The sequence below is a fragment of the Pandoraea iniqua genome, from assembly GCF_902459685.1.
GTDB classification, from domain to species: domain Bacteria; phylum Pseudomonadota; class Gammaproteobacteria; order Burkholderiales; family Burkholderiaceae; genus Pandoraea; species Pandoraea iniqua.
Genome location: NZ_CABPSF010000002.1, coordinates 856858 through 914528, shown reverse-complemented (window position 1 = coordinate 914528; position 57671 = coordinate 856858). Strand labels below are relative to the sequence as shown.

Below are 57671 nucleotides of genomic sequence, written 5' to 3'. Positions count from 1 at the left end.
CGCGGCAGGCCTTGTAGAACGCCGGCGTGTCGTGCACGGGACCACGCGCGGTCGCGTCGTACAAATCGATTTGCAGGACATCGACGCTGCCGTGATTCGCGGTGTCGGTCACGAAGTTCCACGCGTCGTCTTCGATCACTTTCAAGTGACGCGAATCGCTCGGCAGGTTGAACATCGTGCGCGCCGCGATCACCACGGCGGGATTCAGCTCAACGGCGGTCACTTGCGTGCGCGGGAATTGCTGATGCGAAAACTTCGTGAGCGAGCCGGTGCCCAGACCCAGTTGCACCACATGCTTCGGGGCGCGCATGAACAGCAACCACGCCATCATCTGTTGCGCGTATTCCAGCTCGATACGATCGGGCTTGGACAGACGCATCGCACCTTGCACCCACGCCGTGCCGAAATGCAGGTAACGCACGCCACCCTGTTCAGAAAACGTCACCGGCGCGAAGCGCGGGGTGTAACGACGGGCGGGGCGATCTTCGGTGACGAACGCTTCGGCTTCGATGGATTTGCGTTTGATGAGGGTCATGAGTCCTTCGGGGAGATTCGGGAAATTCCGATGGGATCGCATTGTACCGGGTTCACGCGACACAGCCTTCGCACGCACCACGCGACGGCACGTTCCCTGCGCTGACTGCGTGCGCGACTTCGTTATGCGATGTCGAGCCAATCGCGCAGTGCGAGCCACGCATCGCGTTTGGTCGCATAGGGAATCGTATAAGCCGGGCTGCTGGACGGCAGCAACACGACGGGTATCGTGACGCCGCCTTGCGCCAGTGCGCGCTGGCCGATGCGCCCCGCCGTACCGCCGTTGAACGCCACCGCGCGCAGCGACGGCAACGTGGCGATCAACCCGCTCAGATCGCTGCCCGCATGCAGACGGATATTGCTGTCGAGGCTGCCTTCGCGACGGGCTTCGGCCACCACGTCCCACAGCCCGATGCCATGCGCACGCACCGTGTCGAGCCGCGCCGCATAGTCGAGCGTGGGCAACGGCTTGCCGATCACCTCACCCACCAGATGCCAGAAGCGGTTTTGCGGGTGCGCATAGTACTGCTGGTGCGCGAGCGACACTTCACCGGGCAGGCTGCCAAGGATCAGCACGCGCGTGTGCGCGTCCACCACGGGCGGGAAATTCCGTTTGAGATCGGGTGAATTGGGTGAATCGGGTGGACCGGGTAGCTTGGCAGTCATGAAACGCTCAAACGGCGGCGTGTGCGGGGCGCGCAAGCTGCGCCGCTTGCAGCCGGCGCCAGAATCGTGGCAAAAACGCCTCAGTGACGAGCAACGGTGCGCCATGCCGCAGAAACACCGACCGGCGCGCCCACAACCGTGCACGCGGCGTAAGGCCGATCAGCGGGTCGCGGGCATCGTGCCGCGCCCGGGCGTGGAGCAGATGCCCCGGGCCCAGCGGACGTGAAACGAGGACGGAGCGCGTCACCGTAGGGTCGTGATAAAGCAGATCGGCCAGCGGTCGCGTACGCAGGCGTCGCATCGCCTGCCAGACCGAGCGGCTGTGCACGAGCGGCGTGACACTGTGCGCGACGACGACGGGTTCGTCGTCGATCAGCAGAATGACGTCGCGCGCCCACATCGGTGTGCGCAACGGTACGCCGATCGCGCGGCATTGGTCTGCGTCGGCGGGCAACACCCGCTCGGCGACGACACGCACACTCACCCGGCCAAGCGTCGACAGGTGACGCGTGAGCGCCCCGCCCCGGGTCAACCAGTCCTTATGACGCCGCGAGAGCGCCGGCGACGGGACAGCCTGCCAGTGCCGCCCGCTTACATCGAATCGGAAAGTCATGGGTCGGAATTATAAGGGGCCGACGCCGGTGTGCGCTGCCCACCCGATGCGAAAGCGGCCGCCATCTGCGCCCCTGAATGACAAAAAGCCCGGCATCTTTCGATACCGGGCATTCCTTTCACGTCAACTTCCTGCGGCTGTCTGAAACGCCGATATCAGCCGATCAGCGCGACGCCAGCAACAGCGCGTTGGTGCGCTTCACAAACGCTGCCGGGTCTTCCAGATTGCCGCCTTCGGCGAGCATGGCCTGATCGAACAGCAGTTGCGTCCAGTCGGACAGATCGGCACTCTCGGCGCTCAGACGCTTGATCAGCGCGTGCTCCGGGTTGATCTCCAGAATCGGGCGGAATTCCGGCATCTTCTGCCCAGCCGCCTTCATCAGACGCTGCAACGTCCCGCTCATGTCCTGCTCGTCCGACACCAGACACGACGGCGAATCGGTCAGACGGAACGTCACGCGCACGTCCTTGGCCTTGTCGCCGAGCACGTCCTTCATCTTCTCGATGAGCGGCTTCAGTTCGTCACCGGTCTTCTCTTGCGCGGCCTTTTCACCGGCGTCTTCCAGCGCGCCCAGATCCAGATCGCCACGTGCCACGCTCACCAGCGCACGGCCGTCGAAGTCGTGCAAATACGACAGCAGCCACTCGTCCACGCGGTCGGTCAGCAGCAGCACTTCCACGCCCTTCTTGCGGAACACTTCCAGATGCGGGCTGTGGCTTGCGGCCACCCAGCTCTCGGCCGTGACGTAGTAAATCTTGTCCTGACCTTCCTTCATGCGGCCGATGTAGTCGGCCAGCGACACGTTCTGTTCCGCCGAATCGTTGTGCGTGCTGGCAAAGCGCAGCAGCTTGGCGATGCGCTCGCGATTGGCGTGATCTTCGCCCACGCCTTCCTTGAGCACCTGACCGAACGCGCCCCAGAACTGCGTGTACTTGTCCTGCTGGTTCTCGGCCAGATCTTCGAGCAGGCCCAGCACGCGCTTGGCACAGCCTTCGCGAATGGCCTTCACGTCGCGGCTTTCCTGAAGGATTTCGCGCGACACGTTCAGCGGCAGATCGGCCGAATCGACCACCCCGCGCACAAAGCGCAGATAGTTCGGCAGCAGTTGCTCGGCGTCATCCATGATGAACACGCGCTTCACGTAGAGCTTGAGGCCGCCCTGCGAGTTGCGGTCCCACAGGTCGTACTGCGCATTGCCCGGCACGTACAGCAGTTGCGTATATTCGCTCCGCCCTTCCACGCGGTTGTGCGTCCATGCGAGCGGGGCCTGCATGTCGTGCGCAATGTGCTGGTAGAACTGCGTGTATTGCTCGTCGGTGATCTCGCTCTTGCTGCGGGTCCACAGCGCGCTGGCCTGATTGACCGTCTCATCGGTCTCGGCCGGCACCATGGCCTGCTTCTCTTCGTCCCACGACTCGCCGCGCATGACGATCGGCAGCGAGATGTGATCGGAATACTTGCGAATGATCGATTGCAGTTGCCACGACGACAGCAACTCGTCTTCGCCTTCGCGCAGATGCAGCGTGATGGCCGTGCCACGCGGAGCACGTTCGATGGTTTCGACCGAGAAATCGCCCTCGCCGGCCGACGACCAGCGCACGCCTTCCGAGGCGGGCAGGCCCGCGCGGCGCGATTCGACCGTCATGCGGTCGGCGACGATAAAGCCCGAGTAGAAGCCCACGCCGAACTGGCCGATGAGCGCGGCGTCCTTCTGCTGATCGCCCGACAGGCGCGAGAAGAATTCCTTGGTGCCCGACTTGGCGATCGTACCGAGATGGGCGATGGCCTCATCGCGGCTCATGCCGATGCCGTTGTCTTCGATGGTGAGGGTGCGGGCGTCCTTGTCGAACGACACGCGAATCTTGAGTTCCGGGTCCTGCTCGTACAGCGCCGCGTCGTTGATCGCTTCGAAGCGCAGCTTATCGGCGGCGTCCGAGGCGTTGGAGATCAATTCGCGCAGGAAGATTTCCTTGTTGCTATACAACGAATGAATCATCAGTTGCAGAAGTTGCTTAACTTCTGCCTGAAAGCTCATGGTTTCTTGCGCCATGGTCGAGAACCCTCGTGAAACGGTGAGATGAATGGATAGTCGTCGCGGTCCGCGGCCCGGCGCACTTGCGCGCGCGCTGCCAGTTTCGCGGTACCGCTCGGAACATAGGGACGGCCGGCCCTCATTTCAAGGCCGGCAGGAGGGTTATTTTGCGGCGATTTGTGCGAAGTTGGCTGAATTTGCGGCGCTGTGGGCAAAAGCCCATCAGGCCGCCCGCTCCAACTGCCGCGACAGGAACGCCAGCATCGACGGGTCGCTGGAGCAGGCCACATTCATCCGCATCCACGTACTCGGCGCCTGACGCGGCGAGAACAACGCGCCCGGCGCGAACAGAAAACCGGCCTCGTGGCCCGCTGCCGCTACGGCACTCGTGTCGACGCCGGTATCCGCCCAGAAGAACATGCCGGAGGTCGGATCGCCGAACATGCGCAGGCCGATGTGTTCGAGACGCCGCCGCGCACTGTCGCGCACCTCGTCGAGCCGCGAACGCAGGCGCTCGACGTGCCGCCGGTAGTGCCCTTCCGTCAGCGCCTTGTACACGATGCGCTCGTTGATCTCTGGCGTGGTCGACCCGGCGAGCATCTTGTGGTCGACAAACGTCTTCGCCAGCTCGGGCGAGCACGCGATATACGCCACCCGTAGATTGGCGGCGAGCGTCTTCGAAAAGCTGCCCAGATAGACCACGCGCTTGAGTTGATCGAGACTCGCCAGCCGAGCCACCTGCTGGTGCGGCGGGCACAAATCGCAGTAGATATCGTCTTCCAGCACCATGAAGTCGTACTGCTCGGCGAGCCGCAGAATCTGGAACGCGCGCGCCGGCGTCAGCGACGTGCCGGTGGGGTTCTGCAAAATCGAATTGATGATGAGCAGCTTGGGGCGGTGCTGCTGCACGAGACGCTCCAGCGCCTGTACATCGATCCCTTCCGGCGTATAAGGCACGCCGATCGGCGTCACGCCCTGCGAGGCGATGCGCCCGAACATCACGAACCACGCCGGGTCGCCCACGAGTACCGTATCGCCCGCACGCACGTACAGCTTCAGCAGGAAATCCACCGCCTGCGTAATGCCTGACGTCAACACGATCTGATCGGGGCGCGCGCCAATCTCAAGCTCCGCAAGTTGCGTTTGAAGCTGCACACGCAACGGCAAGAAACCATGCGGATTGCCGGCCTGCAACAGGTACATCGTCGACTGTCGGCTCATCGAACGCATGGCCGACGTCATCATGTCGGCGTCGAGCAGACTCGGCGGCAGATACCCCATGCCGGGTCCGCGCTCGGGTGCCACGGTGTGCAGCATGTTGCGCACGAGCCAAGGCACATCGATCGGCCCCTTCGCCACCATCGGCGCGGCCGCGAGCTGTTGGGGCATCGTCGGCCGCTCGCGCACGTAAAAACCGGAGCCGCGGCGCGCTTCGAGATACCCCTGCGCGACCAGCCGCTCATAGGCTTCCACCACCGAGAAGCGCGACACGTGTTTGTCTTCCGCCAGCGAGCGGATCGACGGCATGCGCATGCCGGGCAAAAACACCCGCTCTTCGATACGCAGGCTCGCCCAATGCACGAGTTGGTCGACGAGTGTCATGCGCGCGGTGTCCAGCGCGGCGTTGTCCGCCAGTACCAGCGGAGAAATGTGGTTCGTTGTCATCGTCTATCCACCTTGTCGGGAAGGCTGGCGTCGCCGGTTGTGCCGGCGCCAGCGCTTGCGAGGCAGAAGGGTGTTTGCCCCGCGCGTGGACGGTTGACCACCGTCTGCGGGGAAAGTGTCTGCCTCGCATCACTCATGGCACGCCACTCTACGCTAGCCAATTTCCCTGTCAATCCCGAACTGTACAGTCAATTATCTGAATATCTGTACCGGTACTGTACCGGAGTTAACCGATAAAGTGTCCTCTCAACTGGAGACCGCTATGCGTGAAATCCGACTCTTCGAGCTGGACGGGGGCCAAACCGTGTTCTGGCAGAACGAAACGCCGCAATCGCTGCAAGTGTTGCAGGGACTGCTTTGGCTGACAGTGGAAGGCGAGAGCGTCGACCATTGGCTGCGTGCCGGCGAGAGCTTCGAGATGCGCGCCGGTCAACGAATCTGGCTGGGCACATGGAAAGACGGTGCCCGCCTGCGGGTGAGCCAGCCCACGATGTCGCTGAGCGCACTGCCGGGACGCACCACCGCGCGCCGCTTCGGCTGGCGCCTGCTGTGGCGCGATACGGCGGCACGCGTCGCCGGCCGTGTGCTGTCGCGCGGCTGATTGACCGAGTCCACGCGGCATAAGCGCCCGCGCGGAGTAAGCTTACGGTTTTGCCACGTTACGCACTGTGCGCACCCGCTGCGCCAATGCCCGAGTCGAACCAGAACATGACCGCATCGCACGCTGCCCATTACAACGCCCTGAAACTCGACCATCTGGTCGTTGCTGCCGAGACGCTCGACGCCGGTGAAGCCCACGTCGTCGAACAACTGGGCCTGACCGACGTCGTGCCGCAGCGCGGCGGCAAGCATGCCCGTATGGGCACGCACAACAGCCTGCTCGGCTTGTGGGGCGGCGTGTATCTGGAAATCATCGCCATCGACCCGGACGCCCCCGCGCCCGAGCGCGCGCGCTGGTTCGGTCTCGACGACGAGGCGGTGCGCACGCGTCTCGCACGTGGCCCGTATCTGGCCCATTGGGTGGCACGCGTTGAGCGTCCGCGCTCACTGCCGCGCTGGCAATCGCAGTATCCGCAGCGGCTGGCACCGGTCATCGCCATGCAGCGCGGCGCGTTGACGTGGCAGATCGGTGTGCCGGACGACGGAAGCCTGCCCTCGTGGCAAGGCGCAGGTCAGGGGCTGCTGCCTACGCTGATCCAGTGGGACACCCCGCAGCACCCCGCCGATGCGCTGCCCGAGACGGGGTGCGCTGTCACGCTGCTGCGCGGTTTCCATCCGCAGGCGACGGCCATTGCCGATCAACTGGCATGGCTCGGTGCGGAGGGTCTCGTGAATGTGGAAGCCACGCTGGTCGAGCCGACACTGGTCGCCGAATTTGAAACCCCGAACGGTCCGCGCTCGCTTCGTTAGTACGAATTAAACGATTAAGACGATTGCGGACGGGTTCGGACCGAACCCACCAAACGCTCGACACAACGCATGGCGGGCGGTACCCCAGAAAGAGACACAAAGAGGCGACAACATGAATTCGCGCGAATCACGGGGCATGCTGATCGGATTGATCGGCGTGCTCATCTTCAGCCTGACCTTGCCGATGACGCGCATCGTCGTGGCCGAAGTCAACCCGCTGCTCAACGGTCTGGGCCGCGCACTCGTGGCCGCCGTGTTCGCGGGCGCGCTGCTGTGGTGGCGTCGCGAGCCGTGGCCGAACAAGCGTCAATTGAAGAGCCTCGCGATCACCTCGCTGGGCGTGATCGTGGCGTTCCCGGTGTTCTCCGCGTGGGCCATGAAGACGATCCCGGCCTCGCACGGCGCCGTCGTCAATGGCCTGCAACCGTTCTTCGTGGCGATCTACGCCTATTGGCTGGGTGGTGAGCGCCCGTCGCGCGGCTTCTGGGTATTCGCACTGCTCGGCAGCGCGCTCGTCATCGCCTTCGCCCTGCGCGCCGGTGGCGGCACATTGCACGCGGCCGACGGCCTCATGCTGCTCGCCGTGATCATCGGTGCGCTCGGTTATGCCGAAGGCGGCAAGCTGGCCCGCGAGATGGGTGGCTGGCAAGTGATCTGCTGGGCGCTGGTCGTCTGTGCGCCCGTGCTGGCCCTGCCCGTCGGCTGGCTCGCATGGCAGCAGCCGTGGCCGGTGAGCGGCCGCGCGTGGGGCGCCTTCGCCTACGTCACGTTGTTCTCGCAGTTCATCGGCTTTTTCGCGTGGTATGCGGGTCTCGCCATGGGCGGAATCGCGCGCGTGGGCCAAGTACAATTGCTTCAGATTTTCTTCACGATTGCGCTGTCCGCCCTCTTTTTCGGCGAACAGGTCGACACCGCGACATGGCTCTTCGCCGCCGGCGTCGTCCTGACCATCGCACTCGGCAAGAACATGAAGATCGGCGCCTCGCGACTCACGGGCAAACCGGTCTGAAGGCGATGTCCGGCGCGCGCGACCCCTGCGCCGGACACCGCTTACCCCCAAGGCGATGCCTCATGCCGCTAAGCGACCGGCATCCGCACCGCCTGACACTTGCGGCCTTTCCGACCGACACCCCGCCATGTTGACGGCCGGTCAGCCGCCTTACCCAAGCGAGACCATCATGCATGATTGGCAATATTCCGAACGTGCCCGCAACCTGACCAGCTCGGCGATCCGCGAAATTCTGAAGGTCACCGAACGCCCCGATGTCATTTCATTCGCTGGCGGCCTGCCCTCGCCCGCCACGTTCCCCGTCGCCGAAATGCGCGCCGCCGCCGAGCGCGTACTGACCGAGTCGCCGCAAGCCGCGCTGCAATACAGCGCCACCGAAGGCTTCGCCCCGCTGCGCGAGTGGATTGCCAAGCGCTACTCGCGCGATGGCCATACGGTCACGCCCGACAACGTCCTCATCACCACCGGCTCGCAACAGGGCCTCGACCTGATCGGCAAGATCTTCATCGACGAAGGCAGCCGCGTGATTGTCGAAGCGCCGAGCTATCTGGGTGCGCTGCAATCGTTCTCGCTGTTTGCGCCCACCTACGTGTCGGTGCCGACGGACGACCACGGCCTGCTGCCGGAAGCGCTCACGCCCGAGCTGGTGCGCGGCGCACGCTTCCTGTACGCGATGCCGAACTTCCAGAACCCGACCGGACGCCGTCTGCCGTTGGCACGCCGCGAAGCGCTGGCGGCCGTTGCGAAGCGCGAGGGTCTCGCCATCATCGAAGACGATCCGTACGGCGAGCTCGACTACGAAGGCCAGCGTCTGCCGAGCCTCATGTCGCTGGCGCCCGATCACGTGCTCTACATGGGTTCGTTCTCGAAAGTGCTGGCCCCGGGGCTCCGTCTGGGCTTCATCATCGGGCCAAAGCCCGTCATCGCCAAGCTCGTGCAGGCCAAACAGGCGGCCGATCTGCACACGCCGAGCGTGACGCAACGCATCGCCTATGAAGTGGTCAAGGACGGCTTTCTCGAGACCCACATCCCGTCGATCCGCACCCTTTATGCGGCGCAGGCCAAGGCGATGCTTGCGTCGCTCGAGAAGCACATGCCGAAGGACGCCACGTGGACCACGCCCGCCGGTGGCATGTTCATCTGGTTGACATTGCCCGCCGGCATCGACACCATGCAGTTGCTGGAAAAAGCGATCGCGCAGAATGTGGCGTTCGTGCCGGGTGCCCCGTTCTACGTCGGCACACCGCAGTCGAACACGTTGCGCCTGTCGTTCGTGACGGTGCCGCCCGAGAAGATCGAAGTGGGCGTCTCACGTCTGGGCGCACTGATCGCCGACGCGTTGACGCGCCGCGCGGCCTAAGGCCTGCCGGATCGATTTCAACGACTCTGTTTCAATGACTCTGCAAGGAAGCCGTACATGTCCGTCTACGACAAACTGAAGCAACTGGGTATCGAACTGCCGACCGCCGGCGCTCCCGCCGCCGCTTACGTGATGAGCGCGCAGACCGGCAACACCGTGTTCCTGTCGGGCCACCTGCCGAAGAAAGACGGCAAGATCTGGACCGGCAAGCTCGGTAAGGACGTCAGCGTGGAAGACGGCAAGGCCGCTGCGCGCGCCGTGGCCATCGAACTGATCGCAACGCTGCACGCCCACACGGGTGACCTGAACAAGGTCAAGCGCGTCGTGAAGCTGATGAGCCTCGTGAACTCGACGCAGGAATTCACCGACCAGCATCTGGTCACGAACGGTGCGTCGGAACTGATTGCCGAAGTGTTCGGCGATGCCGGCAAGCATGCACGCTCGGCATTCGGCGTGGCGCAGATTCCGCTGGGCGCTTGCGTCGAGATCGAACTGATTGCCGAACTGGCCTAAGCCGGACAGACGTCAGGCAGACACGCAATCAAGCAAGCAGGAAACAAAACAGGCACCCTCGGGTGCCTGTTTTGTTATGCGGTCGCGCTACACAAGCGCCGATGCGATCACACCGGCTTGGTATTTCCGTAAGCACGCCGCATGGCGATCGCCACGGCGAGCGAGATGACGACCGCAACACTCAGCAACGCCACGACGCCGTGCCAGCCGTGCGCACGCAGCATCACGCCCGAGTAGCTGCCAAGCAGGCTCGAACCGATGTAGTAGAAGAACAGGTACAGCGCCGAGGCAATCGCGCGGCCCTCGGTTGCACGGCGCCCCACCCAGCTGCTGGCCACCGTGTGCGCACCGAAAAAGCCGAAGGTGAAGATCGCCAGACCGGTGACGACACCGATCACCTGCGGCGCGAGCATGACGATCAGTCCCACGAATGCCAGCGCAACCAGCGCCCAGAGCAAACGAGCACGGCCCAGTCGATCCGACAACGGCCCGGCGATGAACGAGCCCACCACGCCGATCAGATACATCGTGAAGATCGCGCCGATGGCGGCATGCGGCAACTGGAACGGCGCGGCGGACAGATGGAAGCCGAGATAGTTGTACACGCTCACGAAGCTGCCCATCATCAGCCCCGCAAACAGATAGAGGCCGAGCAGCGCGGGGTCGGCCAGATGGCGGCGCGCATGCCCGATGGCCTCACGCACCGTCATGTGACGCGGCGTGAAGCGGCGCGAGTGCGGCAGACTGCGGGCAAACTCCAGCCCCATCGCCAGACACACCAGACCGATCATCGCGACCGACACGCGCCACGAGAACAGGTCGGCGACGAAGGCCGCCATCACGCGGCCGGCCATGCCGCCAAGAATGTTGCCGCCGATATACAGCCCCATCGACATGCCGAGCGAGCGCTGATCGATCTCTTCGCTCAGATACGCCATCGCAATGGCCGGCAGGCCCGACAGCGCCAGCCCCTTGAGCGCCGCGAGAATCACGATGGTTTCGAAGTTGGTCGAAAACGCGCTGGCGAGCGTCAGTACGGACGAACTGAGCAACGCGATCGTCATCATGCGTTTGCGGCTGACACGGTCGGCGGCCACGCACGTGACGAGCAGGCCAAGCGCCATCATCATCGTGGCAGCGGAGACCGACCAGCTCGCCTGCGCAGGCGTGATACCGAAGGTGGTGGTCAGCAGCGGCAGCAGCGACTGCATGCAGTACAACTGCGCGAACGTCGAAAAGCCGCCGAAGAACAACGCGCGGCTGATGACCGCGTATTCACGGGTGCCCCGCGACACGCCGGCGGGCAGTTTGGGCGCAGCGGACTGTGCCGCGGCGGCGCCGTGAGACAAGGGAAGGGAATTCGTAGAGGCCATGGTGCTGGCTTCCCCGTGGGAAGCCAATTCGGAAGGGGGTATAGGCCGATGATAGGTTTGCGCTTACCCCCCGTCCAATATATATTTAAGCGTCGTTTTCATATATAAAACAGATCAATCCAATGGAACTGCGCCACCTTCGCTACTTCGTGACCGTCGCCGAAGAGCTGCACTTCAGCCGGGCAGCGGCAAGGCTCAACATCGGCCAGCCGCCGTTGTCGATGCAGATCCGGGCCTTGGAAGACGAACTCGGCGTCACGCTGTTCGAACGCACGCAACGGCGTGTCTTTCTGACGACAGCGGGCCGCACCTTCCTCGTGCGGGCGCGGCAGATTCTGGCCGATGCGGATGCCGCACGGCAGGAGGTGCAGCAGATCGCCGGGGTCGACGCGGGCGAATTGCGGATTGCGTTCACCACGTCGGCACCGATGACTAACCTGATGAAACGGGTGCTGACCAGTTACCGCCAGCAGTACCCGCGCGTGACGCTCACGCTGAGCGAATCCCCCTCCGAGCGGCAACTCGATGCGTTGGGCGAACGCACGCTGGATATTGGGCTGCTACGCCGCGCCGACGACGCCGCTGCGGTATCGGGACTCAGCTTCGAGACGCTGGTGGACGAAGCGCTACTGGTGGTGATGCATCAGGGACATGCGCTGGCGGGACGCGCACAAATTTCGATGGCCGATCTGGCCGGTGAAGCGTTCATCATGCATCCGCCCGATGTGGGCACGGCGGTCGACGGCAAGATACGCCGGATGTGCGAACGCGCGGGTTTCACGCCGCGCGTCGTGCAGGAAGCGCGCGAGTCGACGACCATCGTCGCGCTCGCGGCCAGCGGCCTCGGCGTTGCGGTGTTACCCGCTGCCGTGCGCTGTATTCAGATTGAAGGGGCGCGCTTCATGGATCTGGCCGAAGCCGATGCCCGCACGCCCCTGCTGCTCGCCAAGCGTCGCGACGATGCCAGCCCGTTAGTGCAGGCGTTCGTCGCGATGTGCCACGACGTGGCAGGCGCTCAGGCGAAGCACGGCGACACCCTTCCCCATGTCAACCGCGCAGCGACGCCGCCAGCCCGATGACGACCACGCCGAGCACGAGATTGAGAATCACGAGCCGGCGCACACCATTGACCGCCGCCGCACCATCGGGCCACGACTGCGCCTGCACGGCACGTTGCAGACGCGGGAACAGCGCAAAGCGGATGTGGCCGTAGATCAGCATCATCAGCACGCCGATACCGGCCATGGCGTGCACCGGCCAGCGGGCGTGCAGCCCGCCCATGCCGAGCATCATGTGTCCGCCCGAGAGCAGGATCACCACGATGGCGACGCCCACCCACGTCAGAAACTTCGAGAGCGCCGCCTCCCACAACGGCAGGCGCTGCTGTGGCGGCAGGTCCAGCGACGCGGGACGCAGGCACGCCAGCGCGAAGAACATGCCGCCAACCCACACGACAACGCTCACCAGATGCAGGAACAGACTGAAGGCATAAACGCTCATAGGTGACTCCCGTCAGGATGCCGAAGGCGCGGCCGGCAACACCGGCTCCAGCGAGCGCGCCGTAAAGGTCGAGAATTTCACCGCCGGCGCACGGCCCTTGCGGGCACGCTTGCCGATGTTCGGCGCAAGCGCAGCGCCCGAGAGTGTCTCGGACTGCATCTTGCCACCCCGTACCAGCCCATGAACGGTCACACCGGCCTCGCTGATCGGCACCGCCGACACCAGCGTCTGCTTGGCATCGAGACCGATCAACGTGACACCACGGCCACCGCCCGAGAGCGACTTCATTTCGTCCATGCCGAACACCAGCAGACGGCCATCGCTCGACAGACACGCGACGGCGCTTGCCCCCGCGAAGATCGGCGTCGGCGCCAGCGGTTCGGCCCCTTCGTCGATCGTCATGAACGATTTGCCCGCCTTCAGACGGCTCACCATATCGCCCAGCTTCGTCGAGAATCCGAAGCCGTTGGTGGTCGCGAGCAGCAGTTGCTGGTCGGCCGACGCGGCGTAGTAGTGCAGCAGGCGCGAACCCGATTCGAGTTCGATCAGCGAGGTCAGCGGCACACCGTCGCCACGACCGCCCGGCAACTGCGCTACCGCCACGGAATACACGCGGCCGTTGCTGCCCCACGCGATAAACGGGTCGACCGTGCGGCATTCGAAGGTGCCGTACAGCGAGTCGCCCTGCTTGAACGTGAAGCCCTGCGCATCGAGCCCGTGGCCCTTGAGCGCACGCACCCAGCCCTTGGCCGACACCACGACCGTCACCGGTTCGTCGACGACACGGGCCTCGGCCACGGCACGCTTTTCTTCCTGAATCAGCGTGCGGCGATCGTCGCCGAATTGCTTCGCGTCGGTTTCGATTTCCTTGATGATCAGGCGCTTCATCGTGCTGTCGTTGGCCAACAGCTCTTCGAGCTTCGCCTTCTCGTCGCGCAACGACGCGAGTTCCTGTTCGATCTTGATCGACTCCATGCGCGCCAACTGGCGCAGCCGGATTTCGAGAATGTCGTCCGCCTGACGCTCGCTCAGTTTGAACGCGCTCATCAGCGCCGACTTCGGTTCATCCGCCTCGCGAATGATCCGGATGACCTCGTCGATATTCAGGAAGACGATCATGCGGCCTTCGAGAATATGAATGCGGTCGTCCACCTTGTTCAGACGATGACGCGAGCGGCGCGTGACCGTCTCGAAACGGAAGCCGATCCACTCGGTAATGATGTCGCGCAGCGACTTCTGTCCCGGGCGGCCATCGGCCCCGACCATCACCAGATTGACCGATGCGCTCGACTCCAGACTCGTGTGCGCGAGCAGCATCGTGATGAATTCCTGCTGGTCGATGCGGCTCGACTTCGGCTCGAACACCAGTCGCACCGGCGCGTCCTTGCCCGACTCGTCGCGCACGGTGTCGAGCATCGCCAGCACCGACTGCTTGAGCGTCTGCTGCTCGGGCGTGAGCGACTTCTTGCCGAGCTTGACCTTCGGGTTGGTGATTTCCTCGATTTCTTCGAGCACCTTCTGACCCGACGTGTTCGGCGGCAATTCGTACACCACCGCCTGCCACTGGCCGCGCGCCATCTCTTCGATCTTCCAGCGCGCACGCACCTTCAGGCTGCCGCGTCCGCTGTCGTAGGCCGCGCGAATTTCCGCCGGGCTGGAGATCAGTTGACCGCCGCCGGGGAAGTCCGGGCCCTGCACATGCGTCATCAGCTCGGCGTCGTCGAGCTTGGGGTTACGAATCAGCGCGACGGCGGCCGAGGCCACTTCGCGCAGATTGTGCGACGGAATTTCCGTCGCCAAGCCCACGGCAATACCCGACGCACCGTTGAGCAGCACGAACGGCAAACGGGCCGGCAACAGGCGCGGCTCTTCCGTCGAGCCGTCATAGTTCGGCACGAAATCGACCGTACCGGCATCGATCTCATCGAGCAGCAGTCGCGCGATCGGCGTCAGGCGCGCTTCGGTGTATCGCATCGCGGCGGCACCGTCGCCGTCGCGCGAACCGAAGTTGCCCTGCCCGTCGATGAGCGGGTAGCGCATCGAGAAATTCTGTGCGAGACGCACCAGTGCGTCGTACGCGGACTGGTCGCCATGCGGGTGAAACTTGCCCAGCACGTCGCCGACCACGCGGGCCGACTTCACGGGCTTGGCATCGGAGGCAAGGCCCATCTCGTTCATCGCGAACAAGATGCGGCGTTGTACCGGCTTCTGACCGTCGCACACATCCGGCAGTGCGCGGCCTTTAACCACGCTAATTGCGTAGTCGAGATAGGCACGTTCGGCGTAGTTGCCGAGCGTCAGCGTGTCGTCATCGGACGGCGTTGAAAAGAGATCTTCTACTTGTTCCATAAAACCTGTGGGTTTGCTGCGAACGTTTGGCGAGAGTTCGGTTACACGTTGACGCCAGATAATACCAAGCTCACTGGTACATTTCGGCAAAAACACTGCCGAATGACAAAGCAGACCTGCGAATTGGGTGAAATTGAGTGAAGCGGGTGTGTCAGGACGGCCGGGTGATGAACGCCGTCAATCCGTCGTCGGCACCGACGGCAGCGCTGGCGCCGGCAATTGTGCGTTCGGCAGCGTCGCCGGCACGACGGGCAGGCCCTGCGGTGCGCCCAAAATGACGTGAATCCGGCCATTGCGCGAGCCGCTGATATTGGCACGCCCGCCCGGCACACCGGTCTTCAGGGTGCCGCCACCGGATGCCGGAGCGTCGGGGTTGAAGCGACGATAGAGTTCGAGCACGGCTGCCACGTAACTCTGCGTCTCCGCGTACGGCGGAATCTGATCGGCATGCCGCGCAACAGCGCCCTCGCCCGCGTTGTAAGACGCGAGGACCAACTCCAGACGATCGGGATACCGCGCCTGTAGATCACGCAAGTAACGGGCGCCCGTCAGCACATTCGTTCGCGGATCGGTGAGTTTGTCAGCGACTGTCCGGCGGGCATCCGCCTTCACGCCGTAACGCTCGCCTGTGGCAGGCAGCACCTGCATGAGTCCGACGGCGCCCTTGGGCGACACCGCATCGCTGTCGAAGCCAGATTCGGCCGCAATCACGGCCTTGAGCAACGCCGCATCGACATGAAAGCGATCGGCCGCCTGCGCGATGACCGGCGCGAGCTTACGCAAGTTGGGATGACGGGCGAGCGCGTCGTACAGACGCGAGCGGTCTGCACCGCTGACGAGTCCAGCCTGTGCCTCGCCTTGCGCAATGCGCAGATCGGCATTGGCACCGGAACTCACGACGAGACGAAAGCGCGCGTCGAGTTTGCGTGCGGCCAGATGCGCCACACCGTTCTCGTCCACGTAGCCGTACAGATCGGCGTGCGCGAGCGGCGCCGCCGTCAGCAGCAGCGCTGCCAGCACACGCCCTGCGATTGGCCGCAGAGAGCACCATCGGCGCACGGCGTTGACACTGGGAATGCCCCGGCGTGCCAAGCGGTGCGCCATCGAGCGAAAACTATTGTTGACCTTTGACATGCACCTTGATTGTCTGGCTCATCGCCGGACCATACGACTGGTGCGCCCCGTTGGCGAATTGCATCGTCAACACGTGATCGCCGGGCGTCAGATTGACAGTCGTCTCGGTCTGGCCTTTGCCGAAGTGCAGGTGCGAGTCGTCAGTCGGCACGACCTGGCCTGCGGGAACCGGATCGCCGTCGATGATGAGGTGGTGATGGCCGGTGTTGGGCGACATGTCGCCTGCCGGTTTAATCGCCATCCCCTCGACGCCGAACTTGACCACGACCGGGTTGGTCACCGTCGCACCATCTTTCGGCGCAACGAAGAAGACACGCGCGCCCGGAGCCGCCTGAACCGGCTGGGTGGACTGTGCAGAAGCCGCGGCGCTGGCGCCGAGAAGCAGCATCGGCAAAGCAATGTGACGCACGCTGAAACGCATAGAACGCAACATAACGTGACTCCCGGTAGGGGTGAAAGATGGATTATCCCACTATGTGGGCACTCACGCTGATCGGGCGGCCGGGCCTGCTGGCCTGAGCGCCCCTCAGCGTACGCGTCATCAAAACCGACCGTCAGACGTCAGATGTCGGCTTCGACTTCGTTGCCCTTGGCTTCGAGCCAGCTGCGGCGTTGTGCCGCCTCGCCCTTGCCCATGAGCATGTTCATGCGCGACACGGTCGAATCGAAATCGAGCGCCCCCAGTGCGACCGGGCTCAGACGCCGCGTGTCCGGGTTCATCGTGGTTTCCCACAACTGCTCGGCACTCATTTCGCCCAGCCCCTTGAAGCGGCTGATCGACCACGCCGACTCCTTCACGCCATCCTTGCGCAGCTTGTCGAGAATGGCTTCGAGCTCGCCTTCGTCCAGCGCGTAGAGCTTTTGCGCGGGCTTCTTGCCACGTGCCGGTGCGTCGACGCGATACAACGGCGGACGCGCCACATACACGTGCCCCGTTGCAATCAGTTGCGGGAAGTGACGGAAGAACAGCGTGAGCAGCAGCACTTGAATGTGCGAGCCGTCGACGTCCGCATCCGACAAGATACAAATCTTGCCGTAACGCAGATTCGACAAGTCCGGCGTATCGTTCGGGCCGTGCGGATCGACACCGATGGCCACCGCGATATCGTGCACTTCGTTGTTCGCGAAGAGCCTGTCGCGCTCGGTCTCCCACGTATTGAGGACCTTGCCGCGCAGCGGCAGAATCGCCTGAAATTCCTTGTCGCGTCCCATCTTCGCCGAACCGCCGGCCGAGTCGCCCTCGACCAGAAACAGTTCGTTGCGCGTGATGTCTTCGGTTTCGCAATCGGTGAGTTTGCCGGGCAGCACGGCTACGCCGGAGCTCTTCTTCTTCTCGATCTTCTGGCCGGCGCGCGTACGGGCCTGCGCCTGACGGATCACGAGTTCGGCGAGCTTCTTGCCGTGCTCAACGTGATGATTGAGCCACAGCTCCAGCGCCGGGCGCGTGAACGACGACACGAGGCGCACGGCATCGCGGCTGTTCAGGCGTTCCTTGATCTGGCCCTGAAACTGCGGATCGAGCACCTTCGCCGAGAGCACGAACGACACGCGCGAGAAGACGTCTTCCGGCAGCAGCTTCACGCCCTTCGGTTGAAGGTTGTGCAACTCGATGAAACCGCGCACGGCTTGAAACAGGCCTTCGCGCAAACCGGATTCGTGCGTACCGCCCGCGGGCGTCGGGATCAGGTTGACGTACGACTCGCGCACCTGCGCGCCGTCTTCGGTCCACGCCACGACCCACGCAGCGCCCTCGCCTTCGGCAAAGCTGTCTTCGCTGCCGTCGGCAAAACGCTCGCCTTCGAACAACGGAATCAACGGCTCGGCGCCGTTCAGCGATTCGACCAGATAGCCACGCAGGCCATGCTCATAGAACCACGTCTGCTCGTCGCCGTTTTTCTCCTGACGCAGCGTGACGCGCACGCCCGGCAGCAGCACGGCCTTCGAGCGCAGCAGACGCTGCAACTCGCTGAGCGGCAACGTCGGGCTGTCGAAGTATTTGGTATCCGGCCAGACCGTGACGCGCGTACCGCTCTTCTTCTCACCGCGCTGTGCAGGGCGCGAATGCAACGCGACGCTGACATTGCCGCCGTCGGCGAATTCAAGATCGGAGACCTGACCATCGCGCCACACGGTAACCGCAAGTCGCGTAGCGAGTGCGTTCGTCACCGAGACGCCCACGCCATGCAGGCCGCCCGAGAACGTATAAGCGCCGCCGGCTGCCTTATCGAACTTGCCGCCGGCGTGCAGACGCGTGAACACGATCTCCACGACCGGGACGCCTTCTTCCGGGTGGATGCCGACGGGAATGCCCCGGCCGTCGTCTTCGACGCTGACCGAGCCATCCTTGTTCAACGTCACGAGAATCTGCCGGCCGAAGCCACCCAACGCCTCATCCGATGCGTTGTCGATGACTTCCTGAATGATGTGCAGCGGATTCTCGGTGCGGGTGTACATGCCCGGGCGCTGCTTGACCGGCTCAAGTCCCTTCAGAACCTTGATGGAAGCTTCGCTGTATTGGGCAGGCGTGTTTTTTTTCGACATAGTGTGACTGAATTGGGGTACGACGCCCGGCGCTTATCCACACAAGCTGTGGACAACCACGGGGAAAACCCATTAACACATGAGAAAAGTGACGCTGGATCAATCACTTGCATTGCCGCGCCCACTTATTAGGCAACCCTGTCGGCGCACCGGCTATCCAATGCGCCTTCCTCCACGTCAGGCCGCCATGGTATTCGGCATGGCGCGCCTGAAAAGAACAGGGCCGCGTCCTGTGGATCGCGGCCTATTGTACTGTCACTCGCAACGCGTCAGCGTGACGCGTCACACGAACGTTCAGGCGTCGTCGCCGCGTTGCTTCGCTTCGAGCACTTCCCAGCGTTCGAGCGCTTCGAGCAACGCCAGTTCAATCGCTTCGCAACGTTCGGACAGCGCCGCACCCGCAGCCGGATCTTTCACAAAGACCGAGCCGTCTGCGAGCTTCTCGTTAGCATCTTTCTGCTCGGCCTCGAGTGCTGCAATGCGCTCGGGCAGACCATCGAGTTCGCGCTGTTCCTTGTAGCTCAGCTTGACCTTGCTGGTGCGCTTGGCGGCGGCGGGCGCGTCCTTTGCAGCGTCTTTCGGCACCTCTGCTGCCGGCGCGCGTTGCGCGGCCATGGCCAGTGAGCGCTCGCGCTGCACTTGCCAGTCGGAGAAGCCGCCGACGTATTCGCGCCAGTTGCCGTCGCCTTCGGCGGCAATGACCGAGGTCACGACGTTGTCGAGGAACGTACGGTCGTGGCTCACGAGGAACACCGTGCCGCTGTAATCCTCAAGCAGTTCTTCGAGCAGTTCGAGGGTCGGGATGTCGAGGTCGTTGGTCGGTTCGTCGAGCACCAGCACGTTGGCCGGACGCGCGAACAGACGGGCAAGCAACAGTCGGTTGCGCTCACCGCCGGAGAGCGATTTCACCGGCGAGCGGGCACGTTCCGGCGAGAACAGGAAGTCGCCGAGATAGCTCATCACGTGCTTGCGGGCGCCGTTGATTTCGATCCACTCGCTGCCCGGGCTGATCGTGTCGAGCAGGCTCTTTTCCGGATCGAGCTGCGCACGCATCTGATCGAAGTACGCCACCTGCATGTTCGTGCCGACGCGAATCTCGCCGCTGTCGGGCGTGATCTGACCAAGAATCAGCTTGAGCAACGTCGTCTTGCCGGCGCCGTTCTGCCCCACCAGCCCGATCTTGTCACCGCGCATGAGCGTAGCCGTGAAGTCGCGCACGATGACGCGATCGCCGTACGACTTGGTCACGTTGGTCAGCTCGGCCACGATCTTGCCGGACCGGTCGGCCTGACCGACTTCCATACGCACATTGCCTTGCGTCTCGCGACGCCCGGCGCGTTCGGTGCGCATCGCCTTCAGTCGCTCGATACGCGACACGCTACGCGTGCGGCGGGCTTCCACGCCCTTGCGAATCCACACTTCTTCCTGCGCAAGCAGCTTGTCGAACTTGTCGTTTTCCACGCGTTCGATTTCCAGCTGCGCTGCCTTGCGCTCCTGATATTGCGTGAAGTTGCCCGGATACGAAAGCAAACGGCCGCGGTCGAGTTCGACGATGCGCGTGGCCACGCGGTCGAGGAAGCTTCGATCGTGGGTGATGAAGAGCAACGCGCCGCGAAAGCCGATCAACAATTCTTCCAGCCAGCGAATGGCGTCGAAATCCAAGTGGTTGGTCGGCTCGTCGAGCAGCAGCACGTCGGGCTTTGCCACCCATGCCTGTGCTAGCGATACACGCTTTTGCATCCCGCCCGAGAGCGCGCCCACGCGGGCGTGGCCGTCAAGGCCGAGTTGCGCGATGGTGGTTTCCACGCGCGTCTTGAGCTGCCATCCGTCGGCGGCGTCGAGTGACGATTGCAACGCCATGAGATGCGTGAGCAGATCGTCGTGCTCGGGGCCCTCAGTCACCTCGCCAAGCTTTTCGACGGTGTGTTCGTAATCGGAGAGCAGGCCGTGCATGTCGCCAAGCCCCTGCGCCACGGCGTCGAACACCGATTGCTCGGGGTCGAACTCAGGTTCCTGCGGCACGTAGACCGTGTTGAGCGTGCCTTGGCGCGCGACCAAACCGTCGTCGGGCGCGGTAAGCCCCGCGACAATCTTGAGCAACGACGACTTGCCGGCCCCGTTACGGCCGATCAGACCGACGCGCTCACCCGCTTCAAGCGAGAAATCGGCATTGTCGAGCAATGCCACGTGGCCGAACGCCAATTGGGCGCCGGTGATGGAATACAAAGCCATGTGTCGGGAAACGGGTGAACTGCGATGGAAGGTATTGTAGTGCCGGGCGCGAACGCCCGGCGCTGGTGAGGGTACGACGATGAGCGCCGCCTCGTGCGCTCAGCTCACTTCATGTGCTTGATGTTACTTAATCTGGCCGCTCTCCGGCTCACTTACCGGCTCACTGGCCGGCGCACGCAGCATCTCGATGTGCATGATGCCGTCTTCATCGTAAGGCTCGCTCGCCTTGACGAAGCCGAAGCTGCCGTAAAACGCCTCCAGATGCGCCTGTGCGCCAATGCGCAACGGGGCATCGGGCCACTGCACTTCGGCAATCGCGATGGCCCGGGCGAGCAACTCGCGCCCAAGGCCCGTCCCGCGATGCGCCGCTGCGGTGATGACACGGCCGATCGACGCTTCGTCGTAGGCCAGCGCCGGCGGCAAGAGGCGCAGATAGGCCGCAATTTCTGGCTGTGCGTCGGCATCACGCACCTGAGCGATCAGATGCAGGCTGTGGATGTCGCGTCCATCGATATCCTGATACGGGCAATCCTGCTCGACCACGAATACCGCGCTACGTGCGGCCAGCACGCGGTAAAGCAGTGTGCTGCCCAACTCGTCGAACGACTTGCACATCCATTCCATTGCCGACTCTCCAGCCTTGCTTTGCGAAAGCCGGGACTATAGCACCGTCGCAGCGCGGCGATGCCGTCGGTCACACAGGGGATGGGAGTTTTACTGATAGTAGACGATGCCTTGCTCGATGTCGGCACGCGCGTTGCGTTCGGCGTCATCGAGGGCGAAGCCTTGAGTGGCAAAGCCATAGGCGGTCTGAACCTGATACGCGCCCACTTTCTCCATGCCATGCCCGGTCGGGCGGTGAATCTCGTAGAACGCGTCCCAGCGGGCGTTGTCACGCTCCACGGCACGGACGCTGTACTGGAATTCTTGATATTGCGTTGTTTTCATTTTGGTTTCCTTCTTACTGCAAAAAATATAACTGATAAATAATCCCTCTCGAATCGGCTTACGGTGATGAGAGTGCAAACTCGCACAAATGTTTCCGTGAAGTGCACGCAGCCTAGCGGTCGAATGTGACAAACACACGTCATTTCAGTGACAGACATGTCACTGAAGCTACACGTCGACCGGTTCCGGCGTTGCATGACGGTGTCATGGGAGCGCTGAGAAACCTGTCGATCGCATGAAGTGCGTGGATCGAACGATCGCTAGGACGGGTACGCCAAGCATGCCTGGCACGGCGGGAGAACGCATTGACGCGTATCAACGCCACGCAAAGCGCGCGGGGTGACCCTGGCAAACTTCCTGTTTCGGGGATCGATGCCTGCCATCCCTCCAGGGACAGCGGCTAAACGTCGGATCTGACACACCCGGCGTTCAAGTTGGCATGTAACGGACTGGGAACACGCGACACATCTGTGTAGTGATTATCGTGTCGCGAACCTGCCGTTGCCGGGCGATGCCCGGCATCTCATGCCACTGGAGACTGCATTGGCGCGTCCGAAATTGACGGACGGATAAATGCAGATGGCGAATGATATCAGAATTTTAACGGCAGCGCACCAAAGCGCGTGAACCCTACGGCGTTGGCGCGCGATCGTCGATTTTCGCCAGCACCCAGTACATGTAACCCGCGAACGCCCCGAAGACCACGTGCCCCACCACCATCATCCACGTGCGGGACTCGATGAACCACGGGAAGAGTTGCGTCATCACGTAGAAATTCACGCCATAGACGATCAGACCGAACACCCCGCCCGCAATAGCGACGGTGGGCACATCCGAATCGAGCCGGAACGGCGCGATGATGGCGCCGAGCACCACCCCGAGGACCACGCCGATGGCCGCATGCACCATCAGTGCCATGGCGACGATCGACACGTCGAAGGTTGCGGGCAGCGACAGAATGCCCGGGCCGAGCACGATCGCCGCGACCATGCGCGGGGGCACCCATGGGCTCTGGCCGGAGACCAGCAGGACCATGAGCATTTCAACGGCGGAGAAGAAAGCGCAGGCGACGAAGCCGGCGACCGCTGCGGCGGCCCAGTCGGGCGACCGATGCGTATAGCGGTGCGATTGGAGGTGCAGTTCCATGATGTCCTCCCGGAAGGACCGCCAGCGGGGCCGGCAGTGTTTTCAGGATAGGACAATCTGAGCGTAGTGGCGGGCCCAGCCGCTATATACTTGGCCTCACGCCCGCCGTCGGCGGGGACTTTCGGGGAGATATCGTATGTCCAGTCTCATCGGCTTGCTCGTCGCTATCGTGCTCTTTGGCATTCCCGTCTGGCGCATTCTGACCCGGCTGGGCTTTTCACCGTGGTTCACGGTGCTGGCCTTCATTCCGGTCGTCAACATCATTTCCCTCTGGCTGCTCTCGTACGCCAACTGGCCCGGCCAGCGCTCGTCGCCCTGAACCGGGTTTGCAGGGTTGCGTTCGCTGGACCCTGCCCGATCGTGTCCCGACTGCCGCGCAAGCGGCAGTTCTTTTTACGAAATGCCGCACCTCACTGGCGAATAACGCGTATCACGCGAGTCGACGCTCGCCCGTGGTGCAGTGCGGTACGGTAGAATATTCGGCAAATTCCGAACACTGGACTGGCATGAGCACAGAGCTGACAGCGGCATCCAATTTCATCCGCAACATCATTGACGAAGACAACCGCTCGGGCAAATGGGGCCAGCGCGTCGAGACGCGCTTCCCGCCGGAGCCGAACGGCTACCTCCACATCGGTCACGCCAAGGCGATCTGCGTGAACTTCGGCATGGCGCGCGACTACGGTGGCGTGTGCCATCTGCGCTTTGACGACACCAACCCCGAGAAGGAAGAGACCGAATACGTCGACTCCATCATCGAAATGGTGAAGTGGCTGGGCTTTAGCTACGACACGCCGGGCAAAGAACACCTGTACTTCGCCAGCGACTACTTCGAGACGCTGTATCAGGGCGCCGAGACGCTGATTCAACGCGGCAAGGCTTACGTCGACAGCCAGAGCTTCGAGGACATGCGCGCCAATCGCGGCTCGCTGACCGAGCCGGGCAAGGATTCGCCGTTCCGCAATCGCACCGTCGAAGAGAATCTCGACCTGTTCCGCCGCATGCGCGCGGGCGAGTTTGCCGACGGCACGCACGTGCTGCGCGCCAAGATCGATATGGCGTCGCCGAACATCAATCTGCGCGATCCGGCCATCTACCGTATTCGTCACGCCCATCACCACCGTACGGGCGACGCCTGGTGCATCTATCCGATGTACACCTACGCGCACCCGCTCGAAGACGCCATCGAGAACATCACGCACAGCCTGTGCACGCTGGAGTTCGAAGATCAGCGTCCGTTCTACGACTGGGTGCTCGCCGAGTTGGCCGATGCGGGCATGTTCACGCGTCCGATGCCGCAACAGATCGAATTCGCGCGTCTGCAACTGACGTACGCGATCACGAGCAAGCGCAAGCTGCGTCAGTTGGTCGACGAGAAGCACGTCGACGGCTGGGACGATCCGCGCATGCCCACCCTCGTCGGTCTGCGCCGTCGCGGCTTCTCGCCGGAAAGTCTGCAATTGTTCTGCGATCGCATTGGCGTAGCCAAGTCGGCCTCGTGGATCGACATGAGCATTCTCGAAGGCGCCTTGCGCGACGACCTCGACCCGAAGGCGCCGCGCGCCACGGCCGTGCTCGACCCGCTCAAGCTCATCATCGACAACTATCCGGAAGGTCAGCAGGAAGACTGCCACGCCCCTGTGCATCCGCACTTCCCGGAGCGCGGCATGCGCACGTTCCCGATCTCGCGCGAGCTGTGGATCGAGCGCGAAGACTTTCAGGCCGAACCGGTCAAGGGGTTCTTCCGCCTGTTCCCGGGCAACAAGGTGCGTCTGCGCTATGGCTACGTCGTCGAGTGCACCGGCTTCGACACCGATGCCGACGGCAATGTGACTGCCGTGCATTGCAACTACTTTGAAGACAGCCGTTCGGGCACCCCGGGCGCTGACACCTACAAGGTCAAGGGCAACATCCACTGGGTGAGCGCGCTGCATGCGCTGGGTGCCGAAGTGCGCATCTACGATCGTCTGTTCATCGATCCGAACCCGGATGCCGGTGATAAGAACTTCCTCGACGCGATCAACCCGAACGCCAAGCGCGTGACGCAAGCCTATGTCGAACCGGGGCTGCTGAACGTGGCACCGGAAGACCGCGTGCAGTTCGAGCGCCACGGCTACTTTGTGGCCGATCGCCACGACTCGGCACCGGGCAAGCCGGTGTTCAACCGGATCGTGTCGCTCAAGGACAGCTGGGCCGTCAAGCCGGCCAAGGGCGGCGGCAAGTAAGCTCGCCGAACGCCACTCGTGACAAGCAAAACCCGCGTCTCCGTGCGCGGGTTTTGTGTTTCTGGGCCCGATGATCCCGAACACCTGATACGGACTATAACGAACGGCTGCGCTGCGGGCGGGGCGTTCGGCGTAAGCTCGCGCCAATCGTCCAATGGCTGGCGCAGTTCACTGCAATTCGCCGGATTTCTCGGTGGCTTGCTGCCACCACCCCTCGCTGGCCAATGACATCGCACTCATCGCACGAGCCGCCGTATGCCACCGTCCCGCTCACCGTCATTTCCGGTGCCGCTTTCTACGTCGTCTTCTCCGGCCGCGCCTATGGCCGCGTCAGGCGCCCTCGCCCCCTATCGCTGGCTGGCCGCCGAACTTCACGGCCTGACGGCCAACTTCGCGCAGATTTACTTCATTCCATCGGCCGGCATCGGGCTGCTGCTGCTCGCCGTGCTCATGCTCGCCGATCGACCGGCCGCGCTCACGGGGCTGGCAGCCAGTGCGGGCGCGTGGCTCGTCGCGCTGGTGCTGCGCTTGCCGCGTGACGCCCGGCGCAACGGGTTGTTCGGCTACAACGCCGCGTTGACGGGCATCGCCTTCGGCGCCCTGTGGCAACCCGATCTCACGTCAGCCGTCTGGTTAGCGGTGTGCGTGTGCCTGACGGTCATCGCATCCGCCGAACTCGCCCGCCATCGACGCCCGGCACTCACCGGCCCCTTTGTCGGCGTGATGGCGCTGTCGTGGGCAATGCAGCCGTGGCTAGGGCTGCTGCCGCGCACCGGGGCACTTGCCTGCGATACGGGCACGCCGGGTTTCGTCTTCTGCTCGGTCGGTCAAGTCGTATTCGTCGCCCCGCTGGTGCTCGGCTTGCTCACTTGGTACGTACTGGCGCTGTGGAACGCCCGTGCGACGGTCTGGGCGCTGGCGGCGGGTGTGGTGGTATGGCTGGGCATCGCGTTGCTGGCACAGCATTGGCCCGCGCTGGCAGGGCAAGCGGGCGGCATCGGGGTGAACGGATTTCTGGCAGCACTCGGTCTGGGTGCCTTCCATCGCCGCCCGGGTGTGCGTGTGGCGGGGGCCGCGCTTGCCGGTTTGATCTGCGTCGTTCTGGGCGCCGTGTTGGGACCGCTCGGCTGGCCGTATTTCACACTGCCGTTCAACCTTGCGGTGTGGACGTTGCTCGCCGTCACACGGGCCGGCCGCCCGTTGACAAAACACGCGCTGCCCCACAACGCCGAAGCCTCGCTGCGGCCTTGAGCGCGGGCAAAAAAAAGCCCGAAACCGTAAGGTTCCGGGCACTCGCTTGTCGCTAACCCCGTGATTCGAAGCTGCCGTCTGCGCGGCAAAGGTGTTTAGCTTCCCCGTAGTGTGGTTTTGGCCTGCCCTCGCTCGTATTCCGAGCACTTCCATCGGTCTTGCTCTGCTTCCTCCCTGACACCGGATGCAACGGCAAACGCCCCCCGACGTTGCCAGCCGCTACCGAAGCCCAGACCTCTTTCGTGTCTTACCTGTATCAACGGATGAGCGTGAAGAAAGTTGACCGGGGTATACGCGAATATATGCGGAAATATACGTAAATTTGACTGCGTGTGGTCGGCTCCGGCCTCGGTCAGCGACTTCAGTCAGCGACCTCAGCCAGCCACCTCGGACGCCCCCTCAGTCAGCCGCCTCATCGTCCGCATTGCCATCCGACGTCGCCGGTGTTTTTACCACGGCATAGCGCGCGAGCGTTTCCTTGCGCGCCACATCGTGCGCGACGCGCGGCTGCGGGTAATCGCGGCCGAGTTCGACCTTGGCCAGCGCCAACACCGGTGCGTCGACGCGCCAAGGGGCGTGAATCGCCTTGTCGGACAGATTGGCCAGTTCAGGCACGTATTTACGGATAAAGCGCCCCTGCGGATCGAACTTCTCCGACTGGGTCACCGGATTGAAGATGCGGAAATAAGGCTGCGCATCGCACCCCGTCGAAGCCGCCCATTGCCAGCCACCGTTGTTCGCGGCCAGATCGAAATCATTGAGCGCCAGCGCGAAATACGCCTCGCCGCGCCGCCAGTCGATCCCCAGATCCTTCACCAGAAAGCTCGCCACCACCATGCGCAGGCGGTTGTGCATATACCCGGTCTGATTGATCTGACGCATCGCGGCATCCACCAGCGGATAGCCCGTGCGGCCGTCGCACCACGCCTTGAAATCATCGTCCGCCGCCGGCCCCGTCGCCCATTGAATCGCGTCGTAGGCGGGTTTGAACGCGTTGCCAACGACTTGCGGATGGTGATGCAGGATCATGAAGTAGAACTCGCGCCAGATCAGTTCGCTCAGCCATGTCTGCGCCCCCGCGCCGGCATCCCCGCCCCGGAGCATGGCGGCGTGAGCTTCGCGCGCGAGCGTGCGGATGGAAATGGTGCCGAAACGCAGATGCACGGAGAGATAGCTCGGTCCGCGTACCGCGGGATAGTCGCGGCGTTCGCGGTATTGCCCCATGCGTGGCAGAAAGTCGTCGAGCAATTGCTGTGCGCCCGCCTCCCCCGCCGGGATCGCCATGCGGCGGTCCGCAGGCACATCGAAGCCGAGTGCCGCCAACGTCGGGATCTCCGTTGATGCCTGCGAGTCTCCGGCCACCTCCCCGTCCCCCGCCCCGGGCACCGCCAGCCGCTGCATATCGGTACGACGGCCGTGGGGCGCGAGATCGACAGGTCGCACCTGCTTGAGCCACGCCCGCTGGTAAGGCGTGAAGACGCTGTATGGCTCGCCCTGCGCGGTCAGCACCTCGTTCATCTCGAAGATGACCTGATCCTTGACGTGTTCGAAGCCGATCTCCGCGTCATCCAGCAACCGGCTGACCCGACGGTCGCGCGTCACGGCCTCCGGCTCATAGTCTCGTCCTGCGAAGACCGCCTGCACGCCAAGCGACTGCGCCAGCGCCGGAATCACGTCGACCGGGTCGCCGTGACGCACGATCAGCGCACCGCCGGCCGCCTCGAGGCTCTGCGCCAGTGCCGTCACGCTTTCGTGGATGAACGCGACCCGCCGGTCGTCGCGCGGCAGGCCCGACAAAATCGTCGTGTCGAACACGAACACGACATAAACCTGCCCACACGTCGCCAAGGCTTGCGCCAGCGTCGCGTTGTCGGTGCAGCGCAAATCGCGCCGCAACCACACCAGTCCCTTTTGAAATTCAGTCATGTCAGATCGGCGCGACACTCTCGTGCCGGTTTCGGTTTGGTCCGTCAAATCCCGTACCATAGCGGCATCGCGGACTTTATGCCATCGGCGTCGATTACCTCATGTCTCGGACGTTTCCGACTTTGGCCTGCGCTCGCGCGGGCCGGCTTGCTGCCTTCCCCTCTGCCTTGATCCTTGTTGCCGCCAGCTTGCTTGCCGGCTGCGCCACGCCATCGAAAGCGCCCCCTGCGGCGTCGAAGACCACGCAACCGGCGCCCGATGCCGCCACGCTGCGCGAGCGCCATCTGGCTGCGGCCAACGCGGCGGCGGATCAGTACCGGACTTGCCTGTACGGACACGTCGCGCGCTATGTCAATCTGGTGCCCGATCCGGCCCGGCTTGCCGACGAAGCCGCCGTCGAATGTGCGCCCATCACCGAGCGATTCCGGCGTGAACGGCAGGCGGCTATCGTCACCTACACGACGGCCACCGATGCCGCCCAGCAGGCTGACGCCGCCACAGCGACGCTACAGGCTGACGGCCAGCGCGTGGCGCGGGCCCGTGCCACGGAGCTGCGCGCGCTTCAGTGAAGGGATTCGGGGACGGTGCCGGGTCACCGGGCTGAGCCTCGTTGAAATGGCAAACGCCAATCAGTGGAAGGCGCCCCCAAACAGCCGTTCGTTGCCACCACGCGCTGCCTACGCGTTCTCCCGAGCGTGCTTTCCCTAATCGGGCAAGCCCCGATTGGCGAACGGTACTCGGTTGACCAAAATGAAATCGCCCTCTTACGTCCTTTTGGGGGTACTGCGACAACGTCATTTGCCCGCTTCGGCGGGCATTTTTCTTCGGTATCCGCAGGAATTTGTCCGCCGCATCCTGAGCAGGGAGGGCGCGATGTGCATCTTTTCCAGACATCAGACGGAAGTCACTTGTCGTCGGGCCCACGCGGCGCCGACGCGTCCCCGGCAGCCGCTTCCGGCGATGGATCGTCGTGGCCCAGCCAGCGGTGTGCGAGGGCTTCGATTCGCCCGCCGACTGCCAGCACGATAAGCAGCAGCACCATCGCCACGAGCGCGATGTGCCAGCGCCCCAGCCCGCAAATGATGCCGATGCCGGTCGTGCTCCACAGCGCTGCTGCCGTGGTGAAGCCGTGCACGTTGGCACTGCGCCCCGAACGCACGATGCAGCCTGCGCCCAGAAAACCGATCCCGGCCACGATGCCCTGTACGACGCGGCCTACCGACGACGCGTCGGTCGCTACATCAGAACCGGGAAACGGCACCACGGCCAGCACGAACAACGCCGAGCCGAACGAGACGATGGCGAGCGTGCGCAACCCCACCGATTTGTGATGCAAGTTACGGTTGAGCCCGACCAGTCCGCCCAACAACAACGCGGCCGTGAGCCGCAGCGTAACTTCGATGATCTCCGTCATCCCGTGCCTCCCTACCCGCGTGCGCCAGTGTGATGTCGCATTATGGCTTGCTTATGCGCTTGCTGCGTCCCCTTCCTGCGCGGCGGCAGACACGTCGACCGCGACCTCGTCCTCGACCGGCACCCCGACCTCGATCTCGCCCCAGTCGTCGAACAATCGCAACTGACGCGCTGCCTGCGCTTCGAGCAAGCGCACCCCCACCCCCATCAGACGCACCGGACGGCGACGACGCCCTACGGCCTCGGCGAGCAGTTGGCGGCATTGCACGGCGTCGACACCGAGCGCCCCTGCCTCAGCGGTGGTACGAGAAAAGTCTGCAAAGCGCACTTTGACGAACACCTTGGCGATCGCGACCGGCTCGCCACGCCGTGCCCGTGCAATCCGTTCGTGCAACTGCCGCATCAGCGGCTCGAACGCCGCCTCGCAATCGGCAAGCGTTCGAAGGTCGCGCGTGTAGGTGGTTTCCACGCTGATCGATTTGCGCTCCCGGTCGGGCGTCACTTCCCGCGTATCGATACCCCGGCAGCGCTCATGCAGACGCTGCCCGAACACGCCAAAGCGCTCGGTCAGTTCCGTCAACGAGTGGTTACGAAGATCGCCGCAGGAATCCACGCCAAGCGCACGCAGTTTCTCGGCCGTGACTTTCCCGACACCGAACAGGCGCTCGACCGGTAGCGCGGCAACGAAGGCGTCGATCTCGGCCGGCCGCACCACGAACATGCCGTCCGGCTTACGCCAGTCGCTGGCAATCTTTGCAATGAATTTGTTCGGGGCCACGCCGGCGGACACCGTCAGCCCGACTTCCGCCGAGATGCGCGCGCGGATCTCGCGGGCGATCAAGGTGGCCGAGCCCTCACACCGCTCACTATCCGTGACATCCAGATAGGCCTCATCGAGCGAGAGCGGTTCGACCAGATCGGTGTAATCGCGATAGATCGCCATGATGCGTTGCGACGCTTCGCGATATCGCTCCATCGTCGGCGCAATGATACGCAGATCGGGGCAAAGCTTGACCGCCTGTGCCGACGGCATGGCGGAGCGCACACCGAACGCGCGGGCCTCGTAATTACACGTAGCGATGACACCGCGCTGATCGGGCTGTCCGCCCACGGCCAATGGAATGCCCCGCAACGACGGGTCGTCACGCATCTCGACCGAGGCATAGAAGCAATCGGCGTCGCAGTGGATGATTTTGCGTGTGAGGGGCAGCATGGATCAGGGCGGAAAACACTGTGCAAATATACAGCATTCGCCCATTTATCGCAGCCTATGAGGCACTTCTCCGCCACGCCGCCACCAGCGCCTGTTACCGCACCGGCAGGAACTGCAAAAACTGCGCACCGAGTAGGTTTTGCACATAGCCGATGCCCGCGCGCCGGTACTTCTCGTCGAGCATTTCGGCAAGCAGGTCCAGACGGCCGATGATCTTGCCGAATTCCCGCTCGAAGCTCACGTTGGTCACATCGGCCATCTCGTTGGCGAGAAGCAGCGGCCGCCCGGACAAATCGCGACGGCTGGCCAGTAGCCACGCAGCGATCTCCACATTGCGTGCGGCGTTGTAGATGCGCTGCGCGTCGAGCCCGTCGCTCAAATAGAACACGGTGCTGCCGCCGTGCGCCGTGATGATGGTGTCCGACAAACTGAACACGAAGGCCGCGACGCGATCGCCATCGAATGCCGGATCGAGTGAGCGCGATAGTGCCCTGACGTCACGCAGGTCTTTCAACGCCGCCAGATTGCGGCGCCCTTCGACCGCTGCGCGCAGTTGCGCCATCGCTTGCACTTGCGTGGCGGCACCGCTCTTGCGCCATTCGCGCGGATTGCGTTTGTAGAGCTTGTCGGCCAGCAGATAGAGACTTTCGAGATTGGCCCGCATGCCGAGCGTTGCCATGCGGTTGATGTCGGTCTGCGCAAGATCGGCCGTCGTCATCGACGTGGAGCGCACCTTGCCGTGATCGACCGGTGTCTCCTGATACGACGCGCAGGCGCCGCACAGCGAGGCCATCGCAACGAGGCAGGTGAAGCGACGTGTCTTGCGCAGGGTGTCGAAGTCAGGCAATCGAATCATGAGCAGGTCGTAATCGGCAAGCGACGACTCTACGCGATCAACGAACGTCGTTGCGCCACGACGCGGCGGAATTTTGTGACATTCGGTAACACCCCCACCTCAAGCTCTCAGCACATCCGCCACCCCGGCGAACAACGGATGCGCCATCGCCTCTTCGAGTCGCAGCACCGGTGTGACACAGCAATCGGCATTCGCAAACCGTGCCGTCCAATCGGCTTGCGACGCGCCGGCAAAGACCGCAGCCAACTCCGCCTGCAAAGCGCGCGCATCGTCGCCGCCGACCGGTTGCCCGAGCATCCAGTGCCGCGCTTTCCATCCGGGGCGATCCAGCACGTCGCACAACGTCTGCCAGAACTTGAGCTCCAGTGCGCCCACCGCCATGTACCGTCCGTCCTGCGTGCGATACACCTGATAGCACGGCACACCGCCGTTGAGCAGGTCTTCGCCCGCACGCGCAGCGCGCCCCTGTCGATGCACCGCCACGGCCGGCACCAGATTGGCGCGAAAGACTTCGTGCGTCATCGACACGTCGAGCCACCGTCCGCGCCCGGTCCGCAGTGCCGCAAAAAGCGCCGCCAGCACCGCTTCGACGCATGCCTGTGCACCGCCAAACAAATCGCCGATCTGGAAGTTCGGCACGATCGGCGCATCGCTCGCATCGCATAGTTGATCGAGCACGCCCGCGTAACCGATGTAGTTGATGTCGTGACCCGCTGCCTGCGCCAACGGTCCCTGCTGTCCGTAGCCGCTGATCGACGCCATCACGAGCGATGGGCGATGCGTTGCGAGCGTCTCGAAGCCGAAGCCCAGACGCTCCATCACGCCCGGACGAAAGCCTTCAAGCAGCACGTCGGCGCGTGCCACGTATTCAAGAAACACCGCCCGATCCGCCGCCTGCTTGAGATCGAGCCGTTCCACCGATTTGCCGCGATTGAGCAACCGCCAGAACGCACTGGGCGGCGCCTCACCCTCGCGCAACATCATCTCGCGGGCATAATCGCCCGCGCCGGTGTCTTCGATCTTGATGACCTGCGCGCCCATCTCTGCAAGGCGCAGGCCAGCCAAAGGGCCGGGGAGCAAACGGGTGAGATCGAGTACGGTAACGCCGGCCAGCGGCGCATCTTGAGAGGCGGTCATGGGGTAGCGGCAATAGGGTTATCGGGCGACTGCCTGCTACCGTATCGCGCCTCACCCTCTGCCCGCAACCAGACGAACCCTCATTCGCCCTCGGACTTGTCTGAATTCGCAGCGTTGCCGCCGACTGTCGACGCCATCGCGCCCGTGGCATCGGCCGCGGCGGACCTCGGCGCCTGTCCGTCGGGATGCCCTTCATGTCCCTCATGCCCTTCATCCCCGGGCACGCCAGACGGCCACGCAATGACGCCCTCGGCCAGCAAGCGGGCAATCTGCACGTCGCGATATCCGATCTCGCGCAGAATCTCGCCGGTATGCTCACCGACCGTCGGCAACGGCATGCGTGCGGGCAGGCGCTGCCCCGCCATGGTGATCGGCAGCAGAGGCACGGCGGTGTGCTCACCGTCGTCGGTGGTCAACTCGCCAAGGCCGCCGCTCGCTTGCAGATGCGGGTCGTCGAACAGGGCCTGCGGGGCGACGATAGGCGCGAACGGCAAGCCATGGCGTTCGAACGCGGCCGACAGGTAGTCGGCGTCGTAGCCCTGCACCATCTCGCGCAGCAGCGGCATCAGCCAGTCGCGCGCGAGCACACGGTCGTTGTTGGTGGCGAGCCTTGCATCGTCGGCCAGATCGCTGCGCCCGAACACGTCGCAGAAGATGCGCCACTGCGTATCGCTCACTACCGCCAGAAATATCTGCACGCCGTCGCGTGCGGTAAACACGTCGTAGATGCCCCACGCCGACACGCGCGCAGGCATCGGCGCCGGTGCCACGCCCGTGACGGCGTACTGCTGCATGTGCTGCGCCGCGAGCAAAACGCAGTTCTCGAAGAGCGCGCCCTGCACTTCCTGCCCGCGCCCCGTGGTCTTGCGCTCATAGAGCGCCGCCAACGCCGCCAGCGCGCCGAACACACCGCCCATGATGTCGTTGACCGATGCGCCAGCGCGCAACGGCTGCCCCGGCGGCCCCGTCATATAAGCGAGCCCGGCCATCATCTGCACCACTTCGTCGAGCGCCGTGCGCGCGGCATACGGCCCCGGCAGAAACCCTTTGAGCGAGACATAGACGAGCGCGGGGTTGAGCCGCGCGAGCGTCGCGTAATCGAGCCCGATCTGCCGCATGCGTCCCGGCTTGAAGTTTTCGGTCACGACATCGGCCGTCCCCACGAGCCGCAGCATCAGCTCGCGCCCCTCCGGACGCGTAACGTCGACGGCCAGACTGCGCTTGTTACGGTTGAATGTGCGAAAGAAGCCCGCACCGGTGCCGAGCAACCGGCGCGTGGCGTCACCGCTCACCGGCTCGACCTTGATGACATCGGCGCCGAGATCGCCCAGCACCATGCCGCACGTCGGGCCCATCACCATATGAGAGAACTCCACCACGCGGATGCCTTGCAGTGGCATTGGCGTCGCGCGAACGGCATCCTGCATGTGCTGCCTCCTCTACTGCGCCGCACATCGCCGGACAAACGGGCCATGCGAGGCGCATTGTCTAGCGCGCGGGGAGATGCCCGCCGGCCGGATGGTTCGACGCGAGACGCGCTGGCGGTACGCCGCGCGCGCTGCGTTGCAATTGATCGAAACCGACGATGTAGCCGGCCAGCGCGCTCGCGGCGACGGTCGCCGGGCTGCCGAGCCACATCTGACCGGGCCCCGAGCGGCCCGGGAAATTCCGATTCTGTGCACTGATGACGACGTCGCTTGCGTTGCTCGACGCCCCGGGGCCTGCGTTCACGCAAGCGCCGCAGCCGGGCGACAGCAACGTGACACCGGCCGCCTCGAACACGTCGGTGTAGCCCTGTGACTCGCACCACGTGCGCACGTCCTCGCTGCCGTATTGCAGGTAGAAGCGCACGCCGTCGGCCACATGCATGCCGCGCGACAGCCCCCATGCGAGTACGTCGTGGCAAGCGCGCAGATCGTCTCGCTTGCTGCCGGTGCAAGAGCCGCCATAGGCGATGTCGATGCGCACGGGCGCAGCCAGCGCGTTGAGGGCGACGCCGTTGCCCGGGTCGCCGGGGCTGGCCACCATCGCGCCCACGCGCGCGCAGTCGATCTCGATGACGTGGGCATACGACGCCTGCGCGTCGTTCGTCATCCACGGCTCGAGCGCCATCGCCGACCCGCGCCGTTCGTTCAGATACCGGACCGTCTCGGCATCGGGCACCACAAGGCCGGTGAGGCCGCCGATCTCGGCCACCATGTTGGTCAGCGTGGCGCGCTCGTCGGTCGACAGATGCGCTACCGCTTCGCCCGCGAATTCGATGATCTGGCCGATGGCCCGGCCGTCACGGATGTAGGGCAGATGCAGCAAATGCAGCGCGAGATCCTTCGCGCCGACCCCGGCGGGCAACTGTGAGCGCAGATGAACCAGACACGTGCCCGGCACGACCAGACGGGCATCGCCCGTGAGCCACGCATTGGCCATTTCCGTCGCACCGACACCGAAGGCAAACGCGCCGATGGCGCCGCAATGTGGCGTGTGCGAATCGGTGCCGACAACGACCTGCCCGGGCAACGCATAGCGCTCCAGCATGATCGCGTGACAAATGCCTTCGGAGCCGCCACCCGGTATGCGGCCGTGCAGACGCAATTGATGTTTCGCGCAGAAGTCGCGCTGCACCGCGCCGAGTTGGTGCGCGGCTTCAATCAGCGCTGGCGGCCGGTTGCCGCCCGTCATCGCGTCGAGATGCGTCAGGTGGTCTTCAAAACAGAGAATCGATGCCGGATCGTGCAGCGACGGGGCCCCGCCGCCTGACGCCTCGAACGCATGATGCAGAAAACTGACGGCCATCGGCGTGACGTATTCGTGGGAAAAGCGCCAGTCGGCCGGCACGAAGACGGCGTCGCCCGCGCGAACACGCGCAACACCCAGCGCACGGGCGATGATCTTCTCGCCATACGTCATGGGCCCCGGCGCATGCGCGGGGCGCGGCGGCACGATCTCTCCTGCCAGCCGGCGCCGCGTATAGCCGAACAACCCGCCGCTGCGCACGATGGCTTCGCCGAGCACGTCGCAGTCTTCCAGAAACGCTTCGACGGGTACCGCTTCGCCCGCGAGCAGGCGCTCGACGAGCGATTGATCGGTCGATGTCAACAGACCCAGATTCTGGCAATTCTGCGCATAGATGCGCTCCAGACTGTCGGCGATCACCAGCCGGATGCCCGCACACCATTCGGCAAACGGACTCGCCTCGCGCGACGACCCTTTGCCGCGCCGCGTGCCGGACACCGACAACGCAAAGCCGCCTGAGCGCACCGACTTTGGCTTGACAGGGAAAACACCCGCCGGATCGGCAGCGCTGTCATTGCATCGCAATCCAACATAAACGTAGTCGCCCAGCGTGTCGTCGAAGGTGAGACACGCCCACGCCGGGGTCATTTCGTCGGTGGAAATCTGGTCGCGCAAGGTGCCGGCGTCGGCGCGGGTCAGATCCTCGCCGGCAAGTTGCCGCGTCATGGCCTCGGCGCTGTCGCTCAACCAAAGCACACGTCCGGTCAGTCGCACAGTGGTTTGCATGTGATCGCTCCTGGAATGTTCCCGCATCGGGTCACCCGTTCGGATCGCAAGTTCCGTGCCCAAATCGGGCCTCGGAGACGTAGCGGCGGCTGAATTTCGAGGGCATGACGTCTAAACGCGCGTTCGTCAGGGGTACTGGCGATTCGCCTGCGTGGCAAAAGTGTTGGTCCACGTATCGCCGAGACGAATCTGCGCCGGCTTGACCTCCGGCGTGAACGACGCCAGCGCACGCAAGGCCGTGGCAGGACCATCGGCCGGCATCATGCCGTCGGGCGAAAACGCTTCGCGGCAGTTGGCGAAGGCCTTCAGGTAAAGCGTCTTGTCCCCCAGCAGGTAAGGTTCCGGCACCGTCTTGAGCAACTCGGCCGCCGAGGCGTGTTGCAACCACTTGTCGGCGCGCACGATGGCGTTGGCCAGTGCCTGAACCGTGCGGGGGTTCTTCTGAATGAAGCTCTGCGGCGCGTACATCACGGCCGCCGGCATCGGTCCGCCGAACATGGCACGGGTGCCCGCCTGCGTGCGCGTGTCGATAAGCACCTTGATGTCGCCCGACTCCTGAAGCAGCGTCATCATCGGATCGACGTTGGACACCGCGTCGACTTGCCCGCCGCGCGCGGCCGCCACCACGGTGGCATTGGTGCCCACGCCGACGATGGATACGTCAGACGGCTTGAGTCCCGCCTTGGCGAGCGCCACGTTGACCAGCATGTGCGTGCTCGAACCGGGGGCACTCACACCGATGCGCATGCCCTTGAGATCCTTCACGGCCTTGACGTCGTTGCTGTGACTCTTCACCACGCCGAGCACCAATTGCGGGGCGGCGCCGAGCACGACGAACGACTGGTAGGTCAGGCCTTTGGTCTGCATCAGCAAGGTATGTTCGAAGGCCCCGGTGCCGATATCGGCACTGCCGCCCACGACGGCTTGTAAGGCTTTGGAGCCGCCCGCGAAATCGTCGATGGTGACGTCGAGCCCTTCGTCTTTGAAATAGCCGAGTTGCTCGGCGATGGTCAGCGGCAGGTAATACAGCCCGGGCTTGCCGCCCACGGCGATGGTGATCTTGGGTTTTTCCAGCGGCTGGGCAGGGGCGGCGCGCGCCGTACTGCTCAGGCTCAACGCTATGAGGCCCAGTGCCATCAGGGCAAGTACAAGCACCAGACGGCCCACTACATCGCGCACGCGGCGCGCTTCACTCTGTGTCATCGCGAGTCTCCTCCCGTGGGATCGGGACGCAGGCGCGCTCCGGCTCGTCGGCCAGAATCGCTATCGGCTCCCAGAGCATCCGCCGCCGGGGTGGCGGCGACAAGATGTGTTTCGGCATGCCAGACATCGCCGTTCACGATGCCTCTGCACTTCCGCGCGCGCACAGATGATCCACCAGCATGCGCGAGGCCACCGGCAAGGCGTCGTAACGCCGTACGCACACGATCAGCCGCCGTTGCGCCCAACTGTCGGTAAGCGGCACAACGCGCAGCGCCTCGCCGTCCGGCACCTGCGAGTAGACGCCTACCGCCTCGCGCGGCGCGACGGCCATGCCGAGGTTGGCGCGCACCATGCGGCACACGGCCTCGAACGTCGATACGTGAATGCGGAATTTGACGGTCTTGCCCTGCTCGGCCGCGATGCGGCGCAGGACGGTGTACATGGCGCTGTCGGGATGCACGCCGATGTGGTCGAAGTCGAGCGTCTCGGTGAAGGCCAACTGACTGGCATTGGCGAGCGAATGCTCCCGATGCAAAACGGCCACGATCTGGTCGTGGCGATAGGGGAAGACTTCGACGTCGCGCGTGTCGACGGCGTCCCAGCAGATGCCGATGTCGGTCGCCCCTTCTGCCACGCCGCGCACCACCTGCGCGCTGGTGTGTTCTTCGAGATCGACCTTTACGCCCTCATGGCGGCGCAGGAACGCGCCGAGTTCATCGGGCAGCGTCTCGACGATGGACGACACATTGGCAAAGATGCGGATGTGGCCGCGCACACCACTGGTGTATTCGGACAAGTCGCCCTGCATCTTCTCGAGACTGCGCAACACATTGCGTGCGTGGTGCAGCAGCGCTTCGCCGGCCGGCGTGGCGCGCACCCCCCATTTATGCCGTTGCAGCAACGCGGAGCCGACCAGCGATTCAAGGTCGTTGATACGCTTGCTGACCGCCGATGGGGCGATGAATTCGCGCTCGGCGGCGCGGGCAATGCTGCTCTCCTCGCAAACGGCAACGAATAGACGCAGCGATACAAGATCGATCCGCCAAAGCGCCATGCCAGTCTCCCGAAGGCACTGCATTGACCGCGATTGTGCGACGCGAGGGGTAAAAATGCCACTTCGATACCGCTTTTCCCCGGTTCGCCGGCACACGAAAACAACACTGAAGCCCCGTTGCCACGCTTAGCCCTGAGGTAACAGCTGTGGCGCGCAACGGTCGGTCGGGGGGATGGGAGGTACGGTAAGACGTCAGGTTGCAACAACCCGCCGGACGCCACGCGTCCGTCTCGGTAAGCCGGTGCCGGTCCCTCCCAGGCGCCGCTAACGCATCGCTCCGGACACCAGAACGGCACTCCAGCCGCCGTCTGCCGTGTTAAACGATGCCTCAGGCGGCGGTGCCGACGCCATGGCCATGAACAGCCAACATTTGCAAATGACGATCGCAATCATTTTGTTGACGCTCAGTCTCCCCGGTAACGTTGCCGGGTCTGATTCGACTATAGTGCGGCGCTATCGCAGCGGCAACCGATAAACGTTTCAGTATTTTTCAAGCGCGTCGGGCGATCGCCCTTGCCAGCACCAGCACCGGCAGCAAACCGACGGCCACGAGCGTGAGCGCCGGTACCGCCGCCTCGGCCAGCCGTTCATCGGCGGCCAGATGACTGGTGACCACCGCGAGCGTGTCCATGTTGAAGGGACGCAGCGCCAGCGTGGCGGGAAGCTCTTTCATCACGTCGACGAAGACGAGCAGCGCCGCCGTCAGCACGCTGCCGCGCAGCAGCGGCAAATGCACCCGCCGCAGCATGGACCACCCGCCCACGCCGAGACTGCGCGAACTGGCATCGAGATTGGGGGAAATTCTGGCGAAGCCCGCGTCTACGCTTTGCAACGCGGCAGGGAGGAATCGCACGAGGTAGGCGTAGATCAGCACACCGGCCGTGCCCGCCAGCACCAGCCCGTCGGCACCGAACAGGTCGCCGAGCCAAGTGTCCAGCCGCAGCACCGGCGTGAGGATACCAAGCGCGATCACCGCGCCCGGAATCGCATAGCCCACGCCGACGAGGCGTACGGCCGCCCGCGTGGCGCGGCCCGGCGCCTGTCGCTGTGCGTAGCCGAGCACGATCGCGAAGAGGCTCGCCACGAATGCCGCTGCGCCCGCGAGCCGCACGGTGTTGTAGACCCATTCCCCATAGCGCGACCACGGCACCTGATCGAGTTCGGAGACTGCCAACCGCAGCATGATGACGGCGGGCAGCAGGAAGCCGATGACCAGCGGCAACAGGCAGAGGAGCGTGGCCAGCCAGCCGCGGCCGCCCTTGAGCACCGTGCGGCGTGCGGTGGTCGGTGCCCTGCCCGGCGCCCCGTAGTAGCGCAGGCGTGCGCGCCCGCGTGCTTCCAGCGTCAGCAGTACCAGCACGGCGGCCAGCAGACAGACCGACAGTTGAGCCGCAGCAACGCGGTCGCCCATCGACAGCCATGCCCGGTAGATGCCGGTCGTGAACGTGGGCACCCCGAAGTAGGCAACGGCGCCGTAATCGGCCAGCGTCTCCATGAGGACCAGCGCCACGGCCGCCACCAGCGCCGGGCGCGCCAGCGGCAGCGCCACGCGCCAGAACGCCTGCCACGGGGTGCAGCCCAGCGTGCGGGCCGCTTCGAGGAAGCGCTGGCTATGGTCGAGAAACGCCGTGCGGGCCAGTAGATAGACATACGGATAGAACGCCCCGGCGAAAACCCACGCCGCGCCATACCACGAGCGGATCTCGGGGAACGCGCTCAGGCGGTCGACGCCCAGCGTCTGCCGCAGCGCCGTTTGCACCGGGCCGGAAAACTGGAGGAAGTCGGTATAGGCGTAGGCCGTGACGTAGGCCGGCATGGCGAGCGGCAGAATCAGCGCCCACGCCAGCACGCGCCGCCCGGGGAACGCGTAGTGCACGACAAGCCACGCACTCGACACCCCCATCGCCAGCACGCCGACGGCTACCGCCAGCGAAATGCGCAACGAGTTCAGCGCGTACTCGGGCAAGACCGTGTCGAGCATGTGCGACAGGATGGCACGCGTGTTGGCGTCTCCGGCACCAAGGGCGGCCACGATGCCGAACATCGGCACGAGCACGATCAGCGCCGGCAGCCATGCCGCGAACTGCCATAACCCTTTGCCGTGGCCCAGCCGCAGACGCGCGACGCGCGGTGCGCTCGGGAGGGCGTCGGCTATCCCAACCAATGCCGCTGCCGGCGCCGCAGCGCCGTCATCGGGGCGGGTCGTCGGTTCGGCGGTCGGTCCGCTGGCACCTTGGGCAAGATCGGAAGCGGCGCGCGGCGGGGGCGTCGAGGGCATCGGCAAATCGAATTCAGTGGGTCGGTTGACGGGTCAATCGGAACGTATGGGGGCACGTGGCACGCCCGGCAGCCGCCGGCACAGACCTCGTGAGGGAACCGGCAGACGTTCACCGGTCTAAACGTGCTGTAAATTATACGCATTCGCAATCGCGTCTCTGACTGCCCGGGTTGCCGGAAAGTGCCCGGCGGGCATTGGCCCGGTTTCAGGTCAATGAATCGTCTCGATGTCGTCTCGATGAGTTGCCGGATAATTTGCCCCGCTATCGTCCGGGCGTCCGGGCGTCCGTGCGTCTGTGTTGTTTTCTTCGTGAGCCCCTCGCCTTTCATGTCTCTGCCCTACCTGCTGCTCGACCACATCACCGTCACCTACGACACCGCCGGCCACGCCCACACGGCCGTGCGTGATCTGTCGCTGTCGCTTGCGCGCGGAGAAATCGGCTGCCTGCTCGGCCCGTCGGGCTGCGGCAAGACGACGGTACTGCGCGCCGTGTGCGGTTTCGAGCCGTTGGGCGGCGGGCGTATCGTGCTCGACGGCCACGAAGTCGCCAACGCGCAGGCCAGCGAGCCGCCTGAACGACGGCACGTCGGTGTGGTGTTTCAGGATTACGCGCTGTTCCCGCATCTGAACGTGGCCCAGAACATCGGCTTCGGGCTGGGACGCATGCCCCGCGGCGAACGAAACTCACGGGTCGAAGACCTCGCCGAGCGCGTCGGCCTTGCCGGGGCGTTGCGCAAGTATCCGCACGAACTCTCCGGCGGCCAGCAGCAACGGGTGGCGCTCGCCCGCGCGCTCGCCCCTTCACCGGCACTGCTGCTGCTCGACGAGCCGTTCTCGAATCTGGATCTCGACCTGCGTGAACGCCTCGCCGTGGAAGTGCGCGAGATCATTCGCGCCAGCGGTGCCACAGCCATTCTCGTCACGCACGATCAACACGAAGCCTTCGCCATGGCCGACCGGATCGGCGTGATGCACGCGGGCGCTATCGCGCAGTGGTCACCGGCCCGCGAGCTTTGGCAGACACCCGCCAACCGCGTGGTCGCGGATTTCATCGGGCGCGGCACGTTGGTCCCGGGGTCGTTTCGTCAGCAAGGCGAGGCGGGCAGCATCGCCCTCGAAATCGGGGAAATCGCCGCCACACCCGCGCTGGCGGCACAGTTGCAGCGCTCGGTATTTGGCGAGACGCCGTTTGCCGTCGACGTGCTGCTGCGCGCCGACGACATTACGCACGACCCGGCGAGCCCGTTCGAGGCCACGCTTGTGCGGCGGGCATTTCGCGGGGCCGATCAGCTCTATACCCTGCGGCTTGCCTCGGGCCATGAAATCATCGCCCGCGTCGATGGCGATCTGACGCATGAAACGGGAGAACGCGTGGGCCTGCGGCTCACGGTACGGCACCCGGTGGCGTTTGCCGCGACCACTTCGGGGACACCGTCACCCGGAGGCTGGTAAAATCCGCCAAAACGGATGGACTTATGAAACAGTACCTCGACTTCATGCGCCATGTGCTCGACCATGGCACCGAAAAGACCGATCGCACCGGCACGGGCACGCGCTCGGTCTTCGGCTATCAGATGCGCTTCGACTTGCAGGCCGGGTTCCCGCTCGTCACGACCAAAAAGGTGCACACCAAGTCCATCGTGCACGAACTGCTGTGGTTCCTTCAGGGCAGCACGAACGTGCGCTACCTTCAGGAAAACGGCGTCTCGATCTGGAATGAATGGGCCGATGCGGACGGTGAGCTTGGCCCCGTCTACGGCGCCCAATGGCGCTCGTGGCCGACACCGGACGGCAGCCATATCGACCAGATCACCCAGTTGGTCGACCAGATTCGCAAGAACCCCGACTCGCGCCGCCTGATCGTCTCGGCGTGGAATGTGAGCGAGATTCCGCGCATGGCGCTGCCGCCCTGCCACGCGTTCTTCCAGTTCTATGTGGCGGACGGCAAGCTGTCGTGCCAGTTGTATCAGCGCAGTGCCGATATCTTCCTTGGCGTGCCGTTCAACATTGCAAGCTACGCGCTGCTCACGCACATGATGGCGCAGCAGACCGGGCTGGAAGTCGGCGACTTTATCTGGACCGGCGGCGATTGCCATCTGTACAACAATCACCTCGAACAGGTGCGCACGCAGCTCGCCCGCGAGCCGTTCCCGCTGCCGAAGCTCGAAATCTCGCGCAAGCCGGACTCCATCTTCGATTACCGCTACGAAGATTTTCATATCGTCGGATACGAAGCGCATCCGCATATCAAGGCGCCGGTGGCCGTATGACCCTGTTGACACTGGTGGTAGCCCGCGCCGAGAACGGCGTGATCGGGCGCGACAATCAATTGCCGTGGCGCCTGCCGGAAGACCTCGCGCACTTCAAACGCACCACGCTTGGCAAGCCGATCGTGATGGGCCGCAAGACGTACGACTCGATCGGCCGTCCGCTGCCGGGACGCCGCAATATCGTGGTGTCGCGCAATGCCGACCTGAAGATCGAAGGGTGTGATGTGGCGGGCTCGCTGATCGACGCCATGCGACTGTGCGTCGGTGCGGAAGAGATCTGCCTGATCGGCGGCGCGCAGTTGTACGCCGAGGCGCTGCCGAGCGCAGACAAGGTGATCGTCACGGAGATTGCGAAGGCATTCGAAGGCGACGCGCACTTCCCGGCACTGTCTGCCGGACAATGGCGTGAAACCGCGCGTGAAACGCACCACTCGCCGGCGCCGAACGACTTCGACTACGCGTTCGTGACTTACGAGCGGATCTGACGCGGGCCTGATGGCCTGACGCCACCCGCTTCATCGCTTCATTCAGCCATCACGCGCTAAGGTTGCTGCGCTGCGCATCGATGGCTGGGTTGGCGGCACTTACCCCACTCCCGGTATTCCCTGCATTGCTCGCGCTGTCGTCAACGCGTGCCGCCATATGAATGCGGTCGCGTCCGAGACGTTTTGCCGCGTAGAGCGCCTCGTCGGCCTGCGCGATCAGCCGCTCCGGTGTGTCGCTCGCGTCATTGGCTTTCGGCACGTGGGTCGCGCATCCGACACTCACCGTCACATAGCCCAGCGGGCCGGGACCGGGCCGCGCCAGCGCACGCACACTCTCCGTGACACGCGTCGCCACGAACTGCGCACCGTTCACGTCGGTGTCCGGCAACACGATCACAAACTCTTCACCGCCGTAGCGCGCCACCAGATCGGTCGGGCGATGGGTCGCCCGCATGAGCGCCACGGCCACGTTCTCCAGACACTCGTCGCCCACGGGGTGACCGTACAGATCGTTGTATTTCTTAAAGTGATCGACGTCGACCATCAACAACGATAAAGGTCGCGCCGTGCGGCGAGCCAATTCGAAGTCATGCGGAAACCGTTCGTTGAAATAGCGGCGGTTGAAGATGCCGGTCAGCGCGTCGCGATTGCTGTACTCGATCAGGCGCAGGTGCGCGCGCGTGAGCTCGCGATAGAGCCGCGTCACCTCCCACACCAGTACGCAAACGAGCAGCCCGGGCGCCGACATGCTGAACAGACGCGCCAGATACCAGCCGAGCGAGAAGCGCACCGTGCTCATGAGACTGAGCAGCGTGTCGGTCACGCAGGCGAGCACGGCGAGGGCCACCCATACGTCGAGCACCGTACGCAAGCGCCCCAACGACAGCACGCCACCGAGCGCGGCCAGATTCAACAGGAGCAGCACGAACGCGGCACCGCTATCGGAGAAGTCACCGGGGGCGGTCGCCGGCGCCAGTGCGGGCGGCAGCGGTACGGCAAGCGCCGTCAGGCACAACAGCACCGCCACGATGAGCGGTAAGCCGACGAACATCCAAGTCGCCCGTCCGGGCGGCGGTAACTGCGTGATCGACTGCGGCGTGAACAGACGCCGCGAGACCATCGCGACGAGCACCAGAATGGGGAACCCGGCATGCCAGAACACCCAGATCCAGCCGGATGTGCTCGGGCGGGCGCCGAACAGGCCCTGCGGCGAAAACAGCCCCGGATACGTCAGCAACTGCATGGCCACGGTGAGTGCAGCGAAGGCGTAGGCACCGGCCAGCAGCCCGTACACCGGCAGGCGGCTGACTTGAAATTGTGCGGCGAGGAGAAACGAGACGATGGTGGCCGTGGTGAAGACGGTCAGCCCGCACATCGGCAGGAACGGCGCCACGGCCGGCAACGGCGACGTCGCCTGCGGGGCCGCGAGCACGAGTGCGCAGAGAATGACGAGCGCCAGACAGCCAGCGAGCGCTAGTTGCGCACGCGACGCACGCTCCATGAGAAAGCCGTCCATGAATGTCCTTTCCGCCCGTTTTCACGCAGCATGCACCAATTCCGGTTGACTGCCAATCGGCGTACGGACAATCACCCTTCCTTGCCCTTCACCGCGCGGCACGCCATCCTTTGCGCTGGTCGATTTCACCGCTGACAGGGCCGTTCAATGCGAAAACGGCATCGACAGCGGGTGATTTACACCCACCGACGATGCCGTTGAAATGCCCCCCCAACCGACGACGAGCGTTCGACGTCATATCGGTGCCACCCGGGCACGGGGAGCCGGGCAGACGCGCCGCCTCCCCCGCCTCCCCCGCCTCATCATCAACCGCCCAGATACGCCTCCAGCACACGCGGGTTGTTGAGCAGGTTGCGACCGGTGTCGTCGAGCACGACCTTGCCGGTTTCGAGCACGTAGCCGTGTTGCGCGATCTTCAGCGCCTGACGCACGTTCTGCTCCACGAGGAAGATCGTCAGCCCGTCGGCGTTGATTTCCTTGAGCGTGTTGAAAATGCCCTGCACGATGATCGGCGCCAGCCCCATCGACGGCTCGTCGAGCAGCAGCAAACGCGGACGCGCCATCAGCGCACGGCCGATCGCCAGCATCTGCTGCTCGCCGCCCGACAAGTTGCCGGCCATCTGCTCAAGACGCTCCGACAGACGCGGGAATCGCTCCAGCACCTTGTCGAAGTCCGCCTTGATGTTCTGCCGGTCGCGGCGCGTGTACGCCCCGAGTTCGAGGTTCTCGCGCACCGACATCGTCGTGAGCGTGGCACGGCCTTCGGCCACCTGCACCAGCCCGCGCTGCACGATCTTGTTCGGGGCCAGACCACCGATGTCCTCGCCTTCGAACAGAATCGTGCCGGCTTGCTTCTTGATCAGGCCGGACAGCGCGAGCAACGTCGTCGACTTACCCGCCCCGTTGGCCCCCACGAGCGAGGTGATCTCGTGTTCGCGCAACGAGAAATCGACACCCTTCACGGCCTCGATATGCCCATAGGCCACCTTCAGGCCCTTCACTTCGAGCAATGCGCTCATGCCTTGTCCTCCCCGCTGGCTGCGAGTGCGGCGATATCCTCATCGTCATCGCGGCCCAGATAAGCCTCGATCACCTGCGGGTTGTTCTTGATCTCGTCCGGGTTGCCCTCGGCGATGATGCGGCCGAAGTTCAGCACCGCGATACGCTCGCACAGGCCCATCACGAAACGCATGTCGTGCTCGATCATGAAGATCGTGTAGCCACGCGCCTTGATGTTCTCGATCTCGCTCATGAGATCGACCTTCTCGCCCGTGTTCATGCCGGCCACCGGCTCGTCGAGCAGCAACAGCTTCGGCTCGGTGGCCAGCGCGCGGGCCAGTTCGAGCTTGCGCTGATCGCCGTACGAGAGGTTGTCGGCGATGTCGTACGCCTTGTGATCGAGCTTCACCCACGAGAGCAACTCGTGCGCACGCTCGCGCGAGCGCTTCTCCATGTCGCGAAAGCCCGGCAGCGAGAGCAGCAACCCGGCCGGTCCGTACGTGAGATGGCGATGCATCCCCACCACCACGTTCTCGATCAGCGTCATCTCTTTGAAGATGCGGATGTTCTGGAACGTGCGGGCAATGCCGCGCTGCGTGATCTTGTGCGGCTTCTGCCCCACCAGACTTTCGCCGTTGAACGTGATGCTGCCGCCGGTCGGCTGCAACAGGCCGGTGATCAGGTTGAACACCGTCGTCTTGCCGGCGCCGTTCGGCCCGATCAACCCGAAGATAGTGCCCTGCGGCACCTCGATATTCACGTCCTGCAACACGTGCAGGCCGCCGAATCGCTTGGAAATATTAGTCAGCTTGAGCATGTCGTATCCCCCGTCCGCTTACGTGGAAGAGGCCGAACGCGTCTTGCCGGCGCGGAACCACCGGCGAAAACGTGTCGGGTCCCAGATGCCCTTGGGCAGGAACAACACGATCAACACCAGAATCAGCCCGTTGACCACAAGACGGAAATCGTTGAATGCGCGCAGCATCTCCGGCAACAGCGTGAGGATCGTGCTGCCGAGTACCGGACCCACGAGACCGTTGATACCGCCGAGAATCGCCATCGTCAGAATCTCCACGCCACGATCGAAGCCGTACTCGTTCGGGCCGATGAAGAACGTCAGATGCGCATTGAGTGCGCCGGCCAGACCGGCCAGCACGGCACCCAGCACGAACGCCAGCATCTTGTAACCGGTGACGTTGATGCCCATGAGGCCCGCCGCCGTCTCGTCTTCCTTGATGGCTTCGAACGCACGGCCGATCTTGGAGCGGCGCAGACGCCACAGCACAGCCAGCGTGATCACCACGGCGCCGGCCACATGCCACCACTGCGTGAGTTGCGGAATGCCGTTCAGGCCGAGCGCGCCGCCGGTCAGGTCTTCGGTGTTCAGGATCAGCACGCGCACGACTTCACCGAAGCCGAGCGTAGCCATCGCCAGATACACGCCCGACAGGCGTAGCGTCGGCTTGCCGATGATGAACGCGACGAGTGCCGGTGCGGCCATGCCACCGGCGAGCGACACCGCGAACGGCATCTCGTAGTTCATCGTCAAGAGGGCCGCCGTGTAAGCGCCAATGCCCATGAACGCCGCATTGGCCATCGCAAGCATGCCGCACGAGAGCGTGAGGTAAATCGACAGCGCCAGCAGCGCATTGGTGCCCAACGTCAGCACCAAATTGCTGTACACCGCCCAGAAATTATTGAACCAGTCCATTGCGCCCCCGTAATTACGCTTTGCGTTCGAGCACTTTGCCGAACAACCCCTGCGGACGCACCAACAGGATCAGGAACAACAAGCCGAACGCCACGGCGTCGCGCATGTTCGAGCCGATGTAAGCCACCGACATCACCTCGGCAAACCCGAGGAACAGGCCGCCGATCATCGCGCCGCGAATGTCGCCCATGCCGCCCAGAATGATCACCGCGATACCCTTGTGCAGCATCGGCTGGCCCATCAGCGGGAACACCGCGTTCGAGTACAACCCGATCAGCACGCCGGCCATACCGCCCAGCCCGGCTGCCGCAAACGACGTCGCGAGGAACAGGCCTTCGACGTTGATGCCGAGCAGGTAGGCGGCCTTCGGCGACTCGGCGATCGCGCGCAATGCGCGGCCCAGTTGCGTCTTCTTGATCGTGGTGATGAGCAGCGCCATCAGTGCGAACGAGACGAAGATGATCACCAGTTCCAGCACGGTCATGTGCACGCCGGCCACCGTGAGGGTGTCTTGCGGGACCAATTCGTACGGGAAGCGCAGATTTTCCGCACCGAAAATGCCCTGAATCCCGTTGTTGAGCAGAATGCCCACGCCGATGGTGGCGATCATCGGAATCAGGTGAGGCGCACCGCGCTTGCGCAGCGGCTTGAGCACGAGCACGTCGATGAGCAGCCCGAGCAGGCCACTGACGATCACCGCCGTGATGATGGCCGCCCACAGCGGCAGATGCAGACGTGCGACAGCCTGAAGGGCGGCGTACGCGCCGACCATGAAGACCGCGCCGTGCGAGAGATTGATGACGCCGAGAATGCCGAACACGAGTGTGAACCCGAGCGCGAACAAGGCGTACACGCACCCGAGGGAGAGCGCGTTGACGAGTTGCTGTTCCAGCATGGTGTGTATTCCAGCCTGAGGGACGAAGACGCGTGCCGAGAGGGGGCGCGGCATGCGCCAGAAACGCCGATGGGCGTAGCGCCTTTCGGCCCTACGCCCATGCGGACTTCTTCAAGTACTGCCGGGCTGCTTACTTCTCGATGACGTACTTGCCGCCCTTCGTCACGCTGACGATCGGCGCTTGTTTTGCGTCATAGCCAGCCGGCTTGCCGTTCTTGCCCATGGCCTGACGGAACGCGAAAGCACCGGTCGCGCCTTCGTGCGTCACGCTCGGCAGCGCATCGCGCAGTGCCTTGCGGTCGGCGTCCAGATTGCCCGAGATCTTCACGTTCTTGAGCGCGCCGGCCGCGATGTACATCGCGTCATAGGCTTGCGCCGCAAACTGGTCCGGCGACACCGAGTACTTGGCCTTGTAGGCCGCGATGAACTTGGTGTTGGCCGGCGTGTTGTTCTCGATCGACCACGGGCTACCCACCCACAGGCCATCCGAGCTGCCCTTGGCCAGATCGAACACCTTGACCGAGTTCATGCCGTTGCCGCCGATAAACGGCACGTTGATACCCAGTTGACGGGCCTGCACCATGATCGGCGCGCCTTCGGCGATCAGTGCCGACAGCACGATGGCGTCCGGGTTGCTGGCCTTGATCTTCGTGAGCTGTGCCTTGAAGTCCACGTCGCCCTTGGCGAACGTCTCGGTCGTCGTGACCGGGATCTTCAGGTCTTCCAGCGCCTTCTTGAAGTTGTCGTAGCCGCTCTTGGTGAACACGTCGTCGTTGCCGTACAGCACAGCAACTTTCTTGATGCCCGTGTGCTTGGCCGCGACCTTGATGGTCTCCGGCAGCACGTCGGCTTCGGTCACCGAGTTACGGAAGATGAAGTCGCCGATAGACGTGATGCCGTCAGCCGTGTTCGACGTGCCAAAAGCGACCGTCTTGCCGGCTTGCGCGATCGGGTCGGCAGCCTGTGCCGAGTTCGACAGCGTGGGGCCGAACACCATCAGCACCTTGTCCTGGAAGATCAGCTTCTTGAAAACGTTGATCGCTTCTTCCTTCTTGCCTTGCTCGTCTTCGACTTGCAGTACAAGTTTGTTGCCGTTGACGCCACCGGCGGCATTGATCTCGTCAGCCGCGAGCTGGAAACCGTTCTTGATGGCTGCGCCATATTGCGCAGCGCCGCCCGACAGTGCTTCGGCCACGCCGATCTTCAGATCGGCTGCGTGGGCCGCAGCCACCATCCCCGTGGCGACAAGTGCAGCCAGCAACTTGGTCATGGTGCTTTTCATGAGTGCTCTTCCTCCAATACCTAGTCTCTAGTTATGAGAAGGCGCGCCTTGTGAGCGCGCCCATTACCCTAACTACCGTATCCGTTCTTAAACCGTGGCTTAAGAAAACCCCTAAGGATAACGCAAACTATCGTGAGCGGACACGGCAATTGGGTTTTTGCCCCGTCCTGGCGCATAAATGCAACGCGTTTGTGGCGCCAGAATGAGATTTCGCAGCATCAATGACCGGCAATGGTCATTTGTTCAATCAGGATTGACCCCACCTCTTTGGTGCCGCGCACGAGCGTGTCGGCACCGATGGCGACGATCTGACGGAACATGTCGTTCAGGTTGCCGGCCAGCGTGATTTCTTCCACCGGATACTGGATTTCGCCGTTCTCGACCCAGAAACCCGACGCGCCGCGCGAATAATCGCCCGTCACGTAGTTCACGCCCTGCCCCATCAGTTCCGTGACCAGCAGGCCCGTGCCGAGCTTACGGAGCATGGCGCGGAAATCGTCGGTCGGCGCGGTGAGCTTGCTATACATGCGCAGGTTGTGCGAGCCGCCGGCGTTACCGGTCGTCTGCATGCCGAGCTTGCGTGCCGAGTAAGTCGAGAGGAAATAGCCCTGCACGACGCCATCGGTGACCACGTCGCGGGCCCGCGTCTTCACACCCTCTTCGTCATACGGGGCGCTACCCATGGCGCGCGGCACGTGCGGGTCTTCGTGAATGCCCACGTGATCGGCAAACACCGGTTTGCCCAGCGTGTCGACGAGGAACGTGGCCTTGCGATACAACGCGCCACCGCTCACGCCCTGCACGAAGGCGCCCAGCAGGCCGGCGGCGAGCGGGGCCTCGAACAGCACCGCGCACTTGCGGGTCGAGAGCTTGCGGGCGTGCAGGCGAGCCAGCGCACGCTCGGCGGCGTAACGGCCCACGGCCTCCGGCGACGCCAGATCTTCAGCGGCGCGCTTGGACGTGTACCAGTCGTCGCGTTGCATGTGGCTGCCAGAGCCGGCAATCGGCGAGACCGACAGGTAGTGACGCGAATACGGGTAGCCCGACAGGAAGCCGCGCGTGGTGCCGAGCAGGAACTGGGAATGCTGGGCCGAAACGCTCGCCCCTTCCGAATTTCGGATGAGGGGACTCACGTCGAGCGCGCTCTTTTCCGCGCGGCGAGCAAGTTCGACAGCGTCGTCGGCCGTGATGCGCCACGGGTGGAAGAGCGACAGGTCCTGCGGGTTCGTCTCGAGGAGTTCCGCCTCGGCAAGGCCCGCGCAGTCGTCTTCGGCGGTAAATCGGGCGATATTGAAAGCGGCGTCGACCGTGTCGTGCAGCGCCTTGCGCGAGAAGTCCGAGGTACTGGCGTTGCCACGGCGCTGGCCGATGAACACCGACACGCCGACGAGCTTGTCGCGATTGCGCTCGATGGTCTCGACCTTGCCGCGCCGCACCGAGACCGACAGGCCGTCGCCCTCGGAAATCTCGGCGGCCGCGTCGGTAGCGCCTAGCGAACGGGCGTATTGCAGTACGTCGCTGACGATTTCCTTGAGTTGGTCCTGGGTATGCGTGAAATGCTGGGTCGCTTGGGACATCGGCGCGATTGGGTCAGTGGCTGAATAGGAACCGCCATCTTAGCGCGACTTCCGTACCGTCGTACGAGGGGGTTGCAACTATTTGGACGGCGTGAGCCGCGTTACAATAGCGCCCATGACGCACAATCACCGCAATAACCAACCCGCCGAGTCCGAACTTCTCTACGAAGGTCCGAGTAAATCCCAGCGCAAGCGCGAGTCGCACGCGTTGCAGGATCTTGGCGCAGAACTGGTCAACCTGTCCAAAGACGCGCTGGCGCGCGTCCCCATGTCCGAAAAGCTCGATCAAGCCGTGCGCGACTGCCGCAAGATCACGGCGCATGAAGGCCGCCGCCGTCAGATGCAGTACGTCGGCAAGGTCATGCGCTCGCTCGATGAGTCGGAAGTCGAAGCCATCCAGCGTGCCCTCGACGTGATCAATGGCGTGTCGAAAGCCGAAACCGCCAAGCTGCACGCCCTTGAGCGCTGGCGCGATCGCCTGCTCGCCAAGGACGAAGCACTGACGGAACTGCTCGCACAGCACCCGGACGTCGATGGCCAGCACCTTCGCACCCTCATTCGCAACGCCCGCCGTGAGCAGGCCGCGCAAAAGCCGCCCAAGGCCTTCCGCGAGCTGTTTCAAGCGCTCAAAGACTTGCTGGCCAATAGCGCGGACAGCCACGACAAGTCGGACGACGCCGATGACGATCTGCCGGAATTCCCGGTGCGTGAGGACGATCGATGATCGCGCGCGCGCATCCGGATGAACTGCGCGTCGGACTGGTCTCGGTCAGCGACCGCGCCAGTCAGGGCACGTATGAAGATCAGGGCATTCCGGCATTGCAGGCTTGGCTCGGCAGCGCCCTGACGTCCCCTTGGGTGGCCGAGACGCGCCTGATTCCCGATGACGCGGATGGCATCACCGCCACGTTGATCGAACTCATCGACACGATGCAGTGCGATCTGGTGCTCACCACCGGCGGCACCGGCCCGGCACGTCGCGATGTGACGCCCGAGGCAACGCTGCGTGCCGGGACGAAAGAGATGCCGGGCTTTGGCGAGCAGATGCGCCAGATCAGCCTGCGCTTCGTGCCGACCGCGATTCTGTCGCGTCAGGTGGCCGTGATCCGCGAAACGCCGGCCCACGCCGCGCTCATCATCAATCTGCCGGGCCAGCCGAAGTCGATCAAAGAGACGCTGGAAGGTCTGCGCGATGCCGACGGCAAGTCGATCGTGCCCGGCATCTTTGCCGCCGTGCCGTATTGCATCGACCTGATCGGCGGGCCGTATATCGAAACCGATGAAGCCGTTTGCAAGGCGTTCCGCCCGAAAACGGCAATTCGCGCGCCGAAGCCGGCCTGAGCCGACGTTGGGCCGCGACGGGCTCTCCTCACCGTTTCAACGTAACAACGTAACGCACAATGAAAAAACGCCAGCATTTCGCTGGCGTTTTCGTTTGGCCGGGTAGCTGAGATCGATCAGGCAGCCGCGTCGCTCCCGGGCACCGTCGTCTTCAGGAAGTGCTCGCGGTAGTACACGAGCTCGTCGATCGACTCATGGATGTCGGCCAGCGCGGTGTGCGCGGCGCGCTTGCTGAAACCCTTGTAGACCGTGGGCTCCCAGCGGCGGCACAGCTCCTTGAGCGTGCTGACGTCGAGATTGCGGTAATGGAAGAAGGCCTCCAGCTTGGGCATGTAACGCGCCATGAAGCGGCGGTCCTGACAAATCGAATTGCCGCACATCGGCGACTTATTGGGCGGCACGTACTGCGAGAGAAACTCGATCAGTTGCAATTCTGCCGAAGCTTCATCGATCGGCGACGCCTTGACGCGATCGATCAGCCCCGAGCGGCCGTGGGTGCCCTTGTTCCAGTCATCCATGCCGTCGAGGACAGCGTCGGACTGGTGAATGGCGAAAACCGGGCCTTCGATGCGACGCGTCAGTGCCGAATCGGTCACAACGACGGCGACTTCGATGATACGGTCGCTATCCGGCTGCAAACCGGTCATTTCCATATCGAGCCAGACCAGATTGAACTCGGCACGCGCGAGCGTCTTTTCGCCTTCGGCAGATGCGGAATTTTGGGACGGAATGGCAGACATGATCGGAAGACTCTTTAAAACGCGTCGGTTGGCGACCGGTAAGGCGCCTGGCCGGTCGAAAGAACTTATAATTCTCGCATACTTCAGTTTCCTCTTAGGCGCATGTTCACTTATCTCTTCGTGATCTTCCTGCTGGCCATGGTCATGACCAAGTTGTGGCTGGCGGCCCGCCAGATCCGCCACGTGGTCGCCCATCGTGCCGCTGTCCCCGAGCGTTTCGCCGGCACGATCACGCTGACCGATCACCAGCGCGCGGCCGACTACACGGTCGCCCGCACGCGGCTCGGCATGGCCGAAATCTTCGCGCAGGCCGTGCTGCTGGTCGCACTAACGCTGCTCGGCGGCCTGAACCTCCTGCATATCGGCATCACCGAATGGCTGGGCGACGGTTATCTGGCCCAGATCGCGCTGATCGGCGCCGTGCTGCTCATTTCCGGCCTCGTCGATCTGCCGTTCACTTATGTGCGCCAGTTCGTGATCGAGCAACGATTCGGCTTCAACCGCATGTCGATCGGGCTGTTCATTGCCGACCTGATCAAGGGCACGGCCATTGGCGTCGTGCTGGGTCTGCCGTTGCTCTTCGTCGTGCTGTGGCTGATGGAGCGCGCCGGGCCGCTGTGGTGGTTGTACACGTGGGTCGTGTGGGTCGCGTTCAATCTGTTCGTGCAATTCATCTTCCCGCACGTCATCGCGCCGATGTTCAACAAGTTCGAACCGCTGGCGGACGTCTCGCTGGCCGAACGCATCGAAGGGTTGATGAAACGCTGCGGTTTCGCCGCGCGCGGGCTGTTCGTCATGGACGGCTCGAAGCGCTCGGCCCACGGCAACGCCTACTTCAGCGGGTTCGGACGTGCCAAGCGCATCGTCTTCTTCGATACGCTGATCGAGCGCCTGTCGCCGGCGGAAATCGAAGCCGTACTGGCCCACGAGTTGGGCCACTTCAAGCGCCGCCATATCACTAAGCGTCTCGCCGTCGCCTTCGCCCTCTCGCTGGCGTTTCTGGCCCTGCTCGGCTGGCTCGCCGGCCGTACGTGGTTCTACACGGATCTGGGGGTGATGCCGTCGATGATGGGCAGCAACAACGCCCTGGCGCTGGTGCTCTTCTTCCTGGTGTTGCCGGTGTTCGGCTTCTTCGCGAGCCCGCTGAGCAGCCTCACGTCGCGCAAGCACGAGTTCGAAGCCGATGCGTTCGCCGCCAGCCAGACACAGGCCAGCGACCTCATCAACGCGCTGGTGAAGCTGTATCAGGACAACGCGTCGACGCTCACGCCCGACCCGGTCTACACCGCGTTCTACTATTCGCACCCGCCCGCCTCGCAGCGCATTGACCGACTGCTGGGGCACGCATGAAGCGCGGCGCAAAAGTGAAGGCGGCCCTGCCCGCCACGACCGCAGAAGCCCGCCGTCTCGGCCGGGTCGCCGCCGCCCATGGACGTCACTATGTGGTCGAAGCCGACGATGGCGAGACCGTGCTGTGCTTCCCCCGGGGGAAGAAGAGCGAGATCGCCGTAGGCGACGAAGTGGCGTGGGCACGCACGGGCGATCAGGGCGTGATTGAAGAAATTCTGCCGCGCCGTAATCTGCTCTACCGCTCGGATCAGTTCAAAAGCAAGCTGTTCGCGTCGAACATCGATCAGTTGGTGATCATGCTCGGCACTGAACCGTATTTCAGCGAAGACCTGCTCGGCCGGGCACTGGTGGCCGCCGAGGCCAACGAACTGCACCCGCTCGTCGTCCTCAACAAGACGGACGTCACCGCCGCATTGCCGGCAGCACGCGAGCGCCTCGCGCCCTACCGGGCGCTGGGCTATGAAGTGCTGGAATTGTCGGTGCGTGCCGATCCGGAGGCCGCACAAGCGATGCTTCTGCCGCGACTGGCACATAAAGCATCGCTGCTGCTGGGGCAATCGGGCATGGGCAAGTCGAGCCTCGTGAACCTGCTCGTCCCCAACGCCGCCGCGGCAACGCGCGAAATTTCGACGGTGCTCAATTCCGGCAAACATACGACGACGTTCACGCGGATCTTCCACCTTCCCGATGGCGGCTTGCTGATCGACTCACCGGGATTTCAGGAATTCGGCCTGCACCACCTCAAGGAAGGTGTGCTCGAGCGTGCGTTCCCTGAATTCCGTCCGTTGCTCACCGGCTGCCGGTTCTACAACTGCCATCACCTGAAAGAGCCCGGTTGCGCCATTCTCGCTGCGGTTGCCGATGGCCGGATCTCTCAGCAACGCCACGCGCTGTACGCGCAACTCGTGCATGAGTCGGAGCAAGAAGTGCCTTATTGAGCCGGGCAACTTGTTGGCTATCCAGAAATGAAAAAACCCCGCTTCGGCGGGGTTTCTTCATGGAGCACAGTCTGTCTGGAACCTTAACCGAGCCAGACCGCGAGTGTCAGCAGCAAGAGCAACAGCATCCACAGTAAGACCGCGCGCCACACCAGTCCGACAGCGGCCTGAAGCGTACGCGGCGTGCATTCGCCACCAACCGGCAGCACAGCGTCATCGCCTTGATTGAGCGCGTCGATGCTCGAGACTTCCGCCAGCGGGCCGGTTAGGCGGGCGCCCAAGGCGCCACTGCCGGCGGCCAGCAAAATACCTTCGTTCTCATTCGGCCACTGCTTGGCGTAGTGACGCCATGCGTAGATCGCATCTTCGAAATTGCCGACGATGGCAAAACCGATTGCCGTCATGCGGGCCGGCACCCAGTCGATCACATAGAACGCCTTGCGGGCAAACGCGCCGAACGCCGGGCTGCGATCCGGGGCGGGTTCAGTCCAGCGGCGCGACAGATATTCCGCCAACCGGTACAGCACGGCGCCGGCAGGGCCGATCGGGATGAGGAACCAGAAGAACACGCCGAATACGTGGCGGTGCGATGCAATCACGGCGTGCAGCAGCGTATGACGCACGATCTCGTCGACCGGCATGTCGACCGTGTCGATACCGATCCACTGACGGAGAATCTCGCGCGCTTCGTTGACGTTGTCGTTGTTGAGCGCGACGTGAATGTCGGTGAAGTAGTGGCTGAACTGGCGAAAGCCCATCGTCAGATAGACGATCAGCACGTTCCACGCAAAGCCCAGCAGAATGTTCACCCGCATGAGCAGGTAATAGACCACGCCGACCACAAGCACGAACGGCACCACCACGACCAGCCACGCCAGCACGCCATGACGCGGTTGCCCCGCATCGAACGATTGGGAAGTGTGCGTCGCGTGGGAGCGAATCAGGTTGTAGATCGGGTTTTGCGTGGAGAGCGCACGCACCTGCTCGAGGATCAGCGCGAGGAGTACCGAAAAGAATGTCATGCGTGCGATCGGGTCACCGGACGGAATGATGTAACGATAGCACAGCTTCTCGCGAATGCCCGTGCCATGCGCCTTCGCGACGCATTCGATCCGCGTTTGACGCAGGTGAATTGCGCAACTTTGGTCCGAGTGCGTCAGGCGCGCAGTAGCTGATAGAAATTCCGCAGCATGCCGGCCGTCGCCCCCCAGATGAAATACTCGCCACCGGACGGTCTCGGATACGGCATCGCATAAAAGCGTCGTTCACCGACCTGATAGTTGAAGACCCGAATCTGGTGATGCGCCGGGTTCATCAAAAAATCGAGCGGGACTTCGAAGATCTCGTCGACTTCGCCCGCGTCGGCCACGAGTTCGATCGACGGCCGGACCAGACCCACCACCGGCGCAACACGAAAACCGGTACCGGTGACGTAGTCCGGTAATCGTCCAATCACTTCGACGGCACCGG

Annotated in this window: 51 protein-coding genes and 1 pseudogene (2 of these 52 only partly in view); 17 read left to right on the top strand and 35 right to left on the bottom strand. The window is 63.8% G+C overall.

Translation table 11 applies throughout. The annotated features are described in order from the left end of the window. From PIN31009_RS09850 to PIN31009_RS09830, 5 genes are all read right to left on the bottom strand, one after another. Positions 1-535: the 5' portion of a class I SAM-dependent methyltransferase gene (locus tag PIN31009_RS09850; protein WP_058379434.1), read on the bottom strand. 296 nt of this gene lie to the left of the window's left edge; only the first 535 of its 831 coding nucleotides appear in the window; its start codon is at positions 533-535; its stop codon lies off the left edge, out of view. A 122-nt stretch (positions 536-657) separates the two neighbouring features. After that, complete coding sequence (locus tag PIN31009_RS09845) at positions 658-1200, bottom strand: DNA-deoxyinosine glycosylase (RefSeq protein WP_150790111.1); 543 nt, start codon at positions 1198-1200, stop codon at positions 658-660. Between the two features lie 7 nt (positions 1201-1207). Further along, entirely contained in the window at positions 1208-1813 is a 606-nt protein-coding gene (locus PIN31009_RS09840) for a chorismate--pyruvate lyase family protein (RefSeq protein ID WP_150790110.1), read from the bottom strand. Between the two features lie 163 nt (positions 1814-1976). Further along, a complete protein-coding gene (gene htpG / locus PIN31009_RS09835) occupies positions 1977-3863 on the bottom strand; it encodes a molecular chaperone HtpG (protein WP_150790109.1) in 1887 nt (628 codons plus the stop codon). 204 nt (positions 3864-4067) lie between these two features. Continuing rightward, positions 4068-5495, bottom strand: a complete 1428-nt coding sequence (locus PIN31009_RS09830) for an aminotransferase-like domain-containing protein (RefSeq protein ID WP_425495480.1) — start codon at positions 5493-5495, stop codon at positions 4068-4070. Positions 5496-5772: 277 nt separating this feature from the next. On the opposite strand from PIN31009_RS09830, the gene PIN31009_RS09825 reads away from it, so the two are divergent. From PIN31009_RS09825 to PIN31009_RS09805, 5 genes are all read left to right on the top strand, one after another. Continuing rightward, on the top strand, positions 5773-6111 hold the full coding sequence (locus tag PIN31009_RS09825; RefSeq protein ID WP_150684029.1) for a DUF2917 domain-containing protein: 339 nt from the start codon (positions 5773-5775) through the stop codon (positions 6109-6111). A 107-nt stretch (positions 6112-6218) separates the two neighbouring features. Continuing rightward, positions 6219-6920, top strand: coding sequence for a VOC family protein (locus PIN31009_RS09820; RefSeq protein WP_150790107.1), 702 nt, complete (start codon positions 6219-6221; stop codon positions 6918-6920). A 112-nt stretch (positions 6921-7032) separates the two neighbouring features. Continuing rightward, positions 7033-7929: a DMT family transporter gene (locus tag PIN31009_RS09815; protein ID WP_150684027.1), complete on the top strand. Its 897-nt coding sequence runs from the start codon at positions 7033-7035 to the stop codon at positions 7927-7929. A gap of 169 nt (positions 7930-8098) precedes the next feature. After that, a complete protein-coding gene (locus PIN31009_RS09810) occupies positions 8099-9289 on the top strand; it encodes an aminotransferase-like domain-containing protein (RefSeq protein WP_150790106.1) in 1191 nt (396 codons plus the stop codon). A gap of 57 nt (positions 9290-9346) precedes the next feature. Continuing rightward, the gene (locus PIN31009_RS09805) at positions 9347-9802 is read left to right on the top strand and encodes a RidA family protein (RefSeq protein WP_058379442.1); all 456 of its coding nucleotides are present in this window, start codon (positions 9347-9349) and stop codon (positions 9800-9802) included. Positions 9803-9909: 107 nt separating this feature from the next. Here PIN31009_RS09805 and PIN31009_RS09800 read toward each other — a convergent pair whose 3' ends face one another. Next, complete coding sequence (locus PIN31009_RS09800; RefSeq protein WP_150790105.1) at positions 9910-11175, bottom strand: MFS transporter; 1266 nt, start codon at positions 11173-11175, stop codon at positions 9910-9912. A 122-nt stretch (positions 11176-11297) separates the two neighbouring features. On the opposite strand from PIN31009_RS09800, the gene PIN31009_RS09795 reads away from it, so the two are divergent. Further along, on the top strand, positions 11298-12254 hold the full coding sequence (locus tag PIN31009_RS09795) for a LysR substrate-binding domain-containing protein (RefSeq protein ID WP_150790104.1): 957 nt from the start codon (positions 11298-11300) through the stop codon (positions 12252-12254). Here the strand turns inward: PIN31009_RS09795 and PIN31009_RS09790 are convergent. The 9 genes from PIN31009_RS09790 to PIN31009_RS09750 form a co-directional block, all read right to left on the bottom strand. Further along, on the bottom strand, positions 12223-12675 hold the full coding sequence (locus PIN31009_RS09790; RefSeq protein WP_150790103.1) for a CopD family protein: 453 nt from the start codon (positions 12673-12675) through the stop codon (positions 12223-12225). The two genes, PIN31009_RS09795 and PIN31009_RS09790, sit on opposite strands and share 32 nt — an antisense overlap. 12 nt (positions 12676-12687) lie before the next feature. Beyond that, entirely contained in the window at positions 12688-15024 is a 2337-nt protein-coding gene (parC, locus tag PIN31009_RS09785) for a DNA topoisomerase IV subunit A (protein ID WP_150790102.1), read from the bottom strand. 177 nt (positions 15025-15201) lie between these two features. Further along, a complete protein-coding gene (locus PIN31009_RS09780) occupies positions 15202-16044 on the bottom strand; it encodes a lytic transglycosylase domain-containing protein (protein ID WP_246185584.1) in 843 nt (280 codons plus the stop codon). 94 nt (positions 16045-16138) lie between these two features. Beyond that, complete coding sequence (locus PIN31009_RS09775; RefSeq protein WP_174996054.1) at positions 16139-16591, bottom strand: DUF4399 domain-containing protein; 453 nt, start codon at positions 16589-16591, stop codon at positions 16139-16141. Positions 16592-16719: 128 nt separating this feature from the next. Then, the gene (locus PIN31009_RS09770; protein WP_150790101.1) at positions 16720-18699 is read right to left on the bottom strand and encodes a DNA topoisomerase IV subunit B; all 1980 of its coding nucleotides are present in this window, start codon (positions 18697-18699) and stop codon (positions 16720-16722) included. Positions 18700-18993: 294 nt separating this feature from the next. Further along, entirely contained in the window at positions 18994-20931 is a 1938-nt protein-coding gene (locus PIN31009_RS09765; RefSeq protein ID WP_150790100.1) for an ATP-binding cassette domain-containing protein, read from the bottom strand. A 123-nt stretch (positions 20932-21054) separates the two neighbouring features. Next, positions 21055-21555, bottom strand: coding sequence for a GNAT family N-acetyltransferase (locus PIN31009_RS09760; RefSeq protein ID WP_150790099.1), 501 nt, complete (start codon positions 21553-21555; stop codon positions 21055-21057). A 90-nt stretch (positions 21556-21645) separates the two neighbouring features. Next, complete coding sequence (locus tag PIN31009_RS09755; RefSeq protein ID WP_150684020.1) at positions 21646-21879, bottom strand: hypothetical protein; 234 nt, start codon at positions 21877-21879, stop codon at positions 21646-21648. 630 nt (positions 21880-22509) lie between these two features. Continuing rightward, positions 22510-23025: a hypothetical protein gene (locus PIN31009_RS09750; protein ID WP_150684019.1), complete on the bottom strand. Its 516-nt coding sequence runs from the start codon at positions 23023-23025 to the stop codon at positions 22510-22512. A 136-nt stretch (positions 23026-23161) separates the two neighbouring features. Here PIN31009_RS09750 and PIN31009_RS09745 point away from each other — a divergent pair, with 136 nt between their 5' ends. The 3 genes from PIN31009_RS09745 to PIN31009_RS09735 all read left to right on the top strand — a co-directional run bounded on the left by PIN31009_RS09745 (position 23162) and on the right by PIN31009_RS09735 (position 26501). Next, entirely contained in the window at positions 23162-23344 is a 183-nt protein-coding gene (locus PIN31009_RS09745; RefSeq protein ID WP_150684018.1) for a hypothetical protein, read from the top strand. Positions 23345-23531: 187 nt separating this feature from the next. Further along, positions 23532-25250: a glutamine--tRNA ligase/YqeY domain fusion protein gene (locus tag PIN31009_RS09740; protein WP_150790098.1), complete on the top strand. Its 1719-nt coding sequence runs from the start codon at positions 23532-23534 to the stop codon at positions 25248-25250. A 321-nt stretch (positions 25251-25571) separates the two neighbouring features. Then, complete coding sequence (locus PIN31009_RS09735) at positions 25572-26501, top strand: urea transporter (protein WP_174997069.1); 930 nt, start codon at positions 25572-25574, stop codon at positions 26499-26501. A 399-nt stretch (positions 26502-26900) separates the two neighbouring features. Here PIN31009_RS09735 and PIN31009_RS09730 read toward each other — a convergent pair whose 3' ends face one another. After that, positions 26901-28427, bottom strand: coding sequence for a cryptochrome/photolyase family protein (locus PIN31009_RS09730; RefSeq protein WP_150790096.1), 1527 nt, complete (start codon positions 28425-28427; stop codon positions 26901-26903). Positions 28428-28528: 101 nt separating this feature from the next. On the opposite strand from PIN31009_RS09730, the gene PIN31009_RS09725 reads away from it, so the two are divergent. Next, positions 28529-28996, top strand: coding sequence for a hypothetical protein (locus tag PIN31009_RS09725; RefSeq protein ID WP_150684014.1), 468 nt, complete (start codon positions 28529-28531; stop codon positions 28994-28996). A 335-nt stretch (positions 28997-29331) separates the two neighbouring features. On the opposite strand, the gene PIN31009_RS09720 is transcribed toward PIN31009_RS09725, so the two are convergent. The 9 genes and pseudogenes from PIN31009_RS09720 to PIN31009_RS09680 form a co-directional block, all read right to left on the bottom strand. Beyond that, entirely contained in the window at positions 29332-29841 is a 510-nt protein-coding gene (locus PIN31009_RS09720; RefSeq protein WP_150684013.1) for an MgtC/SapB family protein, read from the bottom strand. 51 nt (positions 29842-29892) lie between these two features. After that, positions 29893-31053 (bottom strand): DNA polymerase IV, encoded by a 1161-nt coding sequence (dinB, locus tag PIN31009_RS09715; RefSeq protein ID WP_150790095.1) that lies wholly within the window; start codon positions 31051-31053, stop codon positions 29893-29895. A gap of 94 nt (positions 31054-31147) precedes the next feature. Continuing rightward, positions 31148-31909 (bottom strand): hypothetical protein, encoded by a 762-nt coding sequence (locus PIN31009_RS09710; RefSeq protein ID WP_343039029.1) that lies wholly within the window; start codon positions 31907-31909, stop codon positions 31148-31150. A gap of 99 nt (positions 31910-32008) precedes the next feature. Continuing rightward, complete coding sequence (locus PIN31009_RS09705) at positions 32009-33046, bottom strand: CaiB/BaiF CoA transferase family protein (protein ID WP_150790094.1); 1038 nt, start codon at positions 33044-33046, stop codon at positions 32009-32011. A gap of 263 nt (positions 33047-33309) precedes the next feature. Beyond that, positions 33310-34473 (bottom strand): annotated as a pseudogene (locus PIN31009_RS09700) (CaiB/BaiF CoA transferase family protein); the annotation flags it as partial. A gap of 61 nt (positions 34474-34534) precedes the next feature. After that, complete coding sequence (locus PIN31009_RS09695) at positions 34535-36562, bottom strand: aconitase family protein (protein ID WP_150790093.1); 2028 nt, start codon at positions 36560-36562, stop codon at positions 34535-34537. Between the two features lie 126 nt (positions 36563-36688). Continuing rightward, positions 36689-37765, bottom strand: coding sequence for an ABC transporter substrate-binding protein (locus PIN31009_RS09690; protein WP_150790092.1), 1077 nt, complete (start codon positions 37763-37765; stop codon positions 36689-36691). 133 nt (positions 37766-37898) lie between these two features. Further along, complete coding sequence (locus PIN31009_RS09685) at positions 37899-38819, bottom strand: LysR substrate-binding domain-containing protein (RefSeq protein ID WP_150790091.1); 921 nt, start codon at positions 38817-38819, stop codon at positions 37899-37901. Positions 38820-39309: 490 nt separating this feature from the next. Beyond that, entirely contained in the window at positions 39310-41097 is a 1788-nt protein-coding gene (locus PIN31009_RS09680) for an ABC transporter permease (protein WP_217426777.1), read from the bottom strand. Positions 41098-41424: 327 nt separating this feature from the next. Here PIN31009_RS09680 and PIN31009_RS09675 point away from each other — a divergent pair, with 327 nt between their 5' ends. The 3 genes from PIN31009_RS09675 to PIN31009_RS09665 are packed head-to-tail and all read left to right on the top strand — an operon-like array spanning position 41425 to position 43852. Further along, the gene (locus PIN31009_RS09675) at positions 41425-42549 is read left to right on the top strand and encodes an ABC transporter ATP-binding protein (RefSeq protein ID WP_150790090.1); all 1125 of its coding nucleotides are present in this window, start codon (positions 41425-41427) and stop codon (positions 42547-42549) included. Between the two features lie 23 nt (positions 42550-42572). Next, on the top strand, positions 42573-43367 hold the full coding sequence (locus PIN31009_RS09670) for a thymidylate synthase (protein ID WP_058379463.1): 795 nt from the start codon (positions 42573-42575) through the stop codon (positions 43365-43367). Then, on the top strand, positions 43364-43852 hold the full coding sequence (locus tag PIN31009_RS09665; protein ID WP_150684005.1) for a dihydrofolate reductase: 489 nt from the start codon (positions 43364-43366) through the stop codon (positions 43850-43852). Before PIN31009_RS09670 ends, PIN31009_RS09665 begins: the two co-directional genes overlap by 4 nt. A 49-nt stretch (positions 43853-43901) precedes the next feature. On the opposite strand, the gene PIN31009_RS09660 is transcribed toward PIN31009_RS09665, so the two are convergent. From PIN31009_RS09660 to pmbA, 7 genes are all read right to left on the bottom strand, one after another. Beyond that, positions 43902-45368: a sensor domain-containing diguanylate cyclase gene (locus PIN31009_RS09660; protein ID WP_150790089.1), complete on the bottom strand. Its 1467-nt coding sequence runs from the start codon at positions 45366-45368 to the stop codon at positions 43902-43904. Between the two features lie 305 nt (positions 45369-45673). Then, positions 45674-46387: an ABC transporter ATP-binding protein gene (locus PIN31009_RS09655; RefSeq protein ID WP_150790088.1), complete on the bottom strand. Its 714-nt coding sequence runs from the start codon at positions 46385-46387 to the stop codon at positions 45674-45676. Then, a complete protein-coding gene (locus PIN31009_RS09650; RefSeq protein ID WP_058379466.1) occupies positions 46384-47184 on the bottom strand; it encodes an ABC transporter ATP-binding protein in 801 nt (266 codons plus the stop codon). The genes PIN31009_RS09655 and PIN31009_RS09650 overlap by 4 nt, the downstream gene beginning before the upstream one ends. 18 nt (positions 47185-47202) lie before the next feature. Beyond that, complete coding sequence (locus PIN31009_RS09645) at positions 47203-48078, bottom strand: branched-chain amino acid ABC transporter permease (RefSeq protein ID WP_058379467.1); 876 nt, start codon at positions 48076-48078, stop codon at positions 47203-47205. A 13-nt stretch (positions 48079-48091) separates the two neighbouring features. Then, positions 48092-48973 (bottom strand): branched-chain amino acid ABC transporter permease, encoded by an 882-nt coding sequence (locus PIN31009_RS09640; RefSeq protein ID WP_058379468.1) that lies wholly within the window; start codon positions 48971-48973, stop codon positions 48092-48094. 130 nt (positions 48974-49103) lie between these two features. Beyond that, entirely contained in the window at positions 49104-50255 is a 1152-nt protein-coding gene (locus tag PIN31009_RS09635) for an ABC transporter substrate-binding protein (protein WP_150684001.1), read from the bottom strand. A 218-nt stretch (positions 50256-50473) separates the two neighbouring features. Next, on the bottom strand, positions 50474-51832 hold the full coding sequence (gene pmbA, locus PIN31009_RS09630) for a metalloprotease PmbA (protein WP_084656291.1): 1359 nt from the start codon (positions 51830-51832) through the stop codon (positions 50474-50476). Between the two features lie 115 nt (positions 51833-51947). Between pmbA and yjgA the strand changes: the two genes are divergently transcribed. Together yjgA and mog are read left to right on the top strand one after the other, a co-directional pair. Next, entirely contained in the window at positions 51948-52556 is a 609-nt protein-coding gene (gene yjgA / locus PIN31009_RS09625; RefSeq protein WP_150790087.1) for a ribosome biogenesis factor YjgA, read from the top strand. Continuing rightward, a complete protein-coding gene (gene mog, locus PIN31009_RS09620; RefSeq protein ID WP_150790086.1) occupies positions 52553-53173 on the top strand; it encodes a molybdopterin adenylyltransferase in 621 nt (206 codons plus the stop codon). Before yjgA ends, mog begins: the two co-directional genes overlap by 4 nt. Positions 53174-53289: 116 nt before the next feature. Here mog and orn read toward each other — a convergent pair whose 3' ends face one another. Then, a complete protein-coding gene (orn, locus tag PIN31009_RS09615; protein WP_058379473.1) occupies positions 53290-53913 on the bottom strand; it encodes an oligoribonuclease in 624 nt (207 codons plus the stop codon). A 102-nt stretch (positions 53914-54015) separates the two neighbouring features. Between orn and PIN31009_RS09610 the strand changes: the two genes are divergently transcribed. Together PIN31009_RS09610 and rsgA are read left to right on the top strand one after the other, a co-directional pair. Beyond that, positions 54016-55263 carry a M48 family metallopeptidase gene (locus tag PIN31009_RS09610; RefSeq protein WP_150790085.1) on the top strand — a complete coding sequence of 416 codons (1248 nt, stop codon included), beginning with the start codon at positions 54016-54018 and terminating at the stop codon, positions 55261-55263. Further along, a complete protein-coding gene (rsgA, locus tag PIN31009_RS09605) occupies positions 55260-56201 on the top strand; it encodes a ribosome small subunit-dependent GTPase A (protein ID WP_150790084.1) in 942 nt (313 codons plus the stop codon). Before PIN31009_RS09610 ends, rsgA begins: the two co-directional genes overlap by 4 nt. Positions 56202-56284: 83 nt before the next feature. On the opposite strand, the gene PIN31009_RS09600 is transcribed toward rsgA, so the two are convergent. Together PIN31009_RS09600 and PIN31009_RS09595 are read right to left on the bottom strand one after the other, a co-directional pair. Further along, positions 56285-57223: a CobD/CbiB family protein gene (locus PIN31009_RS09600; RefSeq protein WP_058379476.1), complete on the bottom strand. Its 939-nt coding sequence runs from the start codon at positions 57221-57223 to the stop codon at positions 56285-56287. 134 nt (positions 57224-57357) lie between these two features. After that, positions 57358-57671 carry the 3' portion of a CoA pyrophosphatase gene (locus PIN31009_RS09595; protein ID WP_246185582.1) on the bottom strand. It continues 280 nt past the right edge of the window, so only the last 314 of its 594 coding nucleotides appear in the window; the start codon falls outside the window, past its right edge; the stop codon is at positions 57358-57360.

What these genes read in the sequence shown, in the direction of transcription:
- PIN31009_RS09810 (WP_150790106.1), top strand. Translation starts at nt 8,099, where the DNA reads ATGCATGATTGGCAATATTCCGAACGTGCCCGCAACCTGACCAGCTCG.
- PIN31009_RS09775 (WP_174996054.1), bottom strand. Translation starts at nt 16,591, where the DNA reads ATGTTGCGTTCTATGCGTTTCAGCGTGCGTCACATTGCTTTGCCGATG.
- PIN31009_RS09805 (WP_058379442.1), top strand. Translation starts at nt 9,347, where the DNA reads ATGTCCGTCTACGACAAACTGAAGCAACTGGGTATCGAACTGCCGACC.
- PIN31009_RS09840 (WP_150790110.1), bottom strand. Translation starts at nt 1,813, where the DNA reads ATGACTTTCCGATTCGATGTAAGCGGGCGGCACTGGCAGGCTGTCCCG.
- PIN31009_RS09680 (WP_217426777.1), bottom strand. Translation starts at nt 41,097, where the DNA reads ATGCCCTCGACGCCCCCGCCGCGCGCCGCTTCCGATCTTGCCCAAGGT.
- PIN31009_RS09610 (WP_150790085.1), top strand. Translation starts at nt 54,016, where the DNA reads ATGTTCACTTATCTCTTCGTGATCTTCCTGCTGGCCATGGTCATGACC.
- PIN31009_RS09825 (WP_150684029.1), top strand. Translation starts at nt 5,773, where the DNA reads ATGCGTGAAATCCGACTCTTCGAGCTGGACGGGGGCCAAACCGTGTTC.
- PIN31009_RS09765 (WP_150790100.1), bottom strand. Translation starts at nt 20,931, where the DNA reads ATGGCTTTGTATTCCATCACCGGCGCCCAATTGGCGTTCGGCCACGTG.
- PIN31009_RS09650 (WP_058379466.1), bottom strand. Translation starts at nt 47,184, where the DNA reads ATGCTCAAGCTGACTAATATTTCCAAGCGATTCGGCGGCCTGCACGTG.
- PIN31009_RS09645 (WP_058379467.1), bottom strand. Translation starts at nt 48,078, where the DNA reads ATGGACTGGTTCAATAATTTCTGGGCGGTGTACAGCAATTTGGTGCTG.
- PIN31009_RS09660 (WP_150790089.1), bottom strand. Translation starts at nt 45,368, where the DNA reads ATGGACGGCTTTCTCATGGAGCGTGCGTCGCGTGCGCAACTAGCGCTC.
- orn (WP_058379473.1), bottom strand. Translation starts at nt 53,913, where the DNA reads ATGTCTGCCATTCCGTCCCAAAATTCCGCATCTGCCGAAGGCGAAAAG.
- PIN31009_RS09750 (WP_150684019.1), bottom strand. Translation starts at nt 23,025, where the DNA reads ATGGAACTGCACCTCCAATCGCACCGCTATACGCATCGGTCGCCCGAC.
- PIN31009_RS09795 (WP_150790104.1), top strand. Translation starts at nt 11,298, where the DNA reads ATGGAACTGCGCCACCTTCGCTACTTCGTGACCGTCGCCGAAGAGCTG.
- PIN31009_RS09675 (WP_150790090.1), top strand. Translation starts at nt 41,425, where the DNA reads ATGTCTCTGCCCTACCTGCTGCTCGACCACATCACCGTCACCTACGAC.
- PIN31009_RS09820 (WP_150790107.1), top strand. Translation starts at nt 6,219, where the DNA reads ATGACCGCATCGCACGCTGCCCATTACAACGCCCTGAAACTCGACCAT.
- PIN31009_RS09745 (WP_150684018.1), top strand. Translation starts at nt 23,162, where the DNA reads ATGTCCAGTCTCATCGGCTTGCTCGTCGCTATCGTGCTCTTTGGCATT.
- parC (WP_150790102.1), bottom strand. Translation starts at nt 15,024, where the DNA reads ATGGAACAAGTAGAAGATCTCTTTTCAACGCCGTCCGATGACGACACG.
- PIN31009_RS09665 (WP_150684005.1), top strand. Translation starts at nt 43,364, where the DNA reads ATGACCCTGTTGACACTGGTGGTAGCCCGCGCCGAGAACGGCGTGATC.
- PIN31009_RS09730 (WP_150790096.1), bottom strand. Translation starts at nt 28,427, where the DNA reads ATGACTGAATTTCAAAAGGGACTGGTGTGGTTGCGGCGCGATTTGCGC.
- PIN31009_RS09685 (WP_150790091.1), bottom strand. Translation starts at nt 38,819, where the DNA reads ATGGCGCTTTGGCGGATCGATCTTGTATCGCTGCGTCTATTCGTTGCC.
- PIN31009_RS09760 (WP_150790099.1), bottom strand. Translation starts at nt 21,555, where the DNA reads ATGGAATGGATGTGCAAGTCGTTCGACGAGTTGGGCAGCACACTGCTT.
- PIN31009_RS09725 (WP_150684014.1), top strand. Translation starts at nt 28,529, where the DNA reads ATGTCTCGGACGTTTCCGACTTTGGCCTGCGCTCGCGCGGGCCGGCTT.
- PIN31009_RS09600 (WP_058379476.1), bottom strand. Translation starts at nt 57,223, where the DNA reads ATGACATTCTTTTCGGTACTCCTCGCGCTGATCCTCGAGCAGGTGCGT.
- rsgA (WP_150790084.1), top strand. Translation starts at nt 55,260, where the DNA reads ATGAAGCGCGGCGCAAAAGTGAAGGCGGCCCTGCCCGCCACGACCGCA.
- PIN31009_RS09845 (WP_150790111.1), bottom strand. Translation starts at nt 1,200, where the DNA reads ATGACTGCCAAGCTACCCGGTCCACCCGATTCACCCAATTCACCCGAT.
- PIN31009_RS09720 (WP_150684013.1), bottom strand. Translation starts at nt 29,841, where the DNA reads ATGACGGAGATCATCGAAGTTACGCTGCGGCTCACGGCCGCGTTGTTG.
- PIN31009_RS09670 (WP_058379463.1), top strand. Translation starts at nt 42,573, where the DNA reads ATGAAACAGTACCTCGACTTCATGCGCCATGTGCTCGACCATGGCACC.
- PIN31009_RS09740 (WP_150790098.1), top strand. Translation starts at nt 23,532, where the DNA reads ATGAGCACAGAGCTGACAGCGGCATCCAATTTCATCCGCAACATCATT.
- PIN31009_RS09705 (WP_150790094.1), bottom strand. Translation starts at nt 33,046, where the DNA reads ATGACCGCCTCTCAAGATGCGCCGCTGGCCGGCGTTACCGTACTCGAT.
- PIN31009_RS09695 (WP_150790093.1), bottom strand. Translation starts at nt 36,562, where the DNA reads ATGCAAACCACTGTGCGACTGACCGGACGTGTGCTTTGGTTGAGCGAC.
- mog (WP_150790086.1), top strand. Translation starts at nt 52,553, where the DNA reads ATGATCGCGCGCGCGCATCCGGATGAACTGCGCGTCGGACTGGTCTCG.
- PIN31009_RS09800 (WP_150790105.1), bottom strand. Translation starts at nt 11,175, where the DNA reads ATGGCCTCTACGAATTCCCTTCCCTTGTCTCACGGCGCCGCCGCGGCA.
- pmbA (WP_084656291.1), bottom strand. Translation starts at nt 51,832, where the DNA reads ATGTCCCAAGCGACCCAGCATTTCACGCATACCCAGGACCAACTCAAG.
- PIN31009_RS09635 (WP_150684001.1), bottom strand. Translation starts at nt 50,255, where the DNA reads ATGAAAAGCACCATGACCAAGTTGCTGGCTGCACTTGTCGCCACGGGG.
- dinB (WP_150790095.1), bottom strand. Translation starts at nt 31,053, where the DNA reads ATGCTGCCCCTCACACGCAAAATCATCCACTGCGACGCCGATTGCTTC.
- PIN31009_RS09770 (WP_150790101.1), bottom strand. Translation starts at nt 18,699, where the DNA reads ATGTCGAAAAAAAACACGCCTGCCCAATACAGCGAAGCTTCCATCAAG.
- PIN31009_RS09755 (WP_150684020.1), bottom strand. Translation starts at nt 21,879, where the DNA reads ATGAAAACAACGCAATATCAAGAATTCCAGTACAGCGTCCGTGCCGTG.
- htpG (WP_150790109.1), bottom strand. Translation starts at nt 3,863, where the DNA reads ATGGCGCAAGAAACCATGAGCTTTCAGGCAGAAGTTAAGCAACTTCTG.
- PIN31009_RS09690 (WP_150790092.1), bottom strand. Translation starts at nt 37,765, where the DNA reads ATGACACAGAGTGAAGCGCGCCGCGTGCGCGATGTAGTGGGCCGTCTG.
- PIN31009_RS09735 (WP_174997069.1), top strand. Translation starts at nt 25,572, where the DNA reads ATGGCCGCGTCAGGCGCCCTCGCCCCCTATCGCTGGCTGGCCGCCGAA.
- PIN31009_RS09640 (WP_058379468.1), bottom strand. Translation starts at nt 48,973, where the DNA reads ATGCTGGAACAGCAACTCGTCAACGCGCTCTCCCTCGGGTGCGTGTAC.
- PIN31009_RS09710 (WP_343039029.1), bottom strand. Translation starts at nt 31,909, where the DNA reads ATGATTCGATTGCCTGACTTCGACACCCTGCGCAAGACACGTCGCTTC.
- yjgA (WP_150790087.1), top strand. Translation starts at nt 51,948, where the DNA reads ATGACGCACAATCACCGCAATAACCAACCCGCCGAGTCCGAACTTCTC.
- PIN31009_RS09790 (WP_150790103.1), bottom strand. Translation starts at nt 12,675, where the DNA reads ATGAGCGTTTATGCCTTCAGTCTGTTCCTGCATCTGGTGAGCGTTGTC.
- PIN31009_RS09815 (WP_150684027.1), top strand. Translation starts at nt 7,033, where the DNA reads ATGAATTCGCGCGAATCACGGGGCATGCTGATCGGATTGATCGGCGTG.
- PIN31009_RS09655 (WP_150790088.1), bottom strand. Translation starts at nt 46,387, where the DNA reads ATGAGCGCATTGCTCGAAGTGAAGGGCCTGAAGGTGGCCTATGGGCAT.